This window comes from Enterococcus sp. NBRC 3427 (assembly GCF_007996925.1).
Taxonomy (GTDB): Bacteria; Bacillota; Bacilli; order Lactobacillales; family Enterococcaceae; genus Enterococcus_B; species Enterococcus_B lactis.
Map to the genome: position 1 here is coordinate 1 of NZ_BJLL01000007.1, position 57671 is coordinate 57671.

A 57671-nucleotide genomic window follows, 5' to 3' on the forward strand; every position below is an offset into this window, starting at 1 on the left:
GCTTCACGTTATGGTTCTTGGGAAGCTGCGAAAGCATTCTGGGAAGCAAACGGTTGGTACTAAGATTCATTATTTGAACGTTTAAACACATTCAAAATAGTAAGAGGCCATGCGAAAGAATACACCGCATGGCCTCTTTTTGAGTTGTTTTGTAACAGCAGGGCGAGTTTTTTGCTTATCTGCTACTTCTATGACTTTCTTACCGAAATCTATCTATTTTATAACTGTTTATCTTTTATAATAGCTATTTAGGATATATCATTCGTTTGTAAGTCAATCAGTTTTTTTATTTGGTCAAAGTCTTTTGTTAAGAAGAAAGTGGTCGGGACAACTAATACATGTTTGTTCTTTTTTTCTTGGAAAAAAGGTTCGACGATTTCTGGAAGCACCACTAAATCCGCTAACGCTACTTTAGTTGGATCCGTGGATACATTGTAACTTCTCGAAAAATATTCTTCAACTTCTTTTTTTAAATCTGCTAGCTCATAGTAAATTCTAGCGTACCAACCAACTTCTTTTGTGATATCCATGATGAACAAGATCCTCATCTCGTATTCTCCTATTCTATAATCGGTTCACTCATTTCGTTTGCCTCTATATCTTAGTAGTAAATTCAGATTTTATAAAAAAATACCGACGGGATCTCTCCATCGATATCTTCTCTCAGTATATAAAAAATTATGCGGCTAAGAAGATTCGAACTTCCACGAGGTCGCCCTCACTAGCGCCTGAAGCTAGCGCGTCTGCCAATTCCGCCATAGCCGCATCACATGTTCTAGTTTAGGATTACATTTGTTTTTTGTCAAGAACATATTTTTTGTTCTTTTTTATCTCTACGCGTTTCCCCTCTTGCAACCAATACAAATAGTTCATCCGAGTAACTCCATCATCTATTGAAGGGCGATAAAAAAATTCTGTTTTTTCCATAAGCTCAATTTCACTTTTCAGAAAATTGGTCACATGATGCGGGACGCTATCGATGCAAACATAGACATAGTCAACAGCACGGATTCTTTCAAATAGTGCTTTCTCCCCGTACTCATATGCGTCGATTCTTTCGACAGTTTTTACATATTTCTGCAATCCTTTTACGAATTCTTTTATTTGTTTGTTCCCGATCACAGCAATTTTGAGTGATGATGCCCACTTTTCAGCATCTATGCTCAATTGCTTTTTACTTGGCTGTTTAGATTTTTGACTTGTTCTCTTTAGATATTTGTCGCTTCTTCTTTTTGACTTATTCTGTTCAACGATAGGATAGCAGTACCTTAAATATACTGGACCGTCTACTGTTTTTTGATGTACTCGTACCGCTATGCCATCTGTTAAAAGATCTTTGCGTTTAAAGCTCTCTTCTACTATCAGTGGTCTTCTTTGCTCCGTATTGACCTCGTGGAAATAAATGCTGCCCTCTTCTATTTCTACAAAACCATAAAAAATATTTGTTTCTTGATACTGCAAATCATTCGCTTGTTGTTCAAAGATCCATTGATACCTATTGAACAGCTTGTTCAACTGATTGAACTTATAAAATGACTGGGTGTCTAACTGTTGGATCAATGCATGGATCAGATCTTGAGGAGCTGCTTGTACGAAGTTTTGTTTTTTCTTTGCTAATTGTTCTGTTTGTCGCTGGTTGACTTTAGACAACTGCTGCAGTTCTTGTTTTTTCTTCTCCATGATTTTCAGATACGTAGCATTTCTATTTGATAGCTTTTCTAATTTCTGTTTCAGTCGATCATTTCTTTTCTTTAATAAACCTGACGCTCTATGTATTCTCTCTAGATAATGTTGGATTTGGCTATTTTTTTGCAGCAAATAAATGATGATCTGGTTACGTTTTTGGAGTTCCTGAAATGCGTGGTTATCTGTATCCCAGCCCACTTCTTCTAATTTTTGATACAATTGTTCTGTTTTCCTCTGCTGTTCAATGACTTTTTGTCTCATCTCTTCTTTTTCTACTTTTGCTTGCTGTTGCTGTTGTTCGAGTTGCTGTGACAGCTCTTTGATGTGTTTCTTGTCCTCTCTTCTTTTCTTGCTCACAGTAGCTACTTGTTTTTTTGCTTTACTCAATTCTTGCTTCAATTGATTCATTTCATTGTTTAAACGAGCGACTCTGGTATCGGTAGCTATTTTACTTTGCTGCTTTTTCTTCGTTTCTTTGTTCTTCTTTTTCTCTCGATTCAGCTGTTTTTGCTGCATTTTCTCCAACAACTGTCTTCTTTCATTTTGATACTGATCATTTTTTATTTCTGCTTGTTGCCATCCTTCTGGAATTCTTTTATAACCGCTAAAGTAGTTCACGAGATCTCCTTTCTAGTGATCATAAGCAACGGACGAAAAAGCTTTAAATAACACATTTATTAAAAATTCAATTTATCTTGAACTTTCAATATCAATCAATAAGATCATTTTTTAAAACAGATAACGAGCATTCATCTATTATAAAAACAATACAATAAATAACGAAAATCTGCAATCGTTTATTTTGTTAAATTATTCTTAATACGATACATCACAAAAAAATAAAAATAAGAATGGCTATTCACCAAAATAGTGCTATAGTAGAAAAAAATATGTTTACTTAGGAAGAGGCGGATTCGATGAAATTGATCAAATTATGGGAAGCAGATCTGGAGAAAGCTTATCGGCTGCAAACTAGCTTTGGACCAAACGAGAATGGATTTATCAACAATGCTTATGGCTATACACTTGCTGAATTTTTAGATTATGTAAAAAAATGCGAAAACACTTCTTTAGGGATTGATCTTCCTGAGAATTACGTACCCGCAACCGTCTTTATTTTGGAAAATGATGGACATGAGTATGTAGGAATTTTTAATATGCGCCATAAACTGAACGAATCATTAAGAAACGGCGCTGGCCATATCGGTTACGGCATCTCCCCTGACTATCGTAAAAAAGGATATGCAACACAAGGTTTAGCATTAGTACTGCAAGAGGCAAAAAAACTCGGCATCGATGAGGCACTTTTGTCTGTAAATAAAAAAAATCTTGGCAGTCTTAAGGCACAGCAAAAAAATGGGGCCACGATTTATCGTGAAGATGAAAAAGAATACTATACGAAAATCAAATTGATGTAAAAAAGATGGATGGCAAAAGAAAAGGGATTTGAATGTCCTTTATCAATAGAACACATTTGTTTGATTAACTTCTAATATAGCAGACAAAATTTTATAAACAAAAAAACCTCTTATCTCTTTTCTTCTAGAAAGGATAAAAGGTCTTTTGTTTTTCCTATTTGCTTCTCATAGCTAGTCAGTCAAGATTCCTATCGAATCCCCAACGCAATCCGTGCATAACGGCTCATCTTATCGGTCGTCCATGCTGGATACCAGACAAGTTTTACTTCTGCTTTCGTTACTTCTGGTACTTCTTTCAATGCGTCATGGATAGATTCTGTTAAAATATCGGCTAGTGGACAGCCCATAGTTGTTAGCGTCATTTTGATGACTGTTTCTCCGTTTTCAGGATTGAATTCTATATCATAAATCAAACCTAAGTTGACAATATCGATTCCTAATTCAGGATCGATCACCATTTCCAAGGCAGCAAGAATACGTTCTTTGATCAGTTCTATTTCTTGCGCAGACCGTTCTTGGTTTGCTTCGCTCATCGTACGACACTCCTTAACACGATTTTTATTTATCATACTCTTTTTTTAACTACTTGTAAATGAGAATTTAGAAGGAAGATTCTCGTTTAAATTTATAAAATGTCCTTGTTAGATGGAATACATTAAATTCATTCTAAAATAAATCTGATTCCTCATTTTTTTTGTGAACGATTTTTTATTTCTGGCAATACACCTGTTGTTCGATACATTTTTTGTTCGTTTTCATTTGCAAATCGGCCAAATACTGAATGAGTTGGTAAAATATTGATAAATGCATCGTCGTCGATTTCATGAACGATCTGATCAAGATCATACATTTCATAGCGGGTGATGACCATCATGATCATATTTCCTTGTTTTTTTGAATAGCCACCGACAGACGGAAGCAACGTCATTCCACGTACCATCCGTTTCGCTAGTTCTTCTGTTACCTCTTCAGGTTTGACGGTCACGATCATCGCTGTTACTTTTTGATGACTCGTATGGATGGCATCAATCACTTGAGTCATTGCATAAATGGAAATAATCGTATACAAGGCACTTTCCCAGTTAAAGAAGAAGCCTGCGATGACTACAATGATCCCATTTAGAATCAGCATGTAATTTCCGACTGTTTTTCCAGTTGTTTGTGAAAGCACAAGAGAGATGATGTCCATCCCACCAGTTGTAAAGCCCATTTTTAAAGATAAGCCTACGCCAAGACCTAATAAGACACCGCCTACTAAGGCATTCATCAAAATATTATCCGTAATCTGTCCGACTGGAAGTAGCATCGTCATCACTGATACGCATACAACGTTCACAAAACTAAGGATCGTTGCTCGTTTTCCTACTTTGAGAAACCCTAATACAAACACAGGGATATTTAAAATAAAAATAAATGTTCCTGTGTCTACCTTGATATGAAACCATTCATATAAAAGCGAGGATATGATTTGAGCGATCCCATTCATCCCTGCAGAAAAGACATTGGCTGGAATCAAAAAATAATTTAAAGCGACCGCAGCGGTCAATCCGGTTATCAAAATAACCACTATTTTCTTTAATCTTTCATTTTTATGATACGCAGTCATAATTTTGCTCACAAGCACCTCTCCTCTACTTTGTTATTCCAAATGTAAGAATAACAGTTTATCTATTAAAATAAAATACTTCGAACTCAAATGAGAAGAATTTTAGCAAACAAGTAAGAATCTGCCCCATTCCTATGATAAGATAGATGTATAACGTATATCAGGAGGTTTCTTATGGCAAAAGATGCTAGCTTCGACATTGTATCAGAAGTCAATACAGAAGAAGTAAAAAATGCGATTCAGCAAACAACAAAAGAATTGACTAATCGATTTGACTTCAAGGATTCTACGGTAGAAATCAAATTAGAGAACAGCAATCTAGTTGTCTTGAGCGATGATGATTTCAAAATCGAACAGATTAAAGATGTATTATTTGGTAAGTTGATCAAAAGAAATGTGCCAATCAAAAATATCCATTTTTCCGAATCGGAACACGCGCTAGGTGGCAAAGCTCGTCAAACTGCCGAACTGGTAAACGGAATCGATCGCGAAAACGCGAAAAAAATCACTACAGCTATCAAAAATGAAAAACTGAAAGTAAAAGCACAAATCCAAGAAGATCAGATTAGAGTGACAGGTAAAAACCGTGATGATCTACAAGCTGTGATTGCTTTATTACGTAAACTTGACTTACCAATCGAGTTGCAATTCACTAACTATCGTTAATGAAAAAAACGAGGCTGACATCTGTCATCCCTCGTTTTTTTGATTTACTGCTTCTTTGGATGACCAAAAACGCTGTATTCCTTCTTCCAATTCTCCAACACTTCGTACTTCTCTTGCTGTTTGCCAATGTTGTGGGAATAAACGTCGATAAGAAAAACGAGCAAATCGTTGATCTGCCAATACCACGATTCCTTGATCCGCCATGCCACGAATCACTCGACCACCAGCTTGCAAGACTTTGTTCATTCCAGGAAGCTGATAAGCGTAAGCAAATCCAAGGTGTTCCTTCTCATCATAATATGATTTGATCAGTTCCTGCTCATGATTCATCTGCGGCAAGCCTACACCTACGATCATACTGCCGATCAATCGGTTCCCTCTCAAATCGATTCCTTCTGAAAAAATCCCACCAAGTACACAAAATCCTATCAATGTTTCATCGGGATCTGCTTGGAATTTTGCTAAAAATCGTTCGCGTTCTTCCTCATTCATGTCCGTTTCTTGGATCAGCACATTGCTGTCAGGATATTGCTGTTTGAATGCTTCCGCCGCAAGGTCTAAATATTGATAAGAAGGAAAGAAAACGAAATAATTTCCGACCTTTCCATCAGCAAAAGCATGGATCGTCTCTACTAATTCTGCCAGACTTTGTTCCCTTTTTCGATAAGTCGTCTCTAGGTAATTTGCGATGAAAACTTGCTGGTTTCCTTCTGGGAAAGGACTCGGCAGTTTGTAAGCTAGACTTTTTTGTCCGCCCAGTGTTTCCTGATAATAAGATAGGGGTGAAAAACTCGCAGAAAAAAGGATACTGCTTCTTCCTTTATCCAACGACTGCTCAAGAAACAAGCTTGGATCAATACAAAACTCTTTTACTATCAGATCGCGATACGTTTTTTCGACCGTTGTTTCATAGTGATCATCATAAAATTCACTGACCTTCAAAAAATGAAGCAAATCAAAATAATAAGGAAGCAATTGTTCTTGTGATGGATGCTCAGGAAATTCTGCTAGCCATTCTTTGATTTTTTCGCTTAATTGATAACCTGCCTTTACTAAAGATTCAGCTGGTGCTTTTTGATGATGATAATCCCAATGATCTTCTTTTGCAATTTCTCGGATCGAATCAAATTCTTTCAATAGTTTGTTGAAACGACGATGGAGTTTTTTAAATTCCTTTGGTATAGCTTCCTTACTTCGTTTCGTTTTTTCATAAGATAGTTCTGCCGAATACATCTCTCGGGAACGATTAACCAAATTATGTGCCTCATCAATCAAAAACAGATAATCCTCGTTTTTTTCATCTTCAAAAAAACGTCTTAAATAAACAGTGGGATCAAACAGATAATTGTAATCCCCAATGATCACGTCGCACCAGATACTGACATCTAATGATAGTTCGAAAGGACAAAGTGTATGCTTTCTTGCATAAGTTTCGATGACTTCTCGAGTAATCTGATTCTCATGATTCAACAGATCCCATAACCCTTCATTGATACGATTGTAATAACCATTGGCATACGGACACTGATCTGGATTACAGGTCGTCTCATCTAAAAAGCAGATCTTATCTTTAGCCGTCAAAGTGACACTTTTTACTTCAGCTCCAGTATCTTTTAAAGCTGTCATGGCATCTTCAGCTACTTGTCTAGTTATTGTTTTGGCCGTTAGATAAAAGATCTTTTCTCCCTCTTCTTCCCCTACAGCTTTCAAAGCGGGGAATAACGTAGAGATTGTTTTTCCTGTTCCGGTAGGTGCTTCTACAAACAATTTCTGTTTCGTACGGATCGTTTTATAAGCAGCTACCGCTAGTTCACGCTGGCCTTTCCTATACTCATCATGGGGGAATTTCAAAGCCATCAAAGAGGCATTGCGTACAGTGCGCCAGTTTTCTTGAAAAACAAGCCATTCTTTATAATCTTCAGTCAGTTTTTTAAAAAAAGTTTCTAACTGCTCTCTTGTCTGATGTTCGACCTTTCTCGTAATCACTTCTTCTACCGTCTGAAAGTAAGTCAATTGCAGATTTATTTCTTGTAAATCATGCTCTTGACTATAGATATAGGCGTATACCCTTGCTTGATGAAAGAAAAGTTCCACTTGTTCTGGTTCTAAATCTTCAAATCGTGGTTCGGATGTTTTGATTTCATCTATATAATAAATACCGTCTCTTTTGAAAATACCATCTGCACGGCCTTCAACGATCAGGTGATATTCATCTAATGGAACTGTTGTTTTTAAAAAGACTTCTTTTTCATAGTCTTCTCCCGCATCTTTTTGGAGCTTGCGGTGGATTCTTGCTCCTTCTAATGCAGTATGGCTACTTTTTTTACGATTGTCGATACTTCCACGTCGCAAAATAAATTCTACTAAGTGCCGCACAGATATTTTTGACTGTTTGATCATTTCCACCACCTCTTTCTCTCTAAGATTACCTGAAAAAGCCTAGTTTAGCAAAAAGAGCTCTCTTTTCAAGCATAAAAAAACACCCTGCTGATTAGGCAGGGATATAGGATATAGAATTTGGATTTTTGGATGAGTCTAATGTAACAAGGACATATTAAAATGCTATGAAAACTTACTTTCCTTCTCTTTAGAATATCCAAATACTTTTCATATAGTCTGATAATTCAGATAAGTAAAGAGAAATAAGTACCTGTTTTTGTTTCCTAGCAATGAATGCGTTATACTAATGGATGAAAGAAGTTTTGGCTATCAAGGAGGAATGCACATGCATATCGAAAGATTAAAAACAGGAATGATTGAAGAAAACTGTTATTTGGTCTACAACGAAGAAGCACTTTTGATCATTGACCCTGGAGAAGATGCGGAACAAATCAAACAAGAAATCAAAAAAACAAACCAACAACCGGTAGCGATTTTGCTTACCCATACCCACTACGATCATATCGGTGCAGTAGAACCATTACGCGCGTATTATCAAATCCCAGTTTATGTCAGCCCACTAGAGCAAAAATGGCTAGGTGATCCGATTTTGAACCTTTCTGGACTCGGACGACATGATGATATTGCTGATATTATTGTCTCACCTGCAGAATATGAATTTGAAATGAAAACTTATACTTTAGGGAACATGTCTTTTCGTGTAGTCCCTACTCCAGGGCACTCCATCGGAAGCGTTAGCTTTATTTTTGATGATTTTGTCGTTTCTGGCGACGCCCTATTTAGAGGAAGTATCGGTAGAACCGATTTGTATTCAGGGAATTTAGAACAATTACTTCACAGTATTCGGACCCAGCTGTTTGTTTTACCTGATGAATTTGCAGTCTATCCAGGACATGGTGATGCAACAACGATCGAACAGGAAAAAAGGACAAATCCTTTTTTCAATCGTTAAAAACGATTTAGGAGGAGAATAAAATGACAGAAACTACACTTTATATCGTACGGCATGGAAAAACGATGTTCAATACAATCGAACGCGTACAAGGCTGGTGTGATACGCCACTCACAAAACAAGGACAAGAAGGCATCCATTATTTAGGGCGCGGGTTAAAAGATGTCGACTTTTCTTTTGCTTATTCTAGTGACAGTGGTCGGGCGATCGAAACTGCCCGTATTATTCTAGGAGAACATTCTAAGGGAAAAGAAATCCCTTATTTTATCGAGAAACGGATCAGAGAATGGTGCTTCGGGTCTCTTGAAGGCGGCTATGACATGGAAATGTGGGGTGTGATTCCTCGCGTATTGAATTTTAAAACATATGATGAAATGTTTACCACAGAAGTTTCTTTTGAACAAATTGCCAATGCTGTATACAACTTGGATACGGCTGGATGGGCAGAAACTTATGAAACATTGCGAGATCGTGTGTGGACAGGATTTGAAGATATCGCCCATCACTGCGAAAAAAACGGCGGCGGAAATGTTTTAGTCGTATCACATGGTTTGACGATTGCCTTCTTGCTTAATCTGATCGATCCTAAACAGCCTGTTCGTGCTGGTCTTTTAAATGGCAGTGTAACAAAGGTTACTTATGCAAACGGTCGATTTTCTATCCATGGTATCAACGATACGTCTTATATCGAAAACGGGAAAGCACATAGTCGAGACTCGTTTTTATGATGGGATATTTTAATTTTTAATAGAGAATCATAAAAGGCAAAGTCTGAACGAGGGCTTTGTCTTCTTTTTTTCTCTTTGTATTCTTATCTGCTTCATTTCTCAAGTTTTTCTTAATATTAAAAAACAGATTGGGTTTATCAAAAAATAACGGTATACTATAAGATGTATCTTAATTGGGAAGGAAGGAATTTATGTTTTTTGCAAATATTATTAAAGCAGTGATTCTCGGTATTATTGAAGGAATAACGGAATGGCTGCCCATCAGTAGTACTGGTCATCTGATCCTAGCAGATGAATTCATCAAACTGGATGCCAGTTCACAATTTATGTCGATGTTCAATGTCGTTATCCAATTAGGGGCGATCTTAGCTGTCGTCGTTCTTTATTTTCACAAATTAAACCCCTTTTCTCCAAGTAAATCAACGATAGAAAAAAAAGATACTTGGACACTTTGGTTTAAAGTGATCGTTGCTTGTATACCAGCCATCATCATTGGTTTGCCTTTGGATGATTGGTTAGAAGCAAATTTCCACAAGTTCTTACCCGTTGCCATTGTTTTGATCGTTTACGGTATTGCCTTTATTATTGTCGAAAAACGTAACAAAAACAAAACACCTCGTTGGACTTCGCTGAATGACTTTACGTACCAAGCAGCTCTTCTTGTTGGGTTATTCCAAGTCTTGGCACTTGTTCCCGGAACATCCCGTTCTGGTGCAACGATCCTAGGAGCTATCTTGATTGGCGCTTCACGTTTTGTCGCTACAGAATTCTCATTTTTCTTAGGGATTCCTGTCATGTTTGGCGCAAGCGGTTTGAAGATCGTCAAATATTTAGCTGAAGGGAATTCATTCAAAATGGAAGAAACTGTTGTTCTTCTTGTAGGAACATTCGTCTCTTTTGTGGTTTCTGTCTTAGCTATTAAATTCTTATTAAGTTATTTGAAGAAAAACGACTTTACCGCTTTTGGCTGGTACCGTATTATCCTTGGTATCATTTTAATTGGTTATTGGTTTATCGCAATGTAAGAAAAACCAGAACAATTCTCTTGTATGAGAAATGTTCTGGTTTTTTATTTTATTTGATGATAATTATTATAAATAATAAAAGCCGCATCGAGCTCCATAGTCAAATGATAACCATTATCGTTCTCATTTAGCTGTTTTTATTATCAATTACATTTTTATTATGCTATCCTTGTTTTGACAAGGAGGACTGATAACGATGACTAATCAGAAAAAAGCTTTTGCAGCAACAATTGGCTGTCTTTTATTTATGATTGCCGGTTTTATTTTCGACCGATTCTCTCTCACCATCACCCCGCTTTTTTATATCAGCGCTATTATCATCGGTGGATACAAACAAACATCGGAAGGCTTGAAAGAATTGTGGAATGACCGAACACTGAATGTGGACTTATTGATGGCTTTAGCCGCTATCGGTGCCTGTTTGATTGGTAATTACTTTGAGGGAGCAATGTTGACATTCATCTTTTGTTTAAGCGGTGCATTAGAGGAATACACGACCAATAAAAGTCAAAAAGAAATTACCGCTTTGATGAATCTTCAGCCACAAAAAGCTCAGTTGCTAAAAGAAAACGGACAAATGCAAGAAGTAGATGTTTCGCAATTAAAGGTGGATGACTTGGTGTTCGTCGCTAAAGGAGCGGCTGTTCCGATCGATGGTTGTTTAGAAAGCACACAGGCAACGATCGATGAGTCTGCATTAAGCGGTGAATCTGTACCTGTAGAAAAATATTTAGGAGATGAGATGTTTGCAGGTACGCTGAATCAAGGAAATCCCATTACGATTCGAGTAACAAAAACGAGTGCCGAAACTGTCTTTGCTAAGATTATCCAATTAGTGGAAGAAGCGCAGAATACGCCAACTCAAACAGCTTCATTTATCGAACGGATCGAAAACAATTATGTAAAATTGATTTTGCTTGCTGTGCCTCTAATGATCCTTCTCCCCCACTTTTTCTTAGGTTGGAGTTGGGATGAAAGCTTTTATCGAGGAATGGTATTATTAGTCGTGGCTTCTCCTTGTGCGCTTGTCGCATCTGCTACTCCTGCTTCTCTAGCTGCTCTTTCAAATTCTGCAAAAAATGGGATTCTAATCAAAGGCGGGATCCATTTAGAGAAGCTATCTGAATTAAAAGCGATTGCCTTTGATAAAACAGGAACGCTCACTAAAGGAAAACCAGTTGTGACTGACAGCTTTTTCTTTGATGAGAAGGATTTGGCACAACAACTTCTTATTGCTATGGAACAAAAAACGACACACCCTCTTGCTCATGCGATTTTACAATATTTTGATTGCACAATACCCGAAGCAATCCAATGCCTATCAGTAGAAGAAATTACTGGTTTTGGATTACAAACTACCTATTTGGGGGCGCAATGGAAAGTTGGCAAACACGCTTATGATCCTGAGACGATGATAATCAGCAAAGAGATTGAGGAAATGATCGAACGTTTAGAAAATCAAGGAAAAACTGTAATCTATCTTTCTAAAGATCAGCAGTTAATCGCTGTTTTAGGTCTGTTGGATATTCCAAAAGCAAATGCCCAACAGGTGATTTCCTACTTTAAATCCCAAAACATCCATACAAGTATGATAACTGGCGACCATTCTGGCACAGCAAAGGCTATTGCTGAACAAGTAGGGATCGAACATTACTATGCAAGCTGTACTCCGGAAGAAAAAACACAACTAGTCAAAAAAGAAAATAAACTTTACCAAGTAAATGCGATGGTTGGTGATGGAGTCAATGATGCGCCTGCTTTAGCAGCTGCTTCATTAGGTATCGCTATGGGACAAGGAACAGACGCCGCAATGGATATCGCAGACATCGTCTTAATGAAAAATGACTTAGATAAATTCGTCTACAGTCATCGGCTATCTTTAAAAATGCGGCGGATCATCAAACAAAATATCATTTTTTCGGTTCTTGTTATTCTCTTGTTGATTGCTTCTAACTTCTTGCAATTTTTAAATCTACCTCTTGGAGTAGTAGGACACGAAGGAAGCACGATATTGGTTATTCTGAATGGCTTGCGCTTACTAAGACCTTTACCTGCTCTTTCTGATTCTTCAAAAAAATGTAAGTCTTGTCCACTATACCAAGCACGGCTGTCTTCTGCCAAATAACTGAAGTTTTTTATGATTTTGTTTATTTTATGAAAAAATCAGCGTATGAATAGATTTCGAAGGACAAATTCCTGCTTTTGCAACTTTCCAAAAAGATGTTATGATTGTTTCGAAGAAAGTGAGGAATATATTTTATGGAAAGTTGGCTTTTTTTAGGAATTATTTTACTTGTAGCAATTTTAGCTAAGAATCAAAGTCTAATGATAGCGGCAGCTTTTGTGCTGATTATGAAGCTCGTACCAGCCTCCCGTTCCTTTTTCCCTTGGCTTCAAGGCAAAGGAATCAATATTGGTGTGACGATCATCACTGCAGCTATTCTGATCCCTATCGCAACAGGAGAAATCGGTCTACGTGATTTATTAGAAGCCTTTAAATCCCCTATCGGCTGGGTAGCTGTTTTTTGCGGTGGGCTAGTGGCTGTCTTATCTTCCAAGGGCGTAGGATTGATTGCTTCTGATCCGCAAATCACTGTTGCGCTTGTTTTTGGCACGATTTTAGGTGTTGTTTTCTTAAGAGGAATCGCCGCCGGACCAGTCATTGCTTCTGGCATTACTTACTGTATCTTACAAGTATTTGCTTTAGGAAAATAGATCAAATTTTGCCTATTTTTAGGAGATTCTTAACACCCCCAATTTACTGATCCGTGATATACTGACAACGAGGTGATACAATGTTCGAAAAATTGAAGTATTTCATAGGAACAATTGGCTGGTTTCTTTTAGCGGTACTTTTGATTCTGGGCTTAGCTTATCTTTTATTTCCTGATTTGATACAAAATGTGTTAGATACTGCTTTTTGATTGACCTATTAGAATGATATAGGGGAAGCTCTTGCGATGCAGGAGCTTTTTTAAACAATGACCGAGCGAATGAGATTTCCTATTGAAATCGATGCTCTTTTTTCTTTTTGGCTCTTCTCCTCTTTTTTGTTATACTAGATTACAGTGGACAAAAGAAGGAATGATTGCATCCACTTTAACGAATATCAAAATGGAAGAAATAGTACCTGTTCTCAGGTTACTTTGGAAAGAAAGGAAGACGCTTGTGGAAACTTTTGAAGGTCTTTTAATTGATACGTATGTTTTACAAGAACAGCCAATGATGCTGACTGGAATCAACTTGCAGCTTGAGGACCGTGTGATCAATGGCCTGCTTAAAGATCGCTATTTGGCAAAGTACATCTTACGTTTGCCACTAAATAAATATGTACTGGAAGTAAGTGGCAAATGGAACCGTCGGAATCAGTTAGTCATTAAAAAAATGTTGATAAAAAATATTGATGAATACATTAAAATAATCGGTACACCAGAATAACCTTTACCGATCAAAAGTGACTGGTTATAAAATAACTGCAGTTTCTTAATAGAAAAACAAAGAACAACAGGGAATCGTATCCCTTTTCAAAAAAAACTTTGCAAACGGTTCTCTTTGTTATATAATGACTTAGTACCAAACATTCCCATTCAATCTTTGTTTAAATAGATAAATAAAAATCTAGTTTGGTTTGACGCTATTGCCTCCCACAATAGCGTCTTTTTGATTTTTTCAGCTTGATTTATCTGTTTTTACTGATAAAAAAGTTTAAATAAAAGACTGTTAAGGAAAAAAACTTGTCATGTTCATATTGCAAAGCGCGCTGCCTTTAGGTATAATAATGAATGTTGAATTATGCGGTCACACGCGTAAGAACTTAAGTTATCGGAGGTGAAACTAATGCCAAACATTGAATCTGCAATCAAACGTGTTCGTACAAGCGAAAACGCTAATGTGAAAAATTCATCTCAAACAAGCGCTATGCGTACTGCAATCAAAAAATTTGAAGATGCTGTAGCTTCAGGTGCTGACAACGTAGATGCGTTATATAAAGAAGCTGTTAAAGCTATTGATATGGCTGAATCAAAAGGTCTAATCCACAAAAACAAAGCTAACCGCGACAAATCTCGTTTAAGCAAAAAAATCGCTAAGTAAAAGAATCGGCTTCGGCCGGTTTTTTTATTTGTCAAAAAAAGACAAAAGCAATCGGTATTCCCGCATGCTTTTGTCTTCTTCTTTCTTCCTATCTATTTCTCAACAACTGCCCTGTGCGCAAAACGAAAAGTTGAAAACTTAATTCTTTTTCGATTTGTCCCGTTTTGATTTGATAATCCATTTCGACTAATTGATCAAATAACTGTACCAGCAACTGTTCATCGAATTTCCTTACTTCTTGCATGGCAAGTTTTACACGGTAGGGATGGATTTTTAATGTTTCTGCAATATTGGCCTGCTGATAGCCAATCTTTACAAGAAATTTTGTCTGTAAAAACAAACGTAATTGAGAAAGTAAAATCGCATTGATTTTAATTGTTTCCTCCCCTTGCATGACTAAATCTTCATATAAACGCAAGGCTTGTTCTGTCTTCCCTTTTAAAATATATTGGGTCATGTCAAAAATATTATGTTCCAATGTTTTAGGAACTAATTGTTCTACTTCTCGAACAGTGATCTGCTGTTGATTTTGTCCATAAAGAATTAATTTCTGTAACTCTCTCATCATTTTGGATAAATCTAAGTCGGTCAACCGCAAGAATAAATCAATGGCGTTTCGTTCCATTTTGATGGAAGAGTTCTCTAAGGTATTCATCAGATATTGACGTACTTCTTTTTCATTCAACTGTTGGACGTTGATGATGGTTGCTGTTTTTTTCAATTGTTTCGTTACTTTTTTCCGTTCATCCAACTTTTCATATGGTGCAAAAAATACTAATACAGTCGATTCTAGTGGTTCTTTCAAATAAGCTGTCAGTAAATCAGTATTTTGTTCGATCCCATTGTTTACTTTCTCACCTGTTAAAAAATATGGGTTCTCCACAAATACTAATCGTTGATCTCCGAAAAACGGCAATGTCTCTGCTTCAGCCACTACCTCCTCCAAACTTGCATTTTCCATGTCAAAACTTAAAAAATTTAAATCATCTTCGCCCTCTAATTTGATTTTTTTAACTATTTCTGCCCGAACTTGATCTTGGAGAAACTTTTCTGTTCCTAAGATCAAGTAACAAGATGCAAGTTTTTCTTTACGTATTTTTTGTAACTCTGCTTGTATACTCAAATTACTCACCACTTTCAAAATTATCCTACCATGAGAAGATGAGAATTACTAGTCTATCATTATTTCCACTAGACCATGAGGATGAAAAACTGGATGCCAGCGATAGGTGATCATTCCTTGCTGATCAGTTCGCCATGTTCTTATCTGATTTTCTTCTAGTGCCTCCAATACTTCGCTGTGAGGGTGACCATAACGATTATTTACTCCGCAGGATATAATTCCATGTTTCGCTTCAATACGGGAAAGAAAATCCGTATTACTTGATGTGCGGCTACCATGGTGACCTAATTTGACTACGTCGGCTTTCAAATTAGGATAAATAGAAAGCAGCTGTTCTTCCATCGCTTGATTCAAATCGCCTAAAAACAAAAAACGTTGATTATTATAGTCCAGCCATAAACCAACCGAATCTTCATTTCTTCCTTCTCCCTTTTCAAAAGGGGTCAATACATAAAGATCATAATAGCCTTTGATCCTGTCGCCATGTTTGACTTCAATGATTTTAGTGCCATTTTTTTGAGCTTCTGTTAAATGCCTTCGCAACGGCTCATTTCGTCCAGCACCCCAGCCAATATAAATTTTTTTGATGGTGAAATGCTGAGATAATGTGGACAATTCTCCCACATGATCCGTATCGTCGTGTGTCAAGATGAGTTTATCGATCACACTTATTCCCTGTCCTTTTAGATATGGAACGATATTCCTTTCAGCAGGAGGTCGTACGATACCTTGCGCCCACTTTTCCCTTTCAAAGTGCAACTTACCACCCGTATCAATCAAAATCGTTTCCTTTCGAAAAGGACTTTGCAAAAAGATACTGTCTCCTTGGCCAACATCGATAAAAGCGATCGTTGAAGAAAAACGTAAAAATGTCAAAGTCAATAGCAGCAAAGAAAACAGACCAACATAAAACAAGAGTTTCATCGGCTGCTCGTTCAATCTATCCATACAAATCAGCAATCCGAAAATATATACCCCTGATAGCACAAGAGGTAGACGCCCTATAACAAGAGGCGATCCTGAAAACAAATCGATTATTCGTTCAAACAAGATCAGTCCCTCTTCTATCAGCAAAATCAAGGTTCTCGGCAACCAGCGATTGAAAAGCGTGAGAAAGAACGCACTAGGAAGAAAAAGAAACTTGAATACCGGTGCAATCAGTAATGTAAAAAGACTGCCTAAAAGAGGCCACTAATAAAAATGCCATACAATCAATGGCATCGCGATCATGGTAAATAGGACATGAGAAGCCATTTTTTTCATCCAATCTCCATCAAAAGAAATCAGGATAAACAAAAAACTCATGAAAAAACTAAGCTGCCCGCCCGCATGAAAAAGAAAACGAGGATCAAATAGCAAAAGAAGCCAAAAGACAACTGCAAATAAGTCCATAGAGGAGTAACGTTTATTCAATAATTTGACTAGCAACCGCAATAAAAACAACAGACTAGCACGCAAGACAGAAATAGAACTGCCTGCAAGAGAAACATAACAGATAGTTAGCAGACTCAACGGAATGATGCTGACGTGCAGTGGCCATCCGATACGTCGAAACAAATAATACAGCCACCCTAAATAAAATTGGATGTGTAATCCCGATAGGCTGAATAGATGTAGCAAACCACTCGCCCTAAAAATTTCTTCTGATTCTCTGAAGCCTGAATCTTTATAACCCCATAATAAAGAATTGATATATACACTTGTTTTTTGCGGAAATTCAGATTGGACAAAAGAAATAAGAGCGCCTCTTTTTCTCTGGAGCCAATTTCGCCAATGATTTTGTATGGTAATTTTTTCGACCCTTTGAATTTGGAATCGACCAGAGATTCTATGGTTCCTGAAGTAAGCTTCTTGGTCAAAAGTATAAGGATTTCGCTTTTTTTCGGGAGAAATAAACTCGCCTTCAGCTGTCAATTCTATCCCCTTCCCTCGGAACCCAAGCCAAGTTTTCAACTCTGCTTCGGTGTTTACTTGATAAGAAAGCTGTATCTTCTGTTTACTCTCTGACAACCTTCCTTCCATTGTCAAAAAACTGCCATTTGCACGAATCGTATCTGTAGATAAAGTCACTTGCGCAGATGTTTCTTTTTCCTCTAAAAATGAATATTCTTGTAGCTTATAAGAAACGGATACCATTATGCTACCCACAATACAGAAGTACGCGATAAAACGTCCTTCTTTTAGCGAAAACCACAAAAAAATTCCGGCAAGAAACAAACGATAAATCCAATTGTCCGTATCATACAACAAACAAATAATCATCGACGTAACTGCCGGAAAAATCAACCGATTTCGAACATGCCTTTCTAAAACGCTAGACATGTTTTCCTGTTAATTCATTTTGAAGTTTTGAAAAATGCTGCGAGTCTAAAGCAACTTGGTGTACAGATACGCCTAATTGTTCAATCAACGCTTGAGCATACGGATCATTTCGATAGTCATGGAGATAATTGATCCCTTTAACACCAGCTTGCAGCAAAGCTTTTGTACAAGCTAAACATGGAAAATGTGTGACATAGATTTCCGAACCTTCCGTCGGGATACCGAGTTTCGCGCACTGTAGCAGCGCGTTCATCTCTGCATGGATCGTTCGCAAACAGTGTCCATCTACAACATAGCAGCCTTCATCTATGCAGTGGACATCTCCACTGACTGCTCCATTATAGCCACCAGCAATGATTCGTTTTTCCCTCACGAGTGTCGCTCCTACTTCTAAACGTGTACACGTACTGCGTAAAGATAACAATACTGCCTGAGCCATAAAGTACTGGTCCCAGGGAATGCGTTTGTTTTGAGTCTTATCAGTAATTTTTTCTTTGTTCGTATCGCATGGTTTTGAAGATTTTTCTAACATGGTTTACATTCCTCCGTTTTTTCAAGTTGGTCAAAAAAGCACTCCATTGCTTAAACAAACTATTCTTTAAATATACCGAATCATCATGTCTGACAAAAGAACATATCCTTCACTGCCGAAATGAAGTCCGTCATCCATTAGCCTCCATTTTATTGCTCTTTTCAGTTGATTCTGAATCATTCTATTTAATTGTAACGAAGTTTTTTAGTTTTTCAACTGTCTTTTCACCGATACCAGAGATCTCCTGCAAGTCTTCCACTTTCTGGAATGATCCGTTTTCTTCTCTAAATCGAATGATTTCTTGCGCCTTGACTGATCCGATCCCAGGAATCTGCTGGAGTTCTGAGGGACTGGCTGTATTGATATTTATTTTTGAAGGCTCGGAATCTGCTGTAGATTGTTTTCCTTCGGGGGATACCAACTGATCAAGATGTTCTGGCAGCTCTTCACCTACAGCAGGGATATATAGGACTTGCTGATCTTCTATCTTCGCAGAAAAGTTGATTCGATCGCTATCCGCTTCTTCTAATAATCCTCCTGCGCGCTTTAGTACATCATAGACCCGTTCTTCTGAAGAAAACGAATAGATACCAGGCTCCTTCACACTTCCTTTGATATCGGTGTACATAAACTTTGGACGAACGTCCTCTTCTACAGTGTTTCCTTCAGGCAATTGATTTTCTTCACTGGAACTAAATGGAGAAAGCATTTCTTTTGCAGCGATTTCTTCTGGTTCTCTATGAAATAACAGATTTGACAATAAAAAACCACTGGCTATACAAAAGATAAGAACTACCGTAGACATACAAATAATCAACCTAGGGGAGGTGAGTATTTTCTTGCTGATTTTTTCTATCATTATTCCTTTTTACAGAGAATGATCAGTAAAAATCATTCATTACTCCTTTCATTTGAAATCGAAGAAACAGTGTGCTCTGGCAAAATCGTCCCTTCAACATCTAATTACGTCAATTTTTTCTTTTTTTTTAGCAGAAAGATATTTTGACGAAAAAAAGGATTGTGACAGAAAATATGTCACAATCCCTTATTCAAAATAAATAGTATTCAATTAGCTCAAAAGCTTGCATCTGCGGTAAATAAATCCAAACAAAAGAGGAGAAGCTGTTTTTGCGTAGCTATTCTTATTACTTGATACAGAGCAGCTTTTTCACAATTTTTTTAGTTGGTTCATTTCATTTTCTCTAGATAGTCAAGCGCATCTTGTACTGTTTTTACTGGTACGATTTTCATGGAGGAATTCAATTTTTTGGCAGCGGCTTTTGCTTCTTCATAGTTGGTTTTTATTTCAGGATATTCTTTCTTAACATCGTCTGAGATCGTATCATCTGGTGCAAAGAAAATATCTACACCGGCTTTATCCGCGCTTGCTACTTTTTTATCTATTCCTCCGATTCGACCGACTTCTCCTTCGCTGTTGATCGTTCCAGTTCCGGCAATTTGCTTACCATGTCGCAAATTTTTACCAGTGACTTGTTCATAGATCTCTAAAGTGAACATCAATCCCGCTGACGGCCCACCAATAGAGCCAGAATTAATGCGAACGTCTGTATCTGATTCGATCTCTGTATGATCAGTAAGTGTGATGCCTATTCCTGCCTTTTTATCTGTTGGCAACTCGATCAGATCACCAGATGCTGTTTTTTCTTCACCATTATGCAAATAACTGATTTCAATTGTTTGTCCAACTTTTTGACTTTTTACATAATCCATAAATGCTTCTGTACTTTGAAAGCTTTTGCCGTCTACTTTTGTTACTGTATCTCCTACTGAAAGCTTGCCAAAGAAGTTCGATGTTTTCTCTACGCTCATGACATATACGCCTTTGAATTCCATTTTATAAGGCTTGCCTGCAAGTTTCAACGCTTGTTCGATTGCTGCGTTTTGGGAAGAATCCATATAATATTGTTGCATTTGATTATATTCTTCATTTGTTGCCCCACCAGTCAATTCTTCTTTACTAATCAATTCTTCAAAGGGGGCTAGTTTAGCCTTTAGCGCCAAAAATCCGGTAGCTTGCCTGATACCGACGGATGTAAGGGAGAAAGAGCCAGAACCTTTGTCTTCTTTGTCATTGACTGTAATTAATTCTTTCAGATCAATCGTTGCTCCTGGTGATTCCACATAATATGGCAGAGGAACTACTACAAATCCGATGATCAACATTCCAAATATGATAATCAGTACTGTTTTCAACCATTGTTTAGCTTTCATTTGATTCACGCTTTCCAGCTAAAGCTTCGTTGATAACTGGCGGTAAATAACTGCTCACGTCTCCACCAAAGTGCAGTACTTCTTTTAAAATACTGGAACTGACATGGCTATATTCTGGTTTTGCCAATAAGAACACCGTTTCCAATTCCTCGTTTAGATGATGGTTCATCTGAGCGATTTCTCGTTCATATTCGAAGTCTTTGATACTCCGTATTCCTCTGACCAAGGCATCCGCGCCGATTTCTTTTGCCGTTTCCACTGTCAATTGATTTTCCTGATGTATGACTTTTACATTAGGAAGATGTGCCACAGCTTTTGCGATCAATGTCATTCTTTCTTCTGGAGGAAACAAACTTTTCTTTGAAGTATTGATAAAAACACCAATTACCACCTCATCGAATAATTTAGCCGCACGCTCCACTGTATCTAAGTGTCCTTTTGTAAAAGGATCAAAACTTCCTGGGAATAATGCACGTTTCATTGATTTCCCTCTTTTCTATAGATAGTCACAGCTGTTATGCCATAAATCTGTTTTCTTATTTGATGAAATCCAGCCACAGATTCTGGCAATTCGACTGTTTTATCCGTTTCGCATACGATAACTGCGGTTTTAGAAAAAAGTCCCAGTTCTTCCATTTTATGGATTTGATCAATGATTTTTTGTTTTGCATACGGCGGATCAAGAAACAAGTAATCGAATTGTTGTTTCTCTGCTGCTAGCCGTTCGATTGCTTTGTCCGCATCAAGTTTTATTGTGGTAAACTTCTCTGGTTCTTTCGTAATCTCGATGTTTTCTTTGATGATTTTTAGCGCTTGGTAATTTTTGTCTACGCATACTGCATGACTACAGCCTCTGGATACGGCTTCGATAGCTAGACCGCCGCTTCCTGCAAACAGATCCAATACTGTCTCTCCATCAAAATATGGTCCAATCATATTGAATATGGATTCTTTTACTTTATCTGTAGTTGGTCTGGTGTTCGCCCCTGCTAAACTTTTTAAGCGGCGTCCGCCATAATTTCCTGATATTATCCGCATCTACTCACTCCTTAGAAATGGTACTGGTACTAGTATACCAAAAAAAAGACAAAAAAATACTTGGACAATGATCAATTTTTGATAGTTGTCCAAGTTATTTTTTTATTAAAAAACTGCTCATAAGAGATTTTTAAAGATGTTCAGCTAATCGGATTTCTGTATTCAGCTCTTCGATTTCGAAACCTTCTTCTTTTAATACCGTTTTATTACCTATCTTATCAGCAAAATTCATTTCGATATCTGGTCGGTAAGAACGTTCTACGTTTCGAACAAAATGTAATTTACGGATTCGTTCTTCTGTCTCTTCAAATGTCTCTTCATTCAAGTAAAGAACGACATATTTCATTCTTCTTGAGACATAATGCAACAAGCCGAACTTTTTTAGATTCTTTAATTGTTTTAAGCTGTAGACCCATACGATCAGCCCGCGTCGTTTTATTATTTCAAATTCACTATTGTCAACTTGCATGACAATTCCCTCCGCATCCAAAGTGTTTTTTCGTTTCAAAGAACGGACTACCTGCATCTACCTTGATTTCATTAGAAACTTCTTCGGCAAGCGCTTGGACAATTTGATCCAACAGACTTTGTAACTGTGTTTCACTATACCTAAAAGCTGCGACATGCTCATTCAGATCAAGCTGTCTTTTTGCTTTTCGAAGAGCACGTTTTTTTTCACGGTAATCAGGTGCATATTCACCGTATGCCGCTACATTTTCAAACGCCTTTTTCTGCGACAGGAACGCTTCTTTTAATTGGCAGACTTCTGCAGATTCTTTCATTGATTGTTTATGTTTGAAATAAGAAGCCATCGTTTTACTCTTTTTTATCATTTCAGCGACTCGGAGGCATTGATCCTCCAGTTGAAACAGCTCTTCGTTAACGATCACTGCTATCACTACTTTCTCCGTTTTCTTCTTGCAATAAGACTAACATATTTTCTTTAGAAAAAGCAATGCCTAATGAATCCGTTCCCGGATCCATAAAGCGGTCATGATTATATGGATCGCTGTACCAATATAAAAACGAAAAAGTAGCGTCGATTGCTGGATGAATAAACAGTCCACTAGTATTTTCTAATTTCTGTTTACTGATTAACTTCTCCAATTCATCATTCGTCAAGGAGAATTTCGTTGTCGTTTGTCCACTGCCTAGCGATTTTTGCCAATCAGCCATACGTTCGTCTGACAAGATTTCTTCAGGCTTTGTCAAGAAATCATGTAGCAGCAGCCGACTGTGGTTTTGAAAGGCAAGTGTTTGGTTGTATATAGGAAGTTCGTCTTCTCTTCTAAGCATGTTTAGTAAAGTCGTACTTTTTCGTTCTTTGCCGCGATTGATCGATTCCCAGTCAGCCGATTTATCTGCTTCATAATGTGGGAGACCTTCACCAAACACTTGATACGGTAAAAGTTTCAAAAGACTATCTTTATCTAAATATACAACTGAAAACAGACCGTTAGTTGTTTGATCAAAAAACAAAATAGCAAAAGTGTCATTATCAAAAGCAATCAGTGGACGATAATTCATATCCTCTTCCATCAGTTCGATTCCAACTTCTGTGTCATGATACTCAAAAGTGAAATTAGTATAGATAGTCGTGAGCTTTGTTAGGTCCTGCATCGTCATCCCTAAATAAAACGGCGTGATATCAGCAGGTCCTGTTTGCAGTACTTTAACAGTTGCGACCATGCTATCTTGGACATTCACTTCAAACGTGAGATGACTGGCTTTGTTTTCATAATATCTTGTTTCAAAACCAAACCCACTAGTTAATCGATCATAGGATTGTCCAAAATCTTTTTCTAGCTGTTCGATCGGTTTTCCAATATAAGTAGAAAAACCAGTTGCTTTAAGCTCCTGGTATTTCCACGTTGTCATTTGATTTGAGATTTGTTGATCAGAGTTTTCCTTCACTTCAAGTTTTGGCGGGAACAAGACTGGTTCCATATAGAATGCCGCAATAACTAATAGCAGAATCAGCCAAAACAAACCCAGTCTTTTCATGTTTCCCCACCTTTCACTTATTATTTTTCAGTCACTTCAATCAAAAGGTCGCCAGATGAAATCGTGTCGCCTGAAGATACATATACATGTGCGACTTCTCCGTCAAAACGTGCTTCGATGGCTGTTTCCATTTTCATTGCTTCAGTAATCATCAACGTATCGCCTTTTTTGACGTTATCCCCTTTTTTCACTAATACATCAAGCACAGAACCAGACATCGTTGCTCCGATTTGTTCTCGGTTTGTTGGTTCAGCTTTCAATCGAGTTTGGACCGCACTGATGATTGAATTATCTTTGATAGTGATTTCACGTCTTTGCCCATTCAAATTGAAGAACAGTACGCGATTTCCTTCGATATCGGGTTCTCCGATTTCATCTAAACGGATGATCAGCGTTTTTCCACGTTCGATTTGTACATTGATCGTTTCACCTAAACGTATCCCTTGGAAGAATGTTGGTGTATCCAGTAATGTAACATCGCCAAATTGATTATACGCTTTTTGATAGTCCAAAAAGACTTGCGGATACATCAAATAACTTAATACTTCGTCTTGTTTTGGTTCATAGCCGATTTTTTCTGCCAATTCTTTTTTCACTTCGTTGAAATCGACTGATTTCGCCAACAGACCTGGACGTTCACTCAACGCGGGTCTGCCCTTAAGAATGATCTTTTGCAGTTTTTCAGGAAATCCGCCGACTGGTTGTCCTAGTTCTCCTTGGAAGAAAGTTACTACAGATTCAGGGAAACTTAATGTTTCGCCTTTTTCATAGATGTCTTCTTCTGTGAGATCATTTTGGACCATGAATAGCGCCATATCTCCTACGACTTTAGATGATGGAGTTACTTTCACGATATCGCCAAACATCAAATTGACAGTATGGTACATTTGTTTGATTTCATCCCAGCGATGGCCTAGTCCGACAGCTTTTGCCTGCTGTTGCAGATTTGAATACTGTCCTCCCGGCATCTCATGCATATATACTTCTGTTTCAGGAGCATTCAAGCCATTTTCAAATGGTTTGTAATACATACGCACATCTTCCCAATAATGGTTCAATTTCTGTGCATTTTCAATTGTGATTTCTGGCAGCCGTGGGCCATTGACCAGCGCATAATACAAGCTGCTCATGCTAGGCTGACTCGTGTTCCCACTCATTGCACTCATTGCTACGTCAACGATGTCTACTCCTGCTTTTGAAGCAGCGGAATAAGTGATAATCCCGTTTCCACTAGTATCATGAGTATGCAGATGGATTGGCAGATCCGTCGTTTCTTTCAATTCACTAATCAAACGATAAGCTGCTTGCGGTTTAAGTAATCCAGCCATATCCTTGATTGCAATGATATGCGCACCCAGTTGCTCTAGTTCTTTTGCCATGTCTTTATAATACTGAACATTGTATTTTGCTCGGCTTGGATCGTTGATATCGCCAGTATAGCAGATAGCTGCCTCTGCGATTTTACCAGTATCCCGTACAGCTTGGATACTTTTTTCCATTTGAGGAGTCCAGTTCAAACTATCAAAAATTCGGAAAACATCAATCCCTTGTGCTGCTGCTTCTTTGACAAATTCCACCAATACATTGTCAGGATAATTAGAATACCCAACGGCATTTGAACCTCTGAAAAGCATTTGCAGCAAGGTATTAGGCATTAAAGAACGGATTTTTCTCAATCGTTGCCAAGGATCTTCATTCAAAAAGCGGTAAGCCACATCAAATGTCGCTCCCCCCCACATCTCACTTGAAAAGAGTTCAGGAAGACCTTCTCCCGTTAAGCGTGCAATCTGCTTGAAATCCTTTGTCCGAACACGAGTTGCTAGCAAACTTTGATGAGCGTCTCTAAATGTCGTATCCGTCAACAATAAATTTTCCTGTCCTTTGATCCATTCGACCAAAGCATCGGCACCCTTCGCATCTAATACGTTCTTAGCCGTTACGTAATCAGTTCTTGTGAGTAGATCTTTAGGCATACGTGGTTCTTCATAAAATGGTTTTTCGCCACTTTCGATACCTGGAAAACCATTCACAGTAATTTCACCGATATATTTCATCGTTTTATTTCCGCGGTCTCGTAGTCGAGGAAATTCAAATAATGTTGCTGTACTATCGATAAAAGTTGTTTTTGCATTTCCTGATTGGAATTCAGGATGTGTGATGACATTTAGCATAAATGGAATATTTGTTTTTACTCCACGGATCCTGAATTCTTTCAAGCAACGTTCCATTTTCTGAATGGCTGTTTCAAAAGTAGCACCATGCGTACATACTTTTACTAACAATGAATCAAAATACGGCGTCACCACATAGCCAGCGTAAGCATTCCCTACATCCAGACGTACGCCAAAACCGCCAGGTGAACGATACGTATCGATTTTTCCTGTGTCTGGTAAAAAGTTATTCAACGGGTCTTCCGTAGTGATTCGGCATTGAATAGCTGACCCATTCAATTTGATTCCTTCTTGCTGAGGCAATCCGATTTCTTTATGCAAATCTAACCCTTGGGCAATCAATAGTTGCGTTGTCACGATATCAATATCTGTAATCATTTCTGTGATCGTATGTTCCACTTGGACGCGAGGATTGACTTCGATAAAGTAAAAATCATCTCCTTCAACAAGAAATTCTACCGTACCCGCATTGACATACCCAACATGTTTCATCAATTGGACAGCTGCCTGACAAATTTTTTGACGTTGCTGTTCGTTCATAGAGACACAAGGCGCTACTTCTACTACTTTTTGGTGGCGACGCTGAACAGAACAGTCTCTTTCGAAAAGATGGATGACGTTTCCATGTGTGTCACCAAGAATCTGTACTTCGATATGCTTAGGATTGGCGATGTATTTTTCAACATACACTTCATCGCTACCAAAGGCAGCTTTTGCTTCGCTTTTTGCACGTTCGTAACCTTCTCTTGCACTCTTTTCATCATGAGCCACACGCATTCCGCGACCTCCGCCGCCTAGAGCTGCCTTGATCATAATCGGATAACCGAATCGTTCAGCAAATTCCAATGCATCGTCTACAGAAGCGATGGGACCATCTGTGCCTGGAATCGAAGCAATTCCTGCTTCGATGGCTGCAGCTTTTGCTTTGATTTTATCTCCAAAAATATCTAAATGATGCAGTTTGGGTCCAACAAAAGTGATGCCCTCTTCCTCGCACCGTTGCGCAAAATTCAAGTTTTCCGATAAAAGACCATAACCAGGATGAATGGCATCAGCTCCGCATTCTTTCGCGATAGAAATGATCCCTTCAATATCTAGATACGCATCAATCGGTTTTTTCCCTTGTCCTACTAAATATGCTTCATCCGCTTTAAAACGGTGTACGGAATATTCATCTTCTTCTGCATAGATTCCAACAGTTTTAATTCCTAATTCTGTACAAGCACGAAATACACGTACAGCGATTTCACCCCTGTTAGCAACTAAAACTTTTTTCATCGAACCACTCCTACATCTTTTTTTATTATAAACCTAAGCTCTTGCGTTTTTCATCCGCACTAATATTGAGGACAAAGCCGACACAGATCGAAAGCATCAGCAAACTGGATCCTCCTTGACTTAAGAATGGGAACGTGATCCCTGTCAAAGGAATGACACCAGTGATTCCTCCTAGATTGACAAACACTTGGATCAAAAACATTGCGCCGATCCCAATGCACAAAAGCGAATTGAACGGATCTCTTGAACGAATCCCTACAAGAATAATGCGCACGATCATAAAGAATAGCAACGCTAATATCAAAATCCCCATAATCACTCCGAGCTCTTCCACTACGATTGCATAGATAAAATCGGTTTGTGCTTCTTGTAAAAATCCCTTTTTCTGAATACTGTTACCTAATCCTCTGCCAAATAACCCGCCATTGAACATGGCATAGTAGCCATTAACTAATTGATGGCCTTTATTTAATTCATCCGAGAAAGGATTTTGGTAAATAGCAAAGCGATTATAGATATACTGTAAACGCCCAGGCAAGATTTTTCCGTTTGTAATATTGATTAGCCAAATCGTAAAAGTACTTAAACAAAAACCACCTACTCCTACAATCAAAGTATACACATAATTGACTCCGCTGGCTAAAAGCAGAACCAAAATAATCAAAAAGATAACTGCCGCATTCCCAAAATCGGGAAGGATAGCGACCAAAGCAGTCAGTCCGATAACCATTGCAAGTGGACGTTTTACAGTCCCTAGGAAATCTTTTTGTACACTGTTTTGTCTTTTAGATAAAGTCAGAGACAGATACCAGATAGAAATGATTTTTAGGTATTCGGCAGGTTGGATCGAAAATCCTGCAATTTGAAGCCATCCTTTTGCTCCATTGATCTCCTTACCGAAAAACACAACGACTAGCAGCAAAATCGTCAAAACTGCGATGGCTGCCATAATCAAACGCTGGTTTTTCAAAACATCTGTTTTCATTTTGTAGAGTAGTGCGATAGCAATCAAGCTGAGCACCCAAAAAATACTTTGGTTAATGACTGATGCGGACGGATTTTGTCCGTTTTCTAATAATAGATACGACGTAGAACTATATACCATGATCAACCCCAAAACACATAAAATCAAATAGGGAATCAAGATACTATAGTCTAATAGATGCCTTTTTTTTACTTTCTTAGGCAAGTCTATTCCTCCTTGCCAACTTCTTTTTTATCATAATTTTCTTGGTAAACCTCACTGTATAACTGATTCAATTCTCGTTCCAGCTCACTTAACATCAGCTGTCCCTCGTTTTTTTCGATTACTCCTATACGAACAGCAAACCCGACTTGCTGGGAGAAACCGTACATCTGTGTATCTACCACTTCTTCGAAGGCTTTGCATTGCGAGATACAGAGACTGTTATTTTGGTTTCGGATTAATCGTTTGATCCGTTCTGCTTCATCATTTAATACTTGGATCGCAAGTTTTTTCGACAAAGAATCCATCTGTGCTTACCTCCCGTTCTAATTCCTTAATTATAACATATTTGATTTTCATAGGGATCAAAAAAACAGATTTAACCAGTTGTTTTTATTCGTTTTTACGTAATGGTCCTTCTTACTTATCCAGAACGTTAGGATCCATATTTTTTATCCGAGATAAAAAGGCTTCTCCGTATTTATCAAGCTTGCTTTGACCAACTCCCTTTATCTGAAGCATCTCCAGTCTGCTTGATGGACGTATTCGGCTCATTTCTTTCAAGGTGGAATCTGAAAATACAACATACGGGGGAACGCCTGCTTCTGATGCTAGATCCGTTCGAAGTTCCCGCAACACTTCAAATAGTGTATCGGTCTCTTCATCCGACAGCTGCTGGACTTTCTTGGGTTCCTTTCGATAAACAGCTTCTTGTCCTTTTAATACTTGGATCCCTCTTTCTGTTACTTTCAAGATGGGATATTCTCCATTAACGGTCAGAAGATAGCCATTCGATATCAAATATTCAATCAATTGCATCGTTTCTTTTTGCGATTGGTTTTTCATCAGTCCATAGGTAGATAAACGTTCAAACCCTAAGGCTCGCAGCTTTTGTTCTTTCGATCCTGCTAAGACTTTCATTAGCATCTGCTTGCCGTAATTCTCCCCCATACGTTTCAAACAAGAAAGGACCATCTGTGCTTGTGTCGTTACTTCTACTATTTCTCTGTCATCTAAACAGTTACCACAACGATTGCACGGACTGCTTGTCTCGCCAAAATAGTTTAGGATGTATTGCTGAAGACAGGATTCTATATACGCGTATTCTGTCATCGCTTTTAATTTTTCATATTCTTTTTGCTTTTGCTCCTCTTCTCTTTGAGACTGTTGGATAAAAAACTTTTGGACCTGAATATCTTGAGGAGCGAAAAGCAGAATGGCTTCACTGGAAAGACCATCTCTTCCCGCACGACCAGCTTCCTGATAGTATGCTTCTAGAGAGCCAGGAATTTGATAATGGATAACAAAACGGACATTGCTTTTATTTATGCCCATGCCGAATGCATTGGTCGCTACGATTAGCTGTAAGCGATCGTATAAAAAGGCCTCTTGCATTGCCGTTCGTTCATTCTCATTTAGGCCACCATGATATCTGCCTATAGAAAATCCAAATTTTTTAAGCAAATGATAGATTCGGTCTACTTCTTTTCTCGTCGCTGCATAAATAATACCCGATTGATTTTTGTTGATTTTCAAATACTCGACTAGATACTGTTCTTTTTTTTGGTCTTTCACTACTTGAAAGCGGAGATTTTCCCGTTCAAAACCAGTCTGGATGTGATTGCCGTCAGGGATTTTTAAAAGTCTTTTTATGTCAGCAGCTACTTGTATAGTTGCTGTAGCCGTCAGAGCAACAATGACAGGTCGATTTGCCAGTTGATCTAGCTGGTTCGCCATTTGTAAATAACTTGGACGGAAATCATGCCCCCACTGAGAGATACAATGCGCCTCGTCAATGGCAATCATACAGACGTTCCATCGATTCATCGCTTGAATGAAATCCGGCATGATAAAACGTTCTGGAGCAATATAAAGTAAACGATACTGCTGCCTATCGATTTCTTGGAAGCGCCTAGCTGTTTCGTAACCATCTAACGAGCTATTGATAAAAGTGGCGGGTATACCTAATTGATTCGCTGCATCCACCTGATCCTTCATCAGAGAGATCAAAGGGGATACAACCACAGTAAGCCCATCTAATAGTAAGGATGGAAGCTGGTAACAGATTGATTTCCCACTTCCGGTAGACATGATCCCTAATACATTTTCCTGATCAATGACTTTCTGGATAATTTCTTTTTGACCAGGTCTAAACTCATTATAACCAAAGTATTGTTTTAATAAGTCGTTCATCTTCCCGCTCCTTTCCCTTGCCATTTTACTTCGGTTTTCACCGAAGGACAAGTTGGCCCTCTCGTGAAACATACGTGCAATATGAAACAAAATCAGACTATAATTAAGTTCTTTAAAAGTCTTTTAAATGTCTTTTGGCGTATTTTCTGAATTTATGTCCATTGACAAAGATGACTTCTCCACAGAAATGAGTTGGACAAAAAAAGAAACCAGCTATTTTTTATAACAAGCTGGTTTCTCTCTTCATCCTTTTACAGATTATTTTTTCTTTTTAGATGCTTTTTCACGAGCATTTTTCTCTAAAATTTGTTTTCTCAAGCGAATGCTTTCTGGTGTTACTTCGCAATATTCATCATCATTCAAGAATTCCAAAGATTCTTCCAACGTCAATTGTTTTGGTTTTTTGATGACAGATGTTTGGTCTTTAGTAGCAGACCGTACGTTTGTCATTTGTTTTGCTTTTGTGATGTTGACAGTCAAATCATTATCACGGCTGTTTTCTCCGATAATCATTCCTTCATATACTTCCGTACCTGGTTCTACGAAGACTGTACCGCGTTCTTCGATACTCATGATAGAATAGGTCGTTGCTTTTCCTGTATCGATCGAAACCAGCGCACCTTGGTGACGTCCACCGATTTGACCAGGAAGCATTGGCAAATATTGATCAAAAGTATGGTTCATGATTCCGTAACCGCGTGTCATTGAAAGGAATTCAGTTGAATAACCGATCAAACCGCGAGCAGGTGTCAAGAATGTCAAACGGATTTGTCCGTTTCCTGTATGGACCATATCTTGCATTTCACCTTTACGTAAGCTCAAGGATTCGATGACACTACCCATGTATTCTTCTGGTGTATCGATTTGCACGCGTTCAAACGGTTCGCATTTTACACCGTCGATTTCTTTTTCAATAACTTCTGGACGAGATACTTGCAATTCATATCCCTCACGGCGCATGTTTTCAATCAAGATAGACAAATGCAATTCTCCACGACCAGAAACTGTCCATGCATCTGGAGAGTTTGTTGGTTCAACTCGTAAAGATACATCTGTTTGAAGTTCTGCCATCAAACGTTCTTCAATTTTACGAGCAGTTACGAATTTACCTTCTCGACCGGCAAATGGTGAATTATTAACTAAGAAAGTCATTTGCAATGTTGGTTCGTCAATGTGAAGGATAGGTAACGCATCTTGATGATCCACAGGAGTAACTGTTTCACCGACAAAGATGTCTTCCATACCTGAGACAGCAATCAAGTCTCCAGCTTTTGCTTCTTGAATCTCTAGACGTTTTAGTCCAAAGAAACCAAATAATTTCGTTACACGGAATTTCTTAACTGTTCCGTCTAATTTAATTAACGCTACTTGGTCGCCTACTTTGATTGTTCCTCTAAATACACGTCCGATTCCGATACGACCTACATAATCGTTGTAGTCAAGTAATGAAACTTGGAATTGTAATGGTTCGTCGCTATTATCGACAGGAGCAGGAATTTTTTCAATGATCGTGTCAAAAATAGGTGCCATTGTTGGTTCTTGATCTGCTGGGTCATCTGATAAGCTTGACGTACCATTCAGTGCAGACGCATAAATCACAGGAAAGTCTAACTGATCATCATCTGCTCCCAATTCGATGAATAGTTCAAGAACTTCATCTACGACATGCTCAGGACGAGCAGAAGGTTTGTCAATCTTGTTTACGACAACGATTGGTGTGATATGTTGTTCCAATGCTTTTTTCAATACAAAACGTGTTTGAGGCATTGTTCCTTCATACGCATCTACGACCAACACAACACCGTCAACCATTTTCATGATTCGTTCTACTTCGCCACCGAAGTCCGCGTGTCCTGGAGTATCCATGATGTTTACGCGAATTCCTTTATAGTCTACAGCTGTGTTTTTGGCTAAAATCGTGATACCACGTTCTTTTTCTAGCGCATTTGAGTCCATCGCACGTTCTTGCAATTGCGTATGTGCGTCTAATGTATCTGATTGTTTTAATAGTTCATCAACTAATGTTGTTTTTCCGTGGTCAACGTGGGCAATAATTGCGACGTTACGGATATCGTTTCTATAATTCAATGTAACTAACTCCTTTTTTATTGGTTCTTTATGACAGGGCAAATTTTACTCGACTGCTAATTATAGCAGACTTTTTTCATGAAATATAGTAAAATGTTTTCATTTTTTCGAGAAAATTAATCTTTTGCCCGTTTTTATCATTTTTGTGAATGATTTCTACCTTTTTTCAGCCTTCTTTTTTCAAAAGGTCTGCGATTTCTGCATATGCACAAGGAGTCCCTGCTAAATAGTATTCCCTTTTGTCAAATGTCAAAGGAGTGCCAAAAAGACCGCTTGTCACCATACCAAACTCTTCCAATAAAACATTTCCCGCTGCATAATCCCAAGGGCTGAGGTTCGAAATGTAAGCAATATGGTTTCCTTTCAAGATTGCGGCTAGTTCAAGCCCTGCACACCCGTACATACGTGTTCCCATGCTGCTTTCCGCAATCTCTCGGATTCCATATTTATTATGACCGAAAAGATAGCTATTCACACCAAGTAAGCCTTCTGATAAAGATTTATTTGTTGGTCTAGGCATTGGTTTGTCATTTTTATAGACACCTATTCCTTTTCCACCCCAAAAAAGCTCATTTTTCATGACGTCATAAATGAAACCAAGTTTTCCAACGCCGGATTCATAAACAGCAAGCATGATACAAAAATTTTCCCCTTCAATCACGAAATTCAATGTGCCATCAATAGGATCGATGATAAAGACTCTTCCATCGAGATCCGATAGTTGATTACACCCTTCTTCTTCTGCCAATATTTTTGCCTCTGGATCAAAGGAATGGATTTTTTCGATTAGAAAATTCTGGATGTTTCGGTCGACATTTGTCACTAGATCCGTTCGATTTGATTTTTGCGAGATCGTTAATGTTTGTTGAGAAGATTTGATTTTCTCACCAGCTTCTTCTAGCCAGGATTTGATATGATCAATCATCTGTTCCATTTATCTCACCCGTTCATTCTCAAAGTTTTGTTTGGATTTTTTTTGCTTGCTGCACTGTACGATATAAGGAGTACCCGGAAGCTTTTTCAAATTCCCGTCCCAATCGTTTTTCTTCTCCGATGGATTTGACAACTGTTTTGAACTGCTGATAGGTCTTCAAAAAAGCTTCATTATTTATCCCTTTTTCGTTCGCACGTTCCAGATCTTCCCACATCTTCATTACAATGACCATTTCATCTGTTGTCCAGTCTAAATCAAGTGGATACTGATATTCTTGCATCTTCAACTCTCCTATTTCATATTCTTCTTTAGTGTAGCATAGGAGACGGTAATAAACCAAGAAGTTGTCGTATTATTAAGTTTACATAATTAAATTATTGATAACAAAAAAGAAAAAACGCAACCGATCTCTCAGCTGCGTTTCGCCTGTATTATTCAAATCAAATATGGATTGGCAAGCCTAATGCTAATTCAGAAGCATCCATGACGATTTCGCCAAGAGATGGATGCGGATGAATCGTCAAGGCGATATCTTCAGCATTCATTCCTGATTCGATTGCTAAAGCTAATTCAGAAACCATATCGCTTGCACCGACTCCCCCGAGCTGTGCACCAATCAGCACGTTATCTTCGATCGTCGTAACTAGACGGATGAATCCTTCTGTTTTACCAAGCGATAATGCCCGACCGTTCCCTGAAAATGGGAATTTGTATGCTTTTGCTTCGATACCAGCATCTTTTGCTTCTTTGATCGTCATACCTACAGAAGCCAATTCAGGATCAGTGAAGGCTACTGCCGGCATTGCTTTATAATCTACAGCTACTTTTTTGCCAGAGATTGCTTCAGCAGCGATTTTTGCTTCATAACTGGCTTTGTGTGCTAATGCCGCCCCCGGTACGATATCACCGATGGCATAGATGTTAGGTACGTTCGTACGTCCTTGTTTATCTACCGTGATCAATCCTCGTTCTCCTACTTCGACACCCGCTTGTTCTAAGCCCATATCATCTGTATTCGGACGACGACCTACAGTGACCATCACATAATCAGCAGTAACAGATTCTTCTTTTCCGTCCACTGCATATTTCACTGTCACGCTGTCACCGTTATCGACTGCTTCTTTCGCCATTGCATTCGTTACGACTGTTACGCCTTTTTTCTTGAAATCATCTTCTACTAATTTTACTAGATCTTTTTCGTAAGTTGGTAAAATTTGTGGTGAGCCTTCAAGAATCGTTACTTCTGCTCCTAAGTTTGCGTACGCTCCGCCCAATTCGGCACCAATCACACCGCCACCGATGATCACAAATTTCTTAGGTACTTCTTTTAATGCTAATCCGCCAGTAGAATCTAACACACGTCCTCCGAATTTAAATCCTGGAATCTCGATTGGACGGGAACCTGTTGCGATGATTGCGTTATTGAACGAATAAGTTTGAGCTGAATCTGGATGGATGACGCGTAGTGTGTGATCATCTACGAAGAACGCTTCTCCTTCGATTGTTTCAACCTTATGTTTTTTTAATAGGAAACCAACTCCAGAAGTCAACGTATGGACAACTTTGTTTTCTTTCCATTCTTGTGTTTTCGCAAAATCTAGTTTGACGTTTTCACTAGTTACTCCAAACATTTCAGAATCTAGTGACTCTTGATAATGGTGTCCTGCAGCTATCAGTGCTTTTGAAGGAATACAGCCGACATTCAAACAAACACCGCCAATATACTCTCTTTCAATGATTGCTACTTTTTGTCCCATTTCAGCAGCGCGGATGGCAGCTACATAGCCACCAGGTCCCGCACCGATTACAACTGTATCTAATTCTACAGCAAAATCTCCAACTACCATTTGTTTATCATCCTTCCATCATTAATAGCTCTGGATCAGCTAAAAGACGTTTGATATTATTCATTGCTTGTTGCGCAGTTGCTCCATCTACGATACGGTGATCGAAACTTAATGACAGTTTCATCACACGACCGACAACGATTTCGCCTTCAGCATTTACGATTGGTTGTTGTGCAATCGTTCCTACACCTAAAATAGCTACTTCTGGATAGTTGATGACTGGTGTAAACCAACCGCCACCTACAGATCCGATATTGCTGATCGTAATCGTTCCATTGCGCATATCTTCTGCAGATAGTTTGCCGTCATGAGCTAATTTTGCTTTCTCATTGATTTCGTCTGCAATAGCAAACATTCCTTTGCGGTCTGCATCTTTCACATTTGGTACATATAGTCCGTGATCCGTATCAGTTGCAATACCGATATTGTAGTAATGTTTATAAACGATTTCTTGGTTTGCATCGTCGATAGATGCATTCAATACTGGGTATTTCTTAACAGTCGCTGTTAAAGCTTTCACGACATATGGCAAGAAAGTAAGTTTCGTACCATTTGCAGCAGCAACTTCTTTAAATCGTTTCCGATTATCCCATAGTTTAGACACTTCTACTTCATCATGCAATGTCACGTGTGGAGCTGTATGCTTACTGTTGACCATTGCTTTAGCAATAGCTTTACGTGTTGGTGTCATTGCTACACGTTCTTCCAAGTCTCCTAAGTTGGACTTGAATGGTTTTGCTGGTGCAGCTGGTTTGCTTTCTGCTGCAGGAGCTGCTTCTTTCGGTGCTGCCGCTTCTGGCGCTTCTGATTTCGCTGGTGCACTGCTTGGACCACCTGCCAAGAAGTTTTCGATGTCTTCTTTTGTTACTCTGCCACCTTTTCCAGTTGCAGTTACTTGTGAGATATCTACATCTTTTTCGCGGGCAAATTGACGAACAGATGGCATAGCCAATACACGTTTATTTGGATCGGCAGCTTCAACGACACTTGCTGAACCTGATGTTTCCACTTTTTCTTTTGGTGCTTCAGCTGATGGCGCACTAGTTGATGGTGCGCCATTGTGTCCAGGAGCATCGATTTCTACTAACACGTCCCCAACATTTGCTACTGTGCCTTCTGGGACAATTACGTTTTTAACTGTCCCGGTTACGGGTGACGGGATTTCTTCTACTGATTTGTCGTTTTGAACTTCTAATAATGTATCATCTTCATTGATTGTATCTCCTGGTTTGACGAACCATTTGACGATTTCACCTTCTGCAATTCCTTCACCGATATCCGGTAACTTGAATTGGAAGACTCCTTCGCTTGACGATCCAGCTGATCCTGTATCAACAGTTGGTTCAGCAGCCGGGTTAGCTGGAGTTTGGGATTCTGCGGCTACACCACTGTCCCCTTCATTGCCTTCGTGTCCTGGTGCATCGATTTCTACCAATACATCCCCAACATTTGCTACTGTACCTTCTGGAACAATGACATTTTTAACCGTTCCTGTTACAGGTGAGGGGATTTCTTCTACTGATTTGTCGTTTTGAACTTCTAATAATGTATCATCTTCATTAATCGTATCTCCTGGTTTGACGAACCATTTGACGATTTCACCTTCTGCAATTCCTTCACCGATATCCGGCAATTTAAATTGATAAGCCATGACTTTGTTTCGTCCCTTCTTTTCTTAAAATTCCGCGATTTCTTTTACTTTGTCTTCGATATCTTTTGCGTTTGGTAACCAAACATTTTCTGCTTGTCCAAACGGGAAGACTGTATCAGGTGCAGAAACTCGTCCGATTGGGGCTTCTAATGAAAGGATAGCGCGTTCTGAGATCTCAGAAACTACTTGCGCAGCAACACCCGCTTGTCGTTGCGCTTCTTGGACAACGACTACGCGACCTGTTTTTTCCACGGATTGAATGATTGTTTCTACATCTAATGGCGCAACTGTACGAAGATCAATGATTTCAACAGAGATATTTTCTTTTGCAAGATTGTCTGCTGCTTTGATTGCTTCACGCACCATTGCCCCGTATGTGATAACAGATACATCTGTTCCTTCACGAGTAACTGCTGCTTTGTCCAAAGGAACTTCGTAAGCTTCATCCGGCACTTCTTCTCGGAATGAGCGATATAGTTTCATGTGTTCTAGGAAAACAACTGGATCGTTACTTCTAATAGAAGAAATCAATAGTCCTTTTGCATCGTAAGGATTTGATGGAATCACTACTCGAATACCAGGAGACTGGGCAATCAAACCTTCTAAATTATCTGAATGCAGTTCTGGTGTATGAACACCGCCACCAAATGGTGAACGAATCGTGATGGGTAGATTTCTAGTACCGCTCATTCGATATCTTGTACGAGCCATTTGAGCTACTACTTCATCCATTGCTTCGAAAATAAAACCAAAGAATTGGATTTCAGGAACTGGACGAAATCCTTCCAACGCAAGCCCGAAACTCAACCCTGCGATTCCAGATTCAGCTAAAGGAGTATCGAATACTCGGTCTTCTCCGAATTTTTCCTGCAATCCTTCAGTTGCCCGGAAAACTCCTCCGTTTTTCCCAACATCTTCACCAAAAACAACGACATTCTCGTCATTTTCTAGTTCAAGTGCTAAGGCATCGGTGATTGCTTGGATCATTGTTTTTTGTGCCATGATTATTTCGACTCCTTCGCTTCATAAATTGCAATTTGTTCTTTGATTGATTGTGGAGATACTTCGAACATGTTTTTCAAGAAATCTGAAACCTTTTGTTTTGGAACTTTGTCGGCTTCTGCGATAGCTGCTTTGATTTCTTCTTTAGTTGCTTCAATCACTTGTTCTTCTTTTTCTTCAGACCACAGTCCTTTTTCCGTCAGATATTTACGGAAGCGGATCAATGGATCTTTTTTCTGCCATTCGTCATCTGTGTCTTTTGTACGGTAGCGGGTTGGATCGTCCCCAGATAGTGTATGTGGTCCATAACGATAAGTCAGTGTTTCGATTAGGACTGGTCCATTTCCACTGATCGCCCATTCCCGTGCCATTTTAGATACAGTATATACTGCAAGCGGATCCATTCCATCGACTTGAATACCTGGAATCCCAGCTGCGACAGCTTTTTGTGCAAGTGTTTTTGCTGCGGTTTGTTTTTCACGAGGTGTAGAGATCGCATACCCGTTGTTTTGGATATAAAATACAGCATTTGCATGGTAAGCGCCAGCGAAATTGATTGCTTCGTAAAAATCACCTTGTGATGAACCGCCATCACCAGTATAAGTGAAGACGACATTTTTCTTGTTGCGTTTCTTCAAACCTAATGCAACACCGGCTGCTTGTACATATTGTGCACCGATGATGATTTGTGGTGGTAGAGCTTTCAATTCTTCCGGATAAGAATTACCTGCAGCATGTCCTCTGGACCATAAAAATGCTTGTGATAAAGGTAAACCATGTTTTACTAGTTGAGGGACATCACGATAACCTGGAAGAAGAACATCTTCTTTATCAAATGCATACGCACTGGCCAGCTGACTTGCCTCTTGTCCGGCAGTTGGTGCAAAAAAGCCTAGGCGTCCTTGGCGGTTCAGCGCTGTTGAACGTTGGTCTAATACACGAGACCATACCATGTGAGTCATTAATTCAACGAGTTCGTCATCGGATAAATCAGGTACTAAATCTTTGTTAACTACGTTTCCATCTTGATCAAGTGCTTGATATACTGGGAAATCTGCATTGACTTCATCTAGCAGTGCTTGGAAGTCGATCGGTGCTTTTTTGTTTGCCATTTGTCACACATTCCTCTCTCATCTATAAGAAAATCTCTTCATTCTGCGATTGAAACAGCGAATAAAACTGTATCACTATTTAACCGTCTTCATTAATAAATTATCATGGATTTATGAGAAATACAAGCTAAAAGCACAAATTTTCACGATGAAAGGAAATTATGTCAATCCGCATATTAACAGCTTTAGTGAATATAATCACAATAAGGAAAGCGTTTTATATTTAGACTGTGTTTTTTCTATTTTCTAATCAAACTTACAACGAGCTGTTTCTATTTATAAACGCTGGTGTTATACAGTTTTGCTGCAACTATTTATTTTCTTAAGATATCGTGAACGGTTGTACAAAGAGTGTTTTTTTCCCTAATACTTTGTCTCGTCTTCTTTTTACGAAAAAAAAGAAACAGCCGGAAATTTAAATCCCAGCTGTTATATTCTTTAATCTTTTTACTTTGTGAAATTATTCTGTTAACCACTGTTCTAAAATTTTCATCTTTGAATAAAACAACGATATGTTGGCTTCATCTAGACGACTGTAATTGATTCTGATTCCATTTATATCTTGCCCAAATAGTAGACTTGGTGCGATTCCTAGACCCATATCTACTACTTTTTCTGCTAGTTTGAGGTCCAGCTTTTTTCCATCCCAAGTGATCCAAGCATAATAACCACCTAAAATCGAATGAAGCTTGAAAAACGATTGAGACTCCGCCCAAATACTTATCAGTTGGCTTTTTTCTTTCAATTTTTTTCTTACATCCAACATTTTCAAATCAATTGCTTCATCAAATACATTAGCTGCCGTGATTTGTGTAAGGATGTTCATCGAAAACTCCATCATTTCTTGCGCTTTAGCTAGTTGCGAGATAAAGGCGTCCGGTCCGATCAGCCAACCGATTTTCGTTGTTTTTCCTAAAATCCTAGATAACGAACCGACATATAATACATTATCCGGATCAATCGTTCGTATAGGAAGAACTTCATCTTGCTTTAGAAATGAAAGGTCCGTAAATACATCGTCTTCAATAATTGGAAGCCGATACTGCCGACACAATTCTACTAGCTTTTCTCGCCGCTTTTGACTCATCACTTTTCCTGTAGGGTTTTGAAAATTCGGGTTGATAAGCACTGCTTTCAATTTATTTTTATGGATCGATTCTTTCAGTTTTTCTAAGTCGATCCCTTCTTCATCCATCGGTATACCAAATAAACGCGTTCCTGAAGCTTTGAAAAGAGGTAATCGGTAAAAAAAAGAAGGTGACTCTACAGCTATCCCCTCTCCAGCAGAAAGAATCGTTTGTAAGATCAAAAAGATTGCTTGCTGGCCACCACCAGTCACCAGAAGCTGGTTTAGGGAAAACGTCAGTTCAAATTTACTTTCCAAATACCGTTTGATTTTGTTACGTAACGGAGTATAGCCTAAAAGATCCATCTCTTTTTCTTCCGCTAAGATTTCTTCAAGAGAATAAGAAGGAAACTCAAAATTCGGCAAAAGCTCATCTGGCATCTCACTCGCAAATAAATCAAGGAACAATGTTTTTTGGCTCTGCTTTGCTTCTTTTATTTTTTGCTCATACCAATCCGTCTGTTCATAGCGAGGTGAGATCATTTGCCGCCAATCGATTCTTGGAACGGCGAATTTCCCCCATTCAGTCTGATTGACGAACCAACCGCTACCACGTTTACTTGTTAATACGCCAAGCTCTCTAAGTTCTTCCAATGCATGAACAACGGTGGAACGATTTACACCAAAATATTGCCCTAGTTTTCGTTCCGATTCAAGTTGATCTCCAGGATTGATTCTTCCACTTTCGATTTCTCTCATAATCTGTTCCATGATTTGACGATAAACCGGTCCTTGTTTTTTCTCTACTTTTTCCCACATAGTCCTCTCTTTTCTGTTGTCCATTCTTTCTATTGATTTTACCGAATTTACGAGAAAAAAGAAAAGCTTTTTTTGCAAAACATAAAAAACGGAAGGTTCTGTTATGAACCTTCCGCTGATATTTTACTCATTATTTAGATCGTATCTCCGTTAAAAATCGAATTTTTCACGATGACATAATCAACTTTCCGAATGGCTTCCAGATCTCTTCCTCCAGCATACGAAATAGATGATTGAAGGTCTTGTTGCATTTCCACTAGTGTATCTTTCAAAGATCCTTTGTGTTGGATCCAGATTTTCTTTCCTTCAACATTTCGTTTTTCACCTTTTTGGAATTCTGAAGCAGAACCAAAGTATTCTTTATATACAATTCCGTTTTCGACTTTTGTTTCGCCAGGAGATTCCTCGTGACCGGCAAACAATGAGCCAATCATAACCATTGTCGCTCCAAAACGGACAGATTTTGCAATATCGCCATGTGTTCTGATCCCACCGTCAGCGATGATCGGCTTGCGAGCTGCTTTCGCACACCATCTAAGAGCTGCCAGTTGCCAGCCTCCAGTTCCAAAGCCTGTCTTGATTTTTGTAATACATACTTTTCCTGGACCAATCCCGACTTTTGTTGCATCTGCGCCCGCATTTTCCAATTCACGGACGGCTTCCGGTGTACCAACATTACCGGCAATCACAAAAGTTTCAGGCAAATATTTTTTAATATGCTGAATCATATCAATAACTGAGTTAGCATGTCCATGCGCGATGTCGATAGTGATATAATCAGGATTTAGCGATTCTTCTGCCAACTTCTCTATAAAGGAATATTCCTCTTTCTTGACGCCAACACTGATCGAGGTAATCAATCCACGCTTTTTCATTTTTTTGATAAACGGAATTCGAGCTGCTTCATCAAACCGATGCATGATATAGAAATAACCATTTTCCGCTAAGAATTCTGCAATCGTTTCATCAATAATCGTCTGCATGTTGGCAGGCACTACTGGCATTTTGAATGTATGTTTACCTAATGTGACCGTTGTATCACATTCAGAACGGCTATTTACGATACATTTATTAGGAATTAATTGAATATCTTCGTAATCAAATACTTTCATTACATTATCCTCCTGATGTTCACATCCAGCAAAACACGAACATTATTAATTTAATCAAGGCTTTTTTTAGCGCCCTATGTAATTTAACTCAATTAAGCGAAAAAATCAAGAGCAAAAAGAGAATTTATACGAATGGTAAAAAAACACACATTATTTTTAGTCTAAACAAACGAAACAATGAATGTTCGCTTTTAGCGAAAAAAAGACTGTGACAAACGTTTTGTCACAGTCTTTTTTCTGAATAAACGGTGTTCTCCTACGTTGTCCGTTTTTTCTTGTTATACAAGTCTAATACAACGGCTAAAAGCAAGATCAACCCTTTGATCGCCTGCTGCCAATCTACCCCGACGCCTAAAATCGACATGCCATTGTTCAATACACCCATGACCAAGCCACCGACAATCGCACCCATAATCGTTCCGATGCCGCCGGATGTTGAAGCACCGCCAAAATATACTGCCGCCATCGCATCTAGTTCCATCGAAGTACCCGCTTGAGGTGTCGCCGCATTTAACCGAGCAGCTAAAACTAATCCAGCTAAAGCTGCCATAACTCCCATGTTGACGAAAACCCAGAACGTGATCCGCTTTGTTTTGATTCCTGATAGTTCAGCCGCTTTTCGATTTCCGCCCGTCGCGTAAATCTGGCGACCTGCTACTGTTTTATTTGTCAAAAACCCATATGCTGCGACGATCAAACCGAGAATGATCAAAATAATCGGATATCCTTGATAAGAGGCAAAGATATAGGTTATCCCTAGTACAACGACTGCTGTAAATACCGCTTTTACCAAGAAAGTTGCTGGAGATTCCACTTCAAATAAATGATTTTTCCGACGATTTCTTGTTCGCCATTGTCCAACAACTAACACGACTGTGATGATCATTCCTAAAATCAATGTCAAGAAGTGAAGGCTGCTTCCTTCGCTTAAGTCTGGTAAATAACCCGTAGACATTTTTTGGAAAACAGCTGGAAAAGGTGCTAGAGATTGACCGCCTAGAACAACTTGTGTCAGTCCACGAAACATCAGCAATCCTGCTAAAGTCACGATAAACGCTGGTATCCCAGCATAAGCTACCCAAAACCCTTGCCATGCGCCGATCAGTCCGCCTACTGCAAGACATGCGATGACTGTCACCCACGGGTTCATTTGGCGATTGACCATCATCATGCCCGCAATTGCACCAACAAACGCCATCACTGACCCTACCGACAAATCCACATGACCTAAGAGCACAACTAATAACATCCCTGCAGCTAGTACTAATATATGACTATTTTGCAAAACAAGGTTAGTTATATTCAATGGACGCCAGAAAATACCATCCGTCATCAATTGAAACGCAATAAGTAGTCCCGCTAAAATAATCACCATGCTGTAGCGACCAAAAAGATCAGCTGCTCTACTTTTCAAATTTAGTTTTTTCTCTTTTTTATCCGTAAGATTTTTTGCTTGTTCCAACTTAACCCACCTCTTCTTTCGTCATTAATTTCATCAAGACTTCCTGATCTGCATCTTCTCGCGAGACTTCTCCTGTAATACGTCCTTCGTTCATCGTATAGATTCGATCACACATTCCTAAGATTTCAGGAAGTTCAGAAGAGATAAGACAGACAGCTTTGCCATTTGCTGCCATTTCTTCGATAATCGTGTAGATCTCATATTTTGCCCCAACATCTATCCCACGGGTTGGCTCATCTAAAAAAAGAATATCGGGTTGTGTCATCAGCCACTTAGATAAAACGACTTTTTGTTGATTCCCACCACTAAGACTACTGACAATTTGATGGATGGAGTTTGTTTTTATACGCATCTTTTTCCGGAAATTTTCTGCCTCAGTTACTTCTTTTTCTTTATCTAATACTCCTTTTTGACTTATTTTATCCAAACTGCTCAGCGTCACGTTTTCCCGAATATCCATCAGCAGATTCAGTCCTAAAGATTTTCGGTCCTCCGAGACATAAGCGAGTCCGTTTGCAATGGCTGAAGGAACGGTCTTAACTGATATCTCTGCCCCTTCCTTTAATATACGTCCGGATATCTTGCTTCCATAAGAATGTCCAAATAGACTCATAGCGAATTCAGTTCTGCCTGCTCCCATCAGCCCAGCTATTCCTACAATCTCTCCTTTTTTCAAATGCAAGTAGATATGGTCGTTTATGATTCGCTCATGATCAAGAGGGTGATAGACCGTCCAGTCTTCTACTTTAAAATAAACTTCTCCAATATCCGGTTTTCTTTCAGGATAACGATCAACTAAATCTCTGCCCACCATCCCACGAATAATATGCTCTTCGCTGATCATTTCATTTTCTAGCGTCTCAATCGTCTGTCCATCCCGTAAAATGGTGATTCGATCTGCGATATCCACGATTTCATTCAGCTTATGTGAAATAATGATGGAGGTTACACCTTGCTCTTTCAACTCTCGGATCAATCTCAGCAAATTCGCGCTTTCTTCTTCATTCAATGCAGCGGTAGGCTCATCCAAAATCAACAGACGGACGGATTTTGATAATGCTTTAGCTATTTCAACTAGTTGCTGTTGCCCTACGCCAATCTGAGATACTAGAAGATTCGGGTCGATAGACAAACCGACTTTATTCAGCAATTCATACGTTTTCTTTTCTGTCAGTTCCCAATCAATCACGCCTCTTTCTGCTTGTTCATTTCCGAGAAAAATATTCTCTTTTATTGAAAGATAAGGACTTAGTGCTAATTCTTGATGAATGATGACGATGCCTTTTTCTTCACTATCTTTCAAATCTTTGAATTGACACAGCTTTCCATCATAAAAGATTTCCCCGTCATAGGAGCCATATGGATACAAGCCGCTCAAGACATTCATCAATGTTGATTTTCCCGCTCCGTTTTCTCCGCACAATGCATGGATTTCCCCACGTTCAATCATCAGATTCACGCAATCTAACGCTCGGATTCCAGAAAATTTTTTGGTGATATCTGCCATTTTTAAAATACAATCCGCCATAATTCTTATCCTCTCTCTGACTTAGATCTCTTTAGTTCCTTGTTTGGTTCCTCTTAATTTTTCAGATCGGATTCTTTATAATAATCGGTGTCGATCAGCTCAGCTTGATAATTATCTTTATCGACAGATACTGTATTTGCTAAATACGTAGGAACAGTCTTCACCCCATTATCATAAGTTTCAGTATCATTGACCGGAACCTCTTCTCCATCACTGATTGCTTTGATCATTTCAATCGTATTTTTTGCTAAGATACGTGTGTCTTTAAAGATCGTTTGTGTTTGTTCCCCGGCAATGATCGATTTGACGCCAGCAACTGTCGCATCTTGTCCAGTAATCACAGGTAAAGGTTTACTTTCACTCCCATACCCCACGCCTTTTAATGACGAAATGATTCCTAAACTTATTGGATCATATGGCGACAAAACAGCATCCAGTGTTTGGTCAGTATAATTTGCGCTTAACAGATTATCCATCCTTGCTTGCGCCGTAGAACCATCCCAGCGAAGCGTAGCGATTTGACTGAAACTCGTCTGTCCAGATGGCACGACCAACTGACCGTTGTCCATATATGGTTGTAAAACAGACATCACTCCGTTGTAATTAATTAGTGCATTGTTGTCGTCAGGCGAGCCACCAAATAATTCAATCGTGAATGGTCCTTTTCCTTCTTTCAATCCTAAGTGCTCTTCAATATAAGCTGCTTGCGATACACCTACTCCAAAATTATCAAAAGTCGCGTAATAATCGACATTTTCTGAATTCATCAGTAAACGATCATAGGCGATCACCTTGATATCTGCTTCTTTTGCTTTAGCTAACACATCAGTTAAAGCCGAACCATCGATAGAAGCAATCACAAGTGTATCTACCCCTTTTGTAATCATATTTTCGATTTGTGCTACTTGATTTTCTACTTTATCTTCTCCATATTGAAGATCTGTTTTATAACCCAGTTTTTCTAATTCCGAGACCATGTTGTTCCCATCAGCGATCCATCTTTCTGCTGATTTGGTCGGCATAGCGATTCCTACATACCCCGTACTATCATCTGCAGATCCTGAATTGCCACACGCACTTAATAGAATGCTTGCGGTCAAAATAGCGATACTCCCAAGAATCTTTCTAAATTTGTTTTTCATTTTTTATCCCCCATTCCAATTGATACACCGAGTATAGCTAATAAAGAAAGCGTTAACATTGATTTTTTTATGGGATTTACTTTAAATTTTTTAGGTGTACTTTTTTTGTCTTGGATTTTTTTAAGTTTCTTGGATTTTTTTCGATTGATTCCTTTTGACTTTGATTTTCCCTTTTATCTGATAAGATAGTACTAACAAATTCAGATGGAGTGATTTAAAGTGAAACGTGTTTTATTTTTTTTAACCCTTATTGTAATCGCTTACCAAACGATGGGGTGTACACCTAATACAAAGGAAGCACCTGACCCACTAGTCGTTGGTTTTTCGCAATCAGGAACGGAGAGTAGCTGGCGGAAAAAGCATACTGAATCAATTATCACTGCGCTTGAAAAAGAAGATTACCAAGTTCTCTACCGAAATGGTTACATGAATCAGGAACGGCAAATCCAAGATATACGGACGTTCATTGCCTATAAAGTGGATATGATCATTTTTACTCCTTTGCAAGAATCCGGGTGGGACTCTGTATTAAAAGAAGCAAAGCGAGCAGGGATCCCTGTCATACTTGTCGACAGACATATTCAAACGAATGATCCCGAGCTTTTCGTCACCCACATCGGTCCCAGTTTCAAAGCAGAAGGAAATCGGGCGGGTTTATTTGTCAGCAATCACTTCACAAATTCAAAGAAACAGGAAATCAGAATCCTAGAACTTGCTGGTTCAGAGAACTCCACACCGACCAAGCTACGCTCCGAAGGATTTTTGGAATCAATCAATCGTAAACCAACCCTAAAAAAAGATGGAACCATCGACCATAAACCTCCAATGACTATTGTTCACCGAATTGTCGGTGATTTTATTCGGATGAAAGGAAAAGACCAGATGAAACGATATTTAGAAACAAATGATTTATCCGAAATCGATGTATTATACAGCCATAGTGATGAAATGACTCACGGTGCTTTAGCTGCGATAAAAGAAACATCAATCAAACCTGGAGAAGATTTGATCATTGTAACGATTGATGGACAAGAAGATATGATCGAGAAGCTACGCTCAGGAATCGTCAATTGCGTAGTCGAGTGTAAACCTGATGTCGGCTGGTATGTAGCCAATACCGTTACTCGTTATTTTGGAAATCTTCAAACAGGAAAAACATTACCTAAAGATATTTTTATTTCCGAGACTGTCTTTTCCCAACAGAATATAGCTAACATCCCAACCAGAAATTATTGACTGGAGAAGTATCATGACAAAAAATTTAAGCATAAAACAGATTTTTGCCCAAGCAAACAAAGCCATGCTTCTATTTGCTGTTATCCCTTTGCTACTGAGCATACTGTTATATTCGCAGCAGCTTTTGATTTATCAACAAACGATCGCAAATATCCAAAAAGCAGATGCAATTGCTTTGAAGGTTGATCAAAAAGTTTTGGAAAGTATGTGGGACTTGATTTCTGGCCAAGTAACCGTAGATGAGTTCAATGAGGAAAATATCCTAGAAGAACTTAGGAATGATATTCGAGAGATCAAAAATAATACAAATACACTTAAAGAAATTAGTACGTTAGATGTATCGTTACGTACGATCGATACATTGGAAGATTATCAAACTGAGCTCATTCATCATATCTTGGCAGAAGATTTTATGGATACCAATGAGCAGATCATCAATCAGGTAGATTCTGTCACTCAACTACTGTCAGATATTTTACAGGATTTTGTTCGTGTGGAAATCGACTTAGCAAGTCAAAAAAATACGACGCTTGTCCGCTCGCTCATTTTATTAACGATAGTCGAATTGGGGGTTCTTAGTACTATTTTTTTCTATGCGAAAAAGAATCGTCGCTTTTTAGAACAAAAGGTCCAAGAGCCAATCAATCAGCTGATCACAATGTCCGAACAGCTTTCTTCAGGAAATCTTGGATTTCGTTTAAACATGCCAGAAACACAAGAACTACAGACACTTACCGCTAGTATGAACAAAATGGCGGAAGATCTAAACCAGTCTTTACGGGAGAATGCTTTGAAACAATACCATTTAGCACAAAGTGAAGTTCGTGTATTGCAAGCTCAGATCACTCCCCATTTTATTTATAACAGTTTGGATGCCATCATTTCTTTGATCGAACAAGACTGCTTTGAAGAAGCTCTGACTATGACCCATGCACTTTCCGGCTTTTTTCGTACGTCTTTAAGCAAAGGACAAGACTGGATTCCTCTTGAAAAAGAAATCAGCCATATCAATGATTATCTGGTCATTTTAAAAATAAGATATGGACATATGCTTGACTATAAGATCGATATACCAGAAACACTTTTTCCTGTTTCTATTTTAAAGATGATCTTGCAGCCATTGATTGAAAATGCTGTGTACCATGGAACAAAGTACGTTCGTCACAAAGGATTTATCCGTATTACTGCATGCAAAATCGACGAAATGATCCAATTCAAAGTCATAGACAACGGGATTGGCATTCCTGCAGAAAAACTAGCAGAAATACGTAAAGAGTTAGCCAAAGGGATCGATTCAGATTTCAGTATCGGCTACGGGCTTTACAACGTAAACAAGCGTCTCCTTCTCTATTATGGAAATAATCAAAAACCTATCACGATTGACAGCAAATACCGAGAAGGGACAACTGTCACATTGACGATTCCTATATCTCCCAAAACAATTGGAGGAAACAAACATGTATAAAGTTTTTATCATCGAAGACGAATACCTCATTCGCAATAACTTGCGGGAACAAATAACTGCCCTTGGTTCTTATTATCCAATCACTTATGTCGGGGAAGCTGGAGATGGCGAGATGGCACTGTCTTCGATTATCGACTTACAGCCCGATATCATTCTGACTGATATCCAAATGCCATTCATGGACGGTTTAACTTTTTCAAAAGAAGCAAGGAAACTGCTTCCTTGGACTCGCCTCATATTTATTAGCGGATTCGACGATTTCGATTATATGAAAGGGGCAATCCAAGTACAGGCAGATGATTATCTACTTAAACCAATTAAAAGCAACGAATTGAAACAAGCAATAGAAAAAGCAGTGACTGCTTTAGACTTGCAGCAAAAGGAAACGCCCCCTTCTTCTGATCTTGTTTTCGAATTGAAAAAAAATCATTTCTTGAACGGTTTGTTCAAAGGCTCACTTACGATTAGTGAAACATTGAAACTTGCTGAATCTTTCAATCGCTCTTTAGCAGGGAAAAAAATGACCGTATTATTAGCAGCAAACCAAGTCAGTACAGACTTTGAAGATTACGCTCATCTCAGTGATTATTTGAAGTTTTTATTTAGGGAGAATCAACAAGTGATTTTTTCTGCTGTTTCCTCTCGATTCATTAAATTTTTAATAGTTGATCCTCTTGAAGAAAATGTGATCGAGACCAGTTATCAGGTAGCCCAAACGTTGGTCCATGAATTAGAAAAGGGACAAAAAAATAATTTTTCTGTCGCCATCGGTCCTGTCGCAGAAAGAATCAGCGAATTACCTGCATCTTTTGAGATCACGCAGATGATACTTGAAACCGCCAGTTCCCTTAAAGATCAAATTATCAGCTATGAGGATTTGATTAAAGAAGCGAAACTTCCAGTTGATTCTGTCTTTTACTTTGATCTCTCACTTGATTTGTCTTCATTATCGAAAAACGAAGTATCTAAGTACATCGAACACTTGACGAAACCACAAGGCACACCAACTCGAACACGATTATATCGTTTATTTGTCTTGACTAAGCTACTCCAGCATGTCCGCCTGAAAGAAAAGGAAATCCCGCAAGAAATGGTTCATTGCACATCCACCAGTCAACACTTAGCAATCAGCGCCGACGACTCGCTTTACCGTTCGACTGTTTATATGTTCATTTCTTTCTTAACTGCTCTGCCCTCACAGCCTTCAAGGAACAAATATCAGCCAATTTTGAACCATGCATTGGATTTTATCAAAGAAAATTTTACCGATCCAGATATGTCCTTAACTTGGGTCGCTCAACAAGTTGCATTAAGCCCCTCTCATTTCAGTACGATTTTTTCTCAATCGTTTAACCAAACATTCATCGATTATCTGACAGAACAAAGAATCGAATTAGCAAAAAAATTATTACAGCAATCAGACTATCGTATCTCAGATATTGCTTTTGAGATTGGTTATAATGACCCTAACTATTTCAGTTATTTATTTAAGAAAAAACAAGGGATTTCCCCAAAAGAATATCGGACACAGCTTTTCCTTGAAAACAAAAATAAATAATAAATAATAAATAAAATCCGTATAGTGATACTCTTTCCCGTTGGCCATTAAAAAAAGACGGAATATCTCGAAGCTGAAAATAGCTTTCAAGATATTCCGCCTTTTTAATTGATCGCACCGTTCACCTACTTATGACAACTTTTAAGGTAAAATGTTTCCAGCAGCACGGTACAATTCGTACCAATCTTCCCGAGACATATTAATTTCTGATGCTTGAGCGATTTCCTTGATTCGCCCTACGTTCATCGTACCGGCGATTACTTGCATATTGGCTGGATGGCGCAAAATCCAAGCAGAAGCCAAGCCAGTTGGTGTCGTTTGATATTTAGCTGCTAGTTCTTCTAATGTTTGGTTTAATTCAGGGAATTTTTCGTTCCCGATAAATACACCTTCAAAAAATCCATACTGGTATGGCGACCACGCTTGAATCGTCATATCATGCAAACGGGAATAATCAAGTACACTACCATCATGGTCGATACTTGCTTCATCTGTCATATTGACATGAATCCCTTGATCGATCATTCCAGTATGTTTCAAGCCAAATTGCAGCTGATTAGCTACTAATGGTTGACGAACATATTTTTTCAGCAATTCGATTTGCATTGGTTTTTGATTGCTGACACCAAAATAACGGACTTTACCTGATCGTTCCAATTCATCAAACGCTTCAGCTACCTCTTCTGGTTCCACCAATGTATCTGGACGATGAAGAAGTAAAGCATCCACATAATCCATTTTCAGACGGGTCAAACTTTTTTCCACAGATTCAATGATATGTTTTTTAGAAAAATCAAACATCACACCTGGAACGATTCCACATTTTGTTTGAATAAAAAGATCTTCTCGTTTGATTGATGTTTTTGCTAGAGCATCTGCAAAGATTTCTTCACATTCACCGTTTCCATAAATATCTGCATGGTCAAAAAAATCAATGCCGTTTTCATAAGCTGTCTCAATCACTTTTACTGGATCTTCCGCATTGTTGATACGCATACAGCCTAAGATTACTGCAGCTACTTTCTGATCAGAAGTACCTAATTGAACTTTTTTCATCTGAACTCCTCCTTATTTATATACACAACAAAAGTGTACCACACTCTTTATGAAAAGGCTTCACTAAAATCGGCACTTCCGACTATATTTGTTGTATTTTATTATAAATGGAAGCAGCTGATTTACTTCACGACCAGTTCGCTATTGGCAGCTTTTTCTCCAATATCTGTACGATAAAATGTTCCATCTGTCGTTTTATCCATTAACGCGGTGTAGATTTTTTCCTGTGCTTCTTTGATCGTCTCACCGTATGCTTCTACTAGATAAAGGCGTCCTCCTGTTCCAACTAGTTTGCCGTTATTTGAGGAAACTCCAGCATAGTAAACAGAAAGCTCTTCTTCCAGAAAATCTGGTAGAACCATTCCTGTCTCATATTCTTCGGGGTAACCGGTAGCTGCCACCACAACGCCTACATTGTATCCTTCTTGCTGCCACTTTAACTCTACTGCACGATTTTCTAATAAATCATCGATTACTTGCGCAAAGTCACTCTTCAACCGAGAAAGAACGACTTGCGTTTCAGGATCACCGAAACGTGCATTGAATTCGATCACTTTTGGTCCTTCCTTCGTAGCAATCAAACCCGCATATAAAACACCCGTGAAAGAGCGTCCTAGTTCTTTCATTCCCAAAGCCGCTGGTTTTAAAACTTCTTCCACAGCTTTTTCAATCATCTTTTTTGGAATTTGCGGTACTGGTGAATAAGCACCCATTCCGCCTGTATTTGGCCCTTTATCGTTATCAAATGCCCGCTTATGATCTTGCGAAATGACCATAGGATACACCTTGGTATCACGGACAAACGCCAAAAGGGAGAATTCTTCTCCTGCCAAAAACTCTTCTACGACGATTTTTTTGCTGCTGTCGCCAAATCGATGCTGGTTCAACATTTGTTCTGCCGCATCCAGCGCTTCCTTCACTGTTGTAGCCACGACTACACCTTTTCCAGCTGCTAAGCCATCCGCTTTCACTACGATTGGCGCACCGTTTTCTTTGATATACGCTGCTGCTTTTTCGTAACATTCAAAACTTCTGGATTTAGCTGTCGGGATTTGATAAGTATCCATCAATTGTTTAGCAAAACTTTTCGAACCTTCGATCAGAGCTGCTGCTTTTGTCGGACCGAAGATTTTCAATCCTTCTGCCATAAAATCATCGACGATCCCATTTAATAAAGGAACTTCAGGACCAACGATACTCCAATCAATAGCCTCATTCTTAACAAAATGAATTAATGCTGAATGATCTTGTTCACTGATAGCGATACAATTGATGCCATCCTTTGCCATCCCAGGATTTCCTGGCGCACAATACACAGTATCCACCTTCGGACTGTCTAAAAGTTTTTTACTTATTGCATGTTCACGACCACCTGCACCGATCACCAAAATGTTCATTTATCCGACTCCTCTCTAATGTCTAAAATGCCGAACATCAGTAAAGACCATTGCTAGATCGTATTTATTCGCCATATCAATAGAATCTTGGTCTTTGATACTTCCGCCTGGCTGAATGATTGCTTTTATACCATGTTTGGCTGCATATTCAACCGAATCATCCATTGGAAAATAAGCATCGCTAGCTAAAATTGCACCTTCCATTTTCTCTTGCGCTTGTTCAATCGCAATTTTTACTGAACCGACTCGATTCATCTGCCCGGCTCCGATTCCTACTGTCTGACGTTCGTTTGCCAGCACGATCGCATTAGATTTCACATGTTTGACAGCTTTCCAAGCAAACGCCAATGCTTTTGCTTCTGCTGGAGTTGGCTTACGTTTTGTCACGACTTTCCACTCTTCTTCGTTTTCCATTGCCAGATCTTGATCTTGTACAAGAAGTCCACCTAAGACTGAGACCGTTTCTTCTCGATTTTGATTTTCTTCTTGCGCAAAGTCTACTGTCAGTAATCGGATATTTTTCTTTTTTTGCAGTAATTCCAAAGCTTCTTTTGTATAAGAAGGAGCAATGATGATTTCTAGAAACAGCTTATGCATCTGTTCTGCTGTTGGCAGATCTACTTCTCGATTCAAAACGATGATCCCACCAAAGATTGAAACAGGATCTGCTTCATACGCTGCTTCCCACGCTTCTAAAATCGTAGATGCTGTCCCAATACCACAAGGATTCATGTGTTTCAAGGCGACTACCGTTGGCTCGTCATATTCCTTCATGATCCGTAACGCAGCATCTGCATCTCGGATATTATTATAAGAAAGTTCTTTCCCATGGAGTTGTTTTGCTGCTGCGATCGAATATTTTTCCAGAAGAGCGGACTGATAAAAGGCAGCGGCTTGATGGCTATTTTCACCGTAACGAAGCGTTTGTTTTCGTTCATACGTAAGTGTCAATTTTTCCGGTTCTTTTTCTTCCACCCAATCCGTTAAGTATTGAGCGATCAATGCATCATATGCAGCAGTATGACGAAAGACTTTTGCCGCTAGTTTTTGTCTGAAAGAAAATGAAGTATGCCCATACTGACGTAATTCTGAAAGTACTTCTTCATAGTCAGATGGATCAACAACAGCGGTGACAAATTCATGGTTTTTTGCTGCACTACGGAGCATACTAGGACCACCGATATCAATGTTTTCAATAGCTTCTGCTATTTCGACATCTGGTTTCATAATCGTTTCTTTGAAAGGATATAAATTAACACAAACAAAGTCGATTGGTTGGATATTTCCCGTTTCCATTGCCTCCATATGGCTAGGGAGATCGCGTCTTCCTAAAAGACCACCATGGATTTTAGGATGAAGTGTTTTGACACGGCCATCCATCATTTCAGGAAACCCTGTCACTTCTTCGATCGAAAGCGTTTTGATCCCAGCTTGATCCAACGTATGCTTTGTTCCTCCTGTTGAAATGATTTCTACTCCTTGTTCAATCAAACCTTGGGCAAATGCTACAATCCCAGTTTTATCTGATACACTGATCAATGCTCTTGTCATTTCAGATAGCCTCCATTTTCAATAATTTCACTAATCACTTCTGGATAGATTCGATGCTCTACTCTATGGATTTTTTCTTCTAAAGAATCGAACGTGTCCTCCTGTTCGATCCTCACTTTTTCCTGCCGGATGATTGGTCCAGTATCTACACCTTGGTCGATATAATGAATGGTGACACCCGTTTCTTTTACTCCAGCTTCAAATGCATCACGAATGCCATGCAAACCAGGGAATGCAGGTAAAAGAGATGGATGGATATTGATGATTCTTTTATCATAATTTTCCAGCAATACTGGTCCAATGATTCGCATGTATCCAGCTAATACAATCAAATCGATCTTTTTTTCTTTCAATTTATGCAAAATCGCTTCTTCATACTCTTTTTTGGAGTCAAATTCTTTAGGTGAAAAACAATCTGTCGGTACATTCAATGCGACTGCACGTTTCAAAACATATGCTGCAGGCTGATCACAAAACAACCAGTCAATCGAAGCTTCCAATCCTTTTTTCGATAGATAATCGGCTAGCGCTTGAAAGTTGCTTCCGTTTCCAGAAGCAAAAACAGCGATTCTCATCGTTCTTCTCCTGTAAACACCACACGATGTTTTTCTTTGGCGATCACTTTTCCGATTTCATAAACTTTTTCGCCAGCTTGCTCAATCTCGTGTACTATTTCTTTTACTTTTGCTTCCTCGACTGCTAAGACCATCCCAATGCCCATATTGAATATTTCATACATCTCCATCATAGGAATCTCACCATATTTTTGTAAACAGCCGAAGATCGGAAGAATCGGCCATGTGCCAAGTTTGATTTCAGCAGCCATAGATTCTGGTAACATTCGCGGGATATTTTCTACAAACCCTCCACCAGTGATATGTGCAGCTCCTTTGATTTTCTTTTCTTTGATCAGAGGAAGCAAGGCAGAAACATAGATTTTCGTTGGTTCAAGTAATACTTCTCCAAGTGTTTTTTTCAATTCTGGCAGTTTTGATGATAAAGAAAACTGCTGCTGATCAAAGAAAATTTTGCGAACAAGAGAGTACCCATTTGAATGGATTCCGCTAGATGCTATTCCAAGCAACACGTCTCCTGGATTGATTGTTTCTCCTGTCAGTAATTGAGATTTTTCAGCTATCCCTACAGCAAATCCGGCTAGATCATAATCATTTCCTGAGTACATACCGGGCATTTCAGCTGTCTCTCCGCCGATCAGTGCCATATTTCCTTGAACACACCCATCCGCTACACCTTTTACTACATTTTCTAAACGTGTCGGATCATTTTTCCCCGTTGCTAAGTAGTCTAAGAAATACAACGGCTCTGCGCCTTGTGCTAAGATATCATTGACACACATCGCTACGCAGTCGATTCCAATCGTGTCGTGTTGGTCTGCTTCGATTGCCACTGCTAATTTCGTCCCTACACCATCGGTCCCCGAAACAAGGACTGGCTCTTTTAATTGAAAGACCGATAAATCGAAACAGCCGCCGAATCCTCCTATAGCGCCCATCACACCTAATCGTTCCGTTTTTTTGACATGCTTCTTGATCCGTTCTACTACTTCATATCCAGCTTCGACATCTACGCCAGCTTTTGCGTATGCATTTGCCATTGGCTTCATATGCTCCCTTCTTGATTTGCTTTTAAAAGAACGATACTTTTTCTTTTAGTGATTCCTGATATTTTTCTTCATAGTCATATAACGGCGTCGGATAATCTCCGTTGAAATAAGCCATACACAATCCTGAATACGGAGCATCTTTTTCCAGACCGATCGATTCGATCAGACCCTCTTCACTTAAAAAACCTAAAGAATCGGCACCGATACATTCTTTGATTTCATCAATCGTGTGATTGGCCGCAATGAGTTCTTTACGCGTTTGAATATCAATCCCATAAAAACATGGATATTTCAAAGGAGGAGAAGCAATCCTCACATGTACTTCTTTTGCTCCTGCTTCTTTCAAAAGATGGACGATCCGTCTGCTTGTCGTGCCCCGAACGATCGAATCATCAACCATAATCACCTTTTTCCCTTCCACTACCCCGCGTACAGCAGATAATTTCATTCGGACGCCTTGCTCTCTTAGCTCTGGCGTCGGCTGGATAAATGTTCGGGCAATGTATTGATTTTTTACTAATCCAATTTCGTAAGGGATACCGCTAGCTTCTGCATAACCGCTTGCGGCTGACAAAGAAGAATTAGGTACACCAACGACCATGTCTGCTTTTACTGGCGATTCTTTCGCTAAATTCCGTCCCATATTTTTCCGTGCAGTATGCACATTGATTCCTGCGATATTTGAATCCGGTCTGGCAAAATAGATATATTCCATCGAACAAATAGAAAGCTGCGTGTCCTTCGTAAAGCAATCAATCTGGATTCCTTCGTCATTGATGATCACTATCTCACCAGGCTGGACATCTCTTATAAAACGTGCCCCAATAACTTCTAATGCACAAGTTTCCGAGGCAATCACGTATGCTCCGTTTTTCATTTGTCCGATTGCTAATGGACGAAACCCATTTGGGTCCAAAGCGGCAATCATTGCCGTTTCTGTCATTAATAAATAGGCAAAGCCACCTTTGACTTCATTTAAAGCACTTTTCAATTTATTTAAAAAATCTGTTTCTTCACTTCGTCGGATCAAATGCATCAATATCTCCGTATCGGAGTTGGAATGGAAGATCGCCCCATTTTCCTCTAACTCTTTTCTAAGGGAACGAGCATTGATCAGGTTACCATTATGCGCTAAGCCGATCGACTGATCATGAAATTTGAATAGAAAAGGCTGAATATTGTCCACACTTCCATTGCCTGCTGTTGCATAACGTACATGTCCGATTGCAGCTTCTCCTGTTAACTGCTGCAATTTTCTTTCATCTTTGAATACCTCAGAAAGTAGACCCAGATCTCGATGACCCATGAGTTTTCCTCGATCATTGGACACGATACCCGCACCTTCTTGTCCTCGATGCTGAAGACTATG

The 57671-nt window shown here is 38.9% G+C and carries 49 protein-coding genes, 1 tRNA gene and 2 pseudogenes (1 of these 52 running past the window's edge); 14 read left to right on the forward strand and 38 right to left on the reverse strand.

The features are described 5' to 3' along the window. Positions 1-63, forward strand: a pseudogene (locus ESP02_RS13425) (peptidase M23); the annotation flags it as partial. 185 nt (positions 64-248) lie between these two features. Here the strand turns inward: ESP02_RS13425 and ESP02_RS02650 are convergent. From ESP02_RS02650 to ESP02_RS02660, 3 genes are all read right to left on the reverse strand, one after another. Beyond that, a complete protein-coding gene (locus ESP02_RS02650; protein ID WP_038398866.1) occupies positions 249-548 on the reverse strand; it encodes a hypothetical protein in 300 nt (99 codons plus the stop codon). Between the two features lie 133 nt (positions 549-681). Beyond that, positions 682-765, reverse strand: a tRNA-Leu gene (locus ESP02_RS02655). Between the two features lie 21 nt (positions 766-786). Next, on the reverse strand, positions 787-2304 hold the full coding sequence (locus tag ESP02_RS02660) for a hypothetical protein (RefSeq protein WP_038398865.1): 1518 nt from the start codon (positions 2302-2304) through the stop codon (positions 787-789). Between the two features lie 299 nt (positions 2305-2603). Between ESP02_RS02660 and ESP02_RS02665 the strand changes: the two genes are divergently transcribed. Beyond that, complete coding sequence (locus tag ESP02_RS02665; protein WP_038398864.1) at positions 2604-3104, forward strand: GNAT family N-acetyltransferase; 501 nt, start codon at positions 2604-2606, stop codon at positions 3102-3104. A gap of 188 nt (positions 3105-3292) precedes the next feature. Here ESP02_RS02665 and ESP02_RS02670 read toward each other — a convergent pair whose 3' ends face one another. Together ESP02_RS02670 and ESP02_RS02675 are read right to left on the reverse strand one after the other, a co-directional pair. Next, positions 3293-3637 carry a metal-sulfur cluster assembly factor gene (locus tag ESP02_RS02670; RefSeq protein WP_002292174.1) on the reverse strand — a complete coding sequence of 115 codons (345 nt, stop codon included), beginning with the start codon at positions 3635-3637 and terminating at the stop codon, positions 3293-3295. Positions 3638-3789: 152 nt separating this feature from the next. After that, positions 3790-4710 carry a YitT family protein gene (locus ESP02_RS02675; RefSeq protein WP_002316215.1) on the reverse strand — a complete coding sequence of 307 codons (921 nt, stop codon included), beginning with the start codon at positions 4708-4710 and terminating at the stop codon, positions 3790-3792. Between the two features lie 174 nt (positions 4711-4884). Between ESP02_RS02675 and ESP02_RS02680 the strand changes: the two genes are divergently transcribed. After that, positions 4885-5376 (forward strand): YajQ family cyclic di-GMP-binding protein, encoded by a 492-nt coding sequence (locus ESP02_RS02680; protein WP_038398861.1) that lies wholly within the window; start codon positions 4885-4887, stop codon positions 5374-5376. A 24-nt stretch (positions 5377-5400) separates the two neighbouring features. Here the strand turns inward: ESP02_RS02680 and ESP02_RS02685 are convergent, their stop codons facing one another. Further along, complete coding sequence (locus ESP02_RS02685; RefSeq protein WP_038398860.1) at positions 5401-7776, reverse strand: ATP-dependent DNA helicase; 2376 nt, start codon at positions 7774-7776, stop codon at positions 5401-5403. 325 nt (positions 7777-8101) lie between these two features. Between ESP02_RS02685 and ESP02_RS02690 the strand changes: the two genes are divergently transcribed. The 8 genes from ESP02_RS02690 to rpsT all read left to right on the forward strand — a co-directional run bounded on the left by ESP02_RS02690 (position 8102) and on the right by rpsT (position 14573). Next, entirely contained in the window at positions 8102-8728 is a 627-nt protein-coding gene (locus tag ESP02_RS02690; protein WP_010732698.1) for an MBL fold metallo-hydrolase, read from the forward strand. Between the two features lie 23 nt (positions 8729-8751). Beyond that, a complete protein-coding gene (locus ESP02_RS02695) occupies positions 8752-9456 on the forward strand; it encodes a histidine phosphatase family protein (protein ID WP_002329133.1) in 705 nt (234 codons plus the stop codon). Positions 9457-9647: 191 nt separating this feature from the next. After that, positions 9648-10481, forward strand: a complete 834-nt coding sequence (locus ESP02_RS02700; RefSeq protein ID WP_002309434.1) for an undecaprenyl-diphosphate phosphatase — start codon at positions 9648-9650, stop codon at positions 10479-10481. 196 nt (positions 10482-10677) lie between these two features. Beyond that, positions 10678-12606, forward strand: coding sequence for a heavy metal translocating P-type ATPase (locus ESP02_RS02705; protein WP_002374485.1), 1929 nt, complete (start codon positions 10678-10680; stop codon positions 12604-12606). A 134-nt stretch (positions 12607-12740) separates the two neighbouring features. Continuing rightward, a complete protein-coding gene (locus tag ESP02_RS02710) occupies positions 12741-13196 on the forward strand; it encodes a DUF441 domain-containing protein (RefSeq protein ID WP_002315133.1) in 456 nt (151 codons plus the stop codon). 80 nt (positions 13197-13276) lie between these two features. Next, positions 13277-13405: a hypothetical protein gene (locus ESP02_RS13430; RefSeq protein ID WP_002292186.1), complete on the forward strand. Its 129-nt coding sequence runs from the start codon at positions 13277-13279 to the stop codon at positions 13403-13405. Between the two features lie 244 nt (positions 13406-13649). Beyond that, complete coding sequence (locus ESP02_RS02715; protein ID WP_002289125.1) at positions 13650-13919, forward strand: hypothetical protein; 270 nt, start codon at positions 13650-13652, stop codon at positions 13917-13919. Positions 13920-14318: 399 nt separating this feature from the next. After that, the gene (gene rpsT, locus ESP02_RS02720) at positions 14319-14573 is read left to right on the forward strand and encodes a 30S ribosomal protein S20 (protein ID WP_002292188.1); all 255 of its coding nucleotides are present in this window, start codon (positions 14319-14321) and stop codon (positions 14571-14573) included. 88 nt (positions 14574-14661) lie between these two features. Here rpsT and holA read toward each other — a convergent pair whose 3' ends face one another. The 26 genes and pseudogenes from holA to chvE all read right to left on the reverse strand — a co-directional run bounded on the left by holA (position 14662) and on the right by chvE (position 46415). Then, positions 14662-15708: a DNA polymerase III subunit delta gene (gene holA, locus ESP02_RS02725; protein WP_002335668.1), complete on the reverse strand. Its 1047-nt coding sequence runs from the start codon at positions 15706-15708 to the stop codon at positions 14662-14664. Between the two features lie 36 nt (positions 15709-15744). Beyond that, positions 15745-18018: pseudogene (locus ESP02_RS02730) on the reverse strand (DNA internalization-related competence protein ComEC/Rec2). Continuing rightward, positions 18011-18550, reverse strand: coding sequence for a ComE operon protein 2 (locus tag ESP02_RS02735; RefSeq protein WP_002292191.1), 540 nt, complete (start codon positions 18548-18550; stop codon positions 18011-18013). Before ESP02_RS02735 ends, ESP02_RS02730 begins: the two are co-directional and overlap by 8 nt. Before the next feature lie 181 nt (positions 18551-18731). Beyond that, positions 18732-19409 carry a helix-hairpin-helix domain-containing protein gene (locus ESP02_RS02740; protein ID WP_002374479.1) on the reverse strand — a complete coding sequence of 226 codons (678 nt, stop codon included), beginning with the start codon at positions 19407-19409 and terminating at the stop codon, positions 18732-18734. A 329-nt stretch (positions 19410-19738) separates the two neighbouring features. Next, entirely contained in the window at positions 19739-20782 is a 1044-nt protein-coding gene (locus ESP02_RS02745) for a SepM family pheromone-processing serine protease (protein ID WP_002374474.1), read from the reverse strand. Continuing rightward, positions 20772-21263 (reverse strand): pantetheine-phosphate adenylyltransferase, encoded by a 492-nt coding sequence (coaD, locus tag ESP02_RS02750; protein WP_002374472.1) that lies wholly within the window; start codon positions 21261-21263, stop codon positions 20772-20774. Before coaD ends, ESP02_RS02745 begins: the two co-directional genes overlap by 11 nt. After that, entirely contained in the window at positions 21260-21820 is a 561-nt protein-coding gene (gene rsmD, locus ESP02_RS02755; protein WP_002374470.1) for a 16S rRNA (guanine(966)-N(2))-methyltransferase RsmD, read from the reverse strand. Before rsmD ends, coaD begins: the two co-directional genes overlap by 4 nt. Positions 21821-21950: 130 nt before the next feature. Then, a complete protein-coding gene (locus tag ESP02_RS02760; RefSeq protein WP_002292197.1) occupies positions 21951-22289 on the reverse strand; it encodes a YlbG family protein in 339 nt (112 codons plus the stop codon). Then, on the reverse strand, positions 22279-22719 hold the full coding sequence (locus ESP02_RS02765; RefSeq protein WP_025478496.1) for a YlbF family regulator: 441 nt from the start codon (positions 22717-22719) through the stop codon (positions 22279-22281). Before ESP02_RS02765 ends, ESP02_RS02760 begins: the two co-directional genes overlap by 11 nt. Continuing rightward, the gene (locus ESP02_RS02770) at positions 22700-23824 is read right to left on the reverse strand and encodes a CAP-associated domain-containing protein (RefSeq protein ID WP_002374460.1); all 1125 of its coding nucleotides are present in this window, start codon (positions 23822-23824) and stop codon (positions 22700-22702) included. Before ESP02_RS02770 ends, ESP02_RS02765 begins: the two co-directional genes overlap by 20 nt. A gap of 20 nt (positions 23825-23844) precedes the next feature. Continuing rightward, on the reverse strand, positions 23845-27273 hold the full coding sequence (locus ESP02_RS02775; RefSeq protein WP_002374458.1) for a pyruvate carboxylase: 3429 nt from the start codon (positions 27271-27273) through the stop codon (positions 23845-23847). Positions 27274-27298: 25 nt separating this feature from the next. After that, on the reverse strand, positions 27299-28462 hold the full coding sequence (locus ESP02_RS02780) for an FtsW/RodA/SpoVE family cell cycle protein (protein WP_025478495.1): 1164 nt from the start codon (positions 28460-28462) through the stop codon (positions 27299-27301). 2 nt (positions 28463-28464) lie between these two features. Then, a complete protein-coding gene (locus ESP02_RS02785) occupies positions 28465-28767 on the reverse strand; it encodes a YlaN family protein (protein ID WP_002292202.1) in 303 nt (100 codons plus the stop codon). A gap of 112 nt (positions 28768-28879) precedes the next feature. Further along, on the reverse strand, positions 28880-30652 hold the full coding sequence (gene recQ, locus ESP02_RS02790; protein WP_033795751.1) for a DNA helicase RecQ: 1773 nt from the start codon (positions 30650-30652) through the stop codon (positions 28880-28882). 258 nt (positions 30653-30910) lie between these two features. Beyond that, a complete protein-coding gene (typA, locus tag ESP02_RS02795; RefSeq protein WP_002288735.1) occupies positions 30911-32740 on the reverse strand; it encodes a translational GTPase TypA in 1830 nt (609 codons plus the stop codon). Between the two features lie 166 nt (positions 32741-32906). Beyond that, positions 32907-33674 carry an inositol monophosphatase family protein gene (locus ESP02_RS02800; RefSeq protein ID WP_002374452.1) on the reverse strand — a complete coding sequence of 256 codons (768 nt, stop codon included), beginning with the start codon at positions 33672-33674 and terminating at the stop codon, positions 32907-32909. Positions 33675-33693: 19 nt separating this feature from the next. Continuing rightward, positions 33694-33954: a UPF0223 family protein gene (locus ESP02_RS02805; protein WP_137675956.1), complete on the reverse strand. Its 261-nt coding sequence runs from the start codon at positions 33952-33954 to the stop codon at positions 33694-33696. 160 nt (positions 33955-34114) lie between these two features. Next, entirely contained in the window at positions 34115-35521 is a 1407-nt protein-coding gene (lpdA, locus tag ESP02_RS02810) for a dihydrolipoyl dehydrogenase (protein WP_002374450.1), read from the reverse strand. A 7-nt stretch (positions 35522-35528) separates the two neighbouring features. Next, entirely contained in the window at positions 35529-37172 is a 1644-nt protein-coding gene (locus tag ESP02_RS02815; protein ID WP_038398857.1) for a dihydrolipoyllysine-residue acetyltransferase, read from the reverse strand. A gap of 24 nt (positions 37173-37196) precedes the next feature. Continuing rightward, positions 37197-38174, reverse strand: coding sequence for an alpha-ketoacid dehydrogenase subunit beta (locus ESP02_RS02820; protein WP_002292208.1), 978 nt, complete (start codon positions 38172-38174; stop codon positions 37197-37199). A gap of 2 nt (positions 38175-38176) precedes the next feature. Continuing rightward, positions 38177-39286, reverse strand: a complete 1110-nt coding sequence (pdhA, locus tag ESP02_RS02825) for a pyruvate dehydrogenase (acetyl-transferring) E1 component subunit alpha (protein WP_002292209.1) — start codon at positions 39284-39286, stop codon at positions 38177-38179. A 460-nt stretch (positions 39287-39746) separates the two neighbouring features. Further along, a complete protein-coding gene (locus ESP02_RS02835; RefSeq protein ID WP_025478493.1) occupies positions 39747-41171 on the reverse strand; it encodes a PLP-dependent aminotransferase family protein in 1425 nt (474 codons plus the stop codon). 134 nt (positions 41172-41305) lie between these two features. Further along, positions 41306-42283 (reverse strand): GMP reductase, encoded by a 978-nt coding sequence (gene guaC, locus ESP02_RS02840; RefSeq protein ID WP_002287992.1) that lies wholly within the window; start codon positions 42281-42283, stop codon positions 41306-41308. Positions 42284-42539: 256 nt separating this feature from the next. Beyond that, positions 42540-43745: a multiple monosaccharide ABC transporter permease gene (gene mmsB, locus ESP02_RS02845; protein WP_002374439.1), complete on the reverse strand. Its 1206-nt coding sequence runs from the start codon at positions 43743-43745 to the stop codon at positions 42540-42542. A 1-nt stretch (position 43746) separates the two neighbouring features. Continuing rightward, positions 43747-45273: a multiple monosaccharide ABC transporter ATP-binding protein gene (gene mmsA, locus ESP02_RS02850; RefSeq protein ID WP_038398856.1), complete on the reverse strand. Its 1527-nt coding sequence runs from the start codon at positions 45271-45273 to the stop codon at positions 43747-43749. Between the two features lie 53 nt (positions 45274-45326). Next, positions 45327-46415, reverse strand: a complete 1089-nt coding sequence (chvE, locus tag ESP02_RS02855) for a multiple monosaccharide ABC transporter substrate-binding protein (protein ID WP_002306852.1) — start codon at positions 46413-46415, stop codon at positions 45327-45329. Between the two features lie 219 nt (positions 46416-46634). On the opposite strand from chvE, the gene ESP02_RS02860 reads away from it, so the two are divergent. Genes ESP02_RS02860 through ESP02_RS02870 form a run of 3 tightly spaced genes read left to right on the forward strand, consistent with a single transcriptional unit; the run spans position 46635 to position 50674 of the window. After that, a complete protein-coding gene (locus ESP02_RS02860; protein ID WP_025478492.1) occupies positions 46635-47651 on the forward strand; it encodes an ABC transporter substrate-binding protein in 1017 nt (338 codons plus the stop codon). A gap of 13 nt (positions 47652-47664) precedes the next feature. Then, the gene (locus tag ESP02_RS02865; protein ID WP_002374432.1) at positions 47665-49116 is read left to right on the forward strand and encodes a sensor histidine kinase; all 1452 of its coding nucleotides are present in this window, start codon (positions 47665-47667) and stop codon (positions 49114-49116) included. Further along, the gene (locus ESP02_RS02870) at positions 49109-50674 is read left to right on the forward strand and encodes a response regulator (RefSeq protein ID WP_002374429.1); all 1566 of its coding nucleotides are present in this window, start codon (positions 49109-49111) and stop codon (positions 50672-50674) included. Before ESP02_RS02865 ends, ESP02_RS02870 begins: the two co-directional genes overlap by 8 nt. A 141-nt stretch (positions 50675-50815) precedes the next feature. On the opposite strand, the gene ESP02_RS02875 is transcribed toward ESP02_RS02870, so the two are convergent. The 6 genes from ESP02_RS02875 to purF all read right to left on the reverse strand — a co-directional run. Further along, a complete protein-coding gene (locus ESP02_RS02875) occupies positions 50816-51730 on the reverse strand; it encodes an aldo/keto reductase family oxidoreductase (RefSeq protein WP_002374427.1) in 915 nt (304 codons plus the stop codon). Positions 51731-51852: 122 nt separating this feature from the next. Further along, positions 51853-53127, reverse strand: a complete 1275-nt coding sequence (purD, locus tag ESP02_RS02880; RefSeq protein WP_002374423.1) for a phosphoribosylamine--glycine ligase — start codon at positions 53125-53127, stop codon at positions 51853-51855. 15 nt (positions 53128-53142) lie between these two features. Beyond that, positions 53143-54678 carry a bifunctional phosphoribosylaminoimidazolecarboxamide formyltransferase/IMP cyclohydrolase gene (gene purH, locus ESP02_RS02885; RefSeq protein ID WP_002374421.1) on the reverse strand — a complete coding sequence of 512 codons (1536 nt, stop codon included), beginning with the start codon at positions 54676-54678 and terminating at the stop codon, positions 53143-53145. Continuing rightward, the gene (gene purN, locus ESP02_RS02890) at positions 54675-55253 is read right to left on the reverse strand and encodes a phosphoribosylglycinamide formyltransferase (RefSeq protein ID WP_002374419.1); all 579 of its coding nucleotides are present in this window, start codon (positions 55251-55253) and stop codon (positions 54675-54677) included. The genes purH and purN overlap by 4 nt, the downstream gene beginning before the upstream one ends. Next, on the reverse strand, positions 55250-56302 hold the full coding sequence (gene purM, locus ESP02_RS02895) for a phosphoribosylformylglycinamidine cyclo-ligase (RefSeq protein WP_002374417.1): 1053 nt from the start codon (positions 56300-56302) through the stop codon (positions 55250-55252). The genes purN and purM overlap by 4 nt, the downstream gene beginning before the upstream one ends. A 22-nt stretch (positions 56303-56324) precedes the next feature. Next, positions 56325-57671: the 3' portion of an amidophosphoribosyltransferase gene (gene purF, locus ESP02_RS02900; protein WP_002374411.1), read on the reverse strand. Its footprint extends 93 nt past the window's final position; only the last 1347 of its 1440 coding nucleotides appear in the window; its start codon lies beyond the right edge, outside the window; it ends in the stop codon at positions 56325-56327.

Coding starts and splice junctions, on each gene's coding strand:
- ESP02_RS02650 (WP_038398866.1), bottom strand. CDS start 548: ATGAGGATCTTGTTCATCATGGATATCACAAAAGAAGTTGGTTGGTAC.
- ESP02_RS02865 (WP_002374432.1), top strand. CDS start 47,665: ATGACAAAAAATTTAAGCATAAAACAGATTTTTGCCCAAGCAAACAAA.
- ESP02_RS02745 (WP_002374474.1), bottom strand. CDS start 20,782: ATGAAAGCTAAACAATGGTTGAAAACAGTACTGATTATCATATTTGGA.
- ESP02_RS02815 (WP_038398857.1), bottom strand. CDS start 37,172: ATGGCTTATCAATTTAAATTGCCGGATATCGGTGAAGGAATTGCAGAA.
- ESP02_RS02695 (WP_002329133.1), top strand. CDS start 8,752: ATGACAGAAACTACACTTTATATCGTACGGCATGGAAAAACGATGTTC.
- ESP02_RS02800 (WP_002374452.1), bottom strand. CDS start 33,674: ATGGAACAGATGATTGATCATATCAAATCCTGGCTAGAAGAAGCTGGT.
- ESP02_RS02760 (WP_002292197.1), bottom strand. CDS start 22,289: ATGCAAGTTGACAATAGTGAATTTGAAATAATAAAACGACGCGGGCTG.
- ESP02_RS02785 (WP_002292202.1), bottom strand. CDS start 28,767: ATGGATTCTTTGTCGAAAAAACTTGCGATCCAAGTATTAAATGATGAA.
- chvE (WP_002306852.1), bottom strand. CDS start 46,415: ATGAAAAACAAATTTAGAAAGATTCTTGGGAGTATCGCTATTTTGACC.
- ESP02_RS02835 (WP_025478493.1), bottom strand. CDS start 41,171: ATGTGGGAAAAAGTAGAGAAAAAACAAGGACCGGTTTATCGTCAAATC.
- ESP02_RS02775 (WP_002374458.1), bottom strand. CDS start 27,273: ATGAAAAAAGTTTTAGTTGCTAACAGGGGTGAAATCGCTGTACGTGTA.
- ESP02_RS02710 (WP_002315133.1), top strand. CDS start 12,741: ATGGAAAGTTGGCTTTTTTTAGGAATTATTTTACTTGTAGCAATTTTA.
- ESP02_RS13430 (WP_002292186.1), top strand. CDS start 13,277: ATGTTCGAAAAATTGAAGTATTTCATAGGAACAATTGGCTGGTTTCTT.
- ESP02_RS02675 (WP_002316215.1), bottom strand. CDS start 4,710: ATGACTGCGTATCATAAAAATGAAAGATTAAAGAAAATAGTGGTTATT.
- ESP02_RS02680 (WP_038398861.1), top strand. CDS start 4,885: ATGGCAAAAGATGCTAGCTTCGACATTGTATCAGAAGTCAATACAGAA.
- ESP02_RS02690 (WP_010732698.1), top strand. CDS start 8,102: ATGCATATCGAAAGATTAAAAACAGGAATGATTGAAGAAAACTGTTAT.
- ESP02_RS02735 (WP_002292191.1), bottom strand. CDS start 18,550: ATGTTAGAAAAATCTTCAAAACCATGCGATACGAACAAAGAAAAAATT.
- guaC (WP_002287992.1), bottom strand. CDS start 42,283: ATGAAAGTATTTGATTACGAAGATATTCAATTAATTCCTAATAAATGT.
- ESP02_RS02705 (WP_002374485.1), top strand. CDS start 10,678: ATGACTAATCAGAAAAAAGCTTTTGCAGCAACAATTGGCTGTCTTTTA.
- ESP02_RS02665 (WP_038398864.1), top strand. CDS start 2,604: ATGAAATTGATCAAATTATGGGAAGCAGATCTGGAGAAAGCTTATCGG.
- ESP02_RS02670 (WP_002292174.1), bottom strand. CDS start 3,637: ATGAGCGAAGCAAACCAAGAACGGTCTGCGCAAGAAATAGAACTGATC.
- coaD (WP_002374472.1), bottom strand. CDS start 21,263: ATGAAACGTGCATTATTCCCAGGAAGTTTTGATCCTTTTACAAAAGGA.
- ESP02_RS02740 (WP_002374479.1), bottom strand. CDS start 19,409: ATGATAGAAAAAATCAGCAAGAAAATACTCACCTCCCCTAGGTTGATT.
- ESP02_RS02820 (WP_002292208.1), bottom strand. CDS start 38,174: ATGGCACAAAAAACAATGATCCAAGCAATCACCGATGCCTTAGCACTT.
- purH (WP_002374421.1), bottom strand. CDS start 54,678: ATGACAAGAGCATTGATCAGTGTATCAGATAAAACTGGGATTGTAGCA.
- pdhA (WP_002292209.1), bottom strand. CDS start 39,286: ATGGCAAACAAAAAAGCACCGATCGACTTCCAAGCACTGCTAGATGAA.
- recQ (WP_033795751.1), bottom strand. CDS start 30,652: ATGAACGACTTATTAAAACAATACTTTGGTTATAATGAGTTTAGACCT.
- rpsT (WP_002292188.1), top strand. CDS start 14,319: ATGCCAAACATTGAATCTGCAATCAAACGTGTTCGTACAAGCGAAAAC.
- ESP02_RS02685 (WP_038398860.1), bottom strand. CDS start 7,776: ATGATCAAACAGTCAAAAATATCTGTGCGGCACTTAGTAGAATTTATT.
- ESP02_RS02805 (WP_137675956.1), bottom strand. CDS start 33,954: ATGCAAGAATATCAGTATCCACTTGATTTAGACTGGACAACAGATGAA.
- ESP02_RS02770 (WP_002374460.1), bottom strand. CDS start 23,824: ATGAAAAGACTGGGTTTGTTTTGGCTGATTCTGCTATTAGTTATTGCG.
- purM (WP_002374417.1), bottom strand. CDS start 56,302: ATGAAGCCAATGGCAAATGCATACGCAAAAGCTGGCGTAGATGTCGAA.
- lpdA (WP_002374450.1), bottom strand. CDS start 35,521: ATGGTAGTTGGAGATTTTGCTGTAGAATTAGATACAGTTGTAATCGGT.
- mmsA (WP_038398856.1), bottom strand. CDS start 45,273: ATGGCGGATTGTATTTTAAAAATGGCAGATATCACCAAAAAATTTTCT.
- ESP02_RS02870 (WP_002374429.1), top strand. CDS start 49,109: ATGTATAAAGTTTTTATCATCGAAGACGAATACCTCATTCGCAATAAC.
- rsmD (WP_002374470.1), bottom strand. CDS start 21,820: ATGCGGATAATATCAGGAAATTATGGCGGACGCCGCTTAAAAAGTTTA.
- ESP02_RS02875 (WP_002374427.1), bottom strand. CDS start 51,730: ATGAAAAAAGTTCAATTAGGTACTTCTGATCAGAAAGTAGCTGCAGTA.
- ESP02_RS02700 (WP_002309434.1), top strand. CDS start 9,648: ATGTTTTTTGCAAATATTATTAAAGCAGTGATTCTCGGTATTATTGAA.
- purN (WP_002374419.1), bottom strand. CDS start 55,253: ATGAGAATCGCTGTTTTTGCTTCTGGAAACGGAAGCAACTTTCAAGCG.
- purD (WP_002374423.1), bottom strand. CDS start 53,127: ATGAACATTTTGGTGATCGGTGCAGGTGGTCGTGAACATGCAATAAGT.